The 55,074-nt window shown below is 70.7% G+C and carries 53 protein-coding genes and 5 pseudogenes (1 of these 58 only partly in view); 31 read left to right on the forward strand and 27 right to left on the reverse strand.

The annotated features are described in order from the left end of the window. Positions 1 to 439 (forward strand): annotated as a pseudogene (locus tag DMB66_RS44785) (transposase); the annotation flags it as partial. Here DMB66_RS44785 and DMB66_RS66240 read toward each other — a convergent pair. Both DMB66_RS66240 and DMB66_RS44795 read right to left on the reverse strand, forming a co-directional pair. Further along, a complete protein-coding gene (locus DMB66_RS66240; RefSeq protein ID WP_125810212.1) occupies positions 398 to 637 on the reverse strand; it encodes a universal stress protein in 240 nt (79 codons plus the stop codon). The pseudogene DMB66_RS44785 and the gene DMB66_RS66240 overlap by 42 nt on opposite strands. 94 nt (positions 638 to 731) lie before the next feature. Then, complete coding sequence (locus DMB66_RS44795) at positions 732 to 956, reverse strand: hypothetical protein (RefSeq protein ID WP_125810213.1); 225 nt, start codon at positions 954 to 956, stop codon at positions 732 to 734. A gap of 169 nt (positions 957 to 1,125) precedes the next feature. Here DMB66_RS44795 and DMB66_RS44800 point away from each other — a divergent pair, with 169 nt between their 5' ends. After that, positions 1,126 to 1,791, forward strand: coding sequence for a hypothetical protein (locus DMB66_RS44800; RefSeq protein ID WP_199752986.1), 666 nt, complete (start codon positions 1,126 to 1,128; stop codon positions 1,789 to 1,791). A gap of 60 nt (positions 1,792 to 1,851) precedes the next feature. Here the strand turns inward: DMB66_RS44800 and DMB66_RS44805 are convergent, their stop codons facing one another. After that, complete coding sequence (locus DMB66_RS44805; protein ID WP_125810214.1) at positions 1,852 to 2,049, reverse strand: DUF1918 domain-containing protein; 198 nt, start codon at positions 2,047 to 2,049, stop codon at positions 1,852 to 1,854. 199 nt (positions 2,050 to 2,248) lie between these two features. Between DMB66_RS44805 and DMB66_RS44810 the strand changes: the two genes are divergently transcribed. The 5 genes from DMB66_RS44810 to DMB66_RS44825 all read left to right on the forward strand — a co-directional run bounded on the left by DMB66_RS44810 (position 2,249) and on the right by DMB66_RS44825 (position 7,354). Continuing rightward, positions 2,249 to 3,130, forward strand: a complete 882-nt coding sequence (locus DMB66_RS44810) for a universal stress protein (protein ID WP_125810215.1) — start codon at positions 2,249 to 2,251, stop codon at positions 3,128 to 3,130. Between the two features lie 273 nt (positions 3,131 to 3,403). Next, a complete protein-coding gene (locus DMB66_RS63070) occupies positions 3,404 to 3,769 on the forward strand; it encodes an SLC13 family permease (RefSeq protein ID WP_199752987.1) in 366 nt (121 codons plus the stop codon). Then, the gene (locus tag DMB66_RS63075; RefSeq protein WP_199752988.1) at positions 3,766 to 4,503 is read left to right on the forward strand and encodes a DASS family sodium-coupled anion symporter; all 738 of its coding nucleotides are present in this window, start codon (positions 3,766 to 3,768) and stop codon (positions 4,501 to 4,503) included. Before DMB66_RS63070 ends, DMB66_RS63075 begins: the two co-directional genes overlap by 4 nt. A 101-nt stretch (positions 4,504 to 4,604) precedes the next feature. Beyond that, positions 4,605 to 5,603, forward strand: a complete 999-nt coding sequence (locus DMB66_RS44820; RefSeq protein WP_125810216.1) for a nitroreductase family protein — start codon at positions 4,605 to 4,607, stop codon at positions 5,601 to 5,603. A gap of 305 nt (positions 5,604 to 5,908) precedes the next feature. Continuing rightward, complete coding sequence (locus DMB66_RS44825) at positions 5,909 to 7,354, forward strand: transposase (protein ID WP_125810217.1); 1,446 nt, start codon at positions 5,909 to 5,911, stop codon at positions 7,352 to 7,354. Between the two features lie 21 nt (positions 7,355 to 7,375). Here DMB66_RS44825 and DMB66_RS44830 read toward each other — a convergent pair whose 3' ends face one another. After that, positions 7,376 to 8,332, reverse strand: coding sequence for a nitroreductase family protein (locus tag DMB66_RS44830; RefSeq protein WP_125810218.1), 957 nt, complete (start codon positions 8,330 to 8,332; stop codon positions 7,376 to 7,378). A 239-nt stretch (positions 8,333 to 8,571) separates the two neighbouring features. On the opposite strand from DMB66_RS44830, the gene DMB66_RS44835 reads away from it, so the two are divergent. Beyond that, positions 8,572 to 9,540 (forward strand): nitroreductase, encoded by a 969-nt coding sequence (locus DMB66_RS44835; RefSeq protein WP_125810219.1) that lies wholly within the window; start codon positions 8,572 to 8,574, stop codon positions 9,538 to 9,540. Positions 9,541 to 9,669: 129 nt separating this feature from the next. On the opposite strand, the gene DMB66_RS44840 is transcribed toward DMB66_RS44835, so the two are convergent. Further along, entirely contained in the window at positions 9,670 to 10,551 is an 882-nt protein-coding gene (locus DMB66_RS44840; protein ID WP_125810220.1) for an alpha/beta fold hydrolase, read from the reverse strand. 134 nt (positions 10,552 to 10,685) lie between these two features. On the opposite strand from DMB66_RS44840, the gene DMB66_RS44845 reads away from it, so the two are divergent. Together DMB66_RS44845 and DMB66_RS44850 are read left to right on the forward strand one after the other, a co-directional pair. Continuing rightward, positions 10,686 to 12,137 carry a wax ester/triacylglycerol synthase family O-acyltransferase gene (locus DMB66_RS44845; protein WP_125810221.1) on the forward strand — a complete coding sequence of 484 codons (1,452 nt, stop codon included), beginning with the start codon at positions 10,686 to 10,688 and terminating at the stop codon, positions 12,135 to 12,137. Between the two features lie 26 nt (positions 12,138 to 12,163). Next, positions 12,164 to 13,576, forward strand: coding sequence for a serine hydrolase (locus tag DMB66_RS44850; RefSeq protein WP_199752989.1), 1,413 nt, complete (start codon positions 12,164 to 12,166; stop codon positions 13,574 to 13,576). 26 nt (positions 13,577 to 13,602) lie between these two features. On the opposite strand, the gene DMB66_RS44855 is transcribed toward DMB66_RS44850, so the two are convergent. From DMB66_RS44855 to DMB66_RS44875, 6 genes are all read right to left on the reverse strand, one after another. Then, positions 13,603 to 14,274 carry a VIT family protein gene (locus DMB66_RS44855; protein ID WP_233625290.1) on the reverse strand — a complete coding sequence of 224 codons (672 nt, stop codon included), beginning with the start codon at positions 14,272 to 14,274 and terminating at the stop codon, positions 13,603 to 13,605. Between the two features lie 127 nt (positions 14,275 to 14,401). Further along, positions 14,402 to 14,632 (reverse strand): hypothetical protein, encoded by a 231-nt coding sequence (locus DMB66_RS64600; protein WP_233625291.1) that lies wholly within the window; start codon positions 14,630 to 14,632, stop codon positions 14,402 to 14,404. Continuing rightward, complete coding sequence (locus DMB66_RS64605) at positions 14,626 to 14,793, reverse strand: hypothetical protein (protein WP_233625292.1); 168 nt, start codon at positions 14,791 to 14,793, stop codon at positions 14,626 to 14,628. The genes DMB66_RS64600 and DMB66_RS64605 overlap by 7 nt, the downstream gene beginning before the upstream one ends. A gap of 139 nt (positions 14,794 to 14,932) precedes the next feature. Further along, entirely contained in the window at positions 14,933 to 15,721 is a 789-nt protein-coding gene (locus DMB66_RS44865; protein ID WP_125810223.1) for an FAD:protein FMN transferase, read from the reverse strand. Beyond that, positions 15,718 to 16,140: an FMN-binding protein gene (locus DMB66_RS44870; protein ID WP_125810224.1), complete on the reverse strand. Its 423-nt coding sequence runs from the start codon at positions 16,138 to 16,140 to the stop codon at positions 15,718 to 15,720. The genes DMB66_RS44865 and DMB66_RS44870 overlap by 4 nt, the downstream gene beginning before the upstream one ends. A gap of 19 nt (positions 16,141 to 16,159) precedes the next feature. After that, positions 16,160 to 17,587, reverse strand: coding sequence for a ferric reductase-like transmembrane domain-containing protein (locus DMB66_RS44875; RefSeq protein WP_125810225.1), 1,428 nt, complete (start codon positions 17,585 to 17,587; stop codon positions 16,160 to 16,162). Between the two features lie 261 nt (positions 17,588 to 17,848). Here DMB66_RS44875 and DMB66_RS44880 point away from each other — a divergent pair, with 261 nt between their 5' ends. Next, complete coding sequence (locus DMB66_RS44880) at positions 17,849 to 19,183, forward strand: alkaline phosphatase D family protein (protein ID WP_158647567.1); 1,335 nt, start codon at positions 17,849 to 17,851, stop codon at positions 19,181 to 19,183. Positions 19,184 to 19,192: 9 nt separating this feature from the next. Here DMB66_RS44880 and DMB66_RS44885 read toward each other — a convergent pair whose 3' ends face one another. Genes DMB66_RS44885 through DMB66_RS44900 form a run of 4 tightly spaced genes read right to left on the reverse strand, consistent with a single transcriptional unit; the run spans position 19,193 to position 22,507 of the window. Then, the gene (locus DMB66_RS44885; protein ID WP_125810227.1) at positions 19,193 to 20,005 is read right to left on the reverse strand and encodes an oxidoreductase; all 813 of its coding nucleotides are present in this window, start codon (positions 20,003 to 20,005) and stop codon (positions 19,193 to 19,195) included. Then, complete coding sequence (locus tag DMB66_RS44890; protein ID WP_125810228.1) at positions 20,005 to 20,862, reverse strand: FAD/NAD(P)-binding protein; 858 nt, start codon at positions 20,860 to 20,862, stop codon at positions 20,005 to 20,007. Before DMB66_RS44890 ends, DMB66_RS44885 begins: the two co-directional genes overlap by 1 nt. Next, on the reverse strand, positions 20,859 to 21,338 hold the full coding sequence (locus DMB66_RS44895) for a cyclic nucleotide-binding domain-containing protein (RefSeq protein ID WP_233625293.1): 480 nt from the start codon (positions 21,336 to 21,338) through the stop codon (positions 20,859 to 20,861). Before DMB66_RS44895 ends, DMB66_RS44890 begins: the two co-directional genes overlap by 4 nt. Beyond that, positions 21,335 to 22,507 (reverse strand): 4Fe-4S dicluster domain-containing protein, encoded by a 1,173-nt coding sequence (locus tag DMB66_RS44900; RefSeq protein WP_125810229.1) that lies wholly within the window; start codon positions 22,505 to 22,507, stop codon positions 21,335 to 21,337. Before DMB66_RS44900 ends, DMB66_RS44895 begins: the two co-directional genes overlap by 4 nt. A 401-nt stretch (positions 22,508 to 22,908) precedes the next feature. Between DMB66_RS44900 and DMB66_RS63080 the strand changes: the two genes are divergently transcribed. From DMB66_RS63080 to DMB66_RS44915, 3 genes are all read left to right on the forward strand, one after another. Continuing rightward, entirely contained in the window at positions 22,909 to 24,084 is a 1,176-nt protein-coding gene (locus DMB66_RS63080) for a Gmad2 immunoglobulin-like domain-containing protein (protein WP_199752990.1), read from the forward strand. Positions 24,085 to 24,260: 176 nt separating this feature from the next. Continuing rightward, a complete protein-coding gene (locus DMB66_RS44910; protein ID WP_125810230.1) occupies positions 24,261 to 25,142 on the forward strand; it encodes a universal stress protein in 882 nt (293 codons plus the stop codon). Between the two features lie 223 nt (positions 25,143 to 25,365). Continuing rightward, entirely contained in the window at positions 25,366 to 27,012 is a 1,647-nt protein-coding gene (locus DMB66_RS44915) for a SulP family inorganic anion transporter (RefSeq protein ID WP_199752991.1), read from the forward strand. Positions 27,013 to 27,026: 14 nt separating this feature from the next. Here DMB66_RS44915 and DMB66_RS44920 read toward each other — a convergent pair whose 3' ends face one another. Further along, on the reverse strand, positions 27,027 to 27,542 hold the full coding sequence (locus DMB66_RS44920) for a flavodoxin family protein (protein ID WP_125810232.1): 516 nt from the start codon (positions 27,540 to 27,542) through the stop codon (positions 27,027 to 27,029). Between the two features lie 10 nt (positions 27,543 to 27,552). Continuing rightward, complete coding sequence (locus tag DMB66_RS44925) at positions 27,553 to 28,446, reverse strand: class I fructose-bisphosphate aldolase (protein WP_125810233.1); 894 nt, start codon at positions 28,444 to 28,446, stop codon at positions 27,553 to 27,555. Between the two features lie 226 nt (positions 28,447 to 28,672). Here DMB66_RS44925 and DMB66_RS65395 point away from each other — a divergent pair, with 226 nt between their 5' ends. The 7 genes and pseudogenes from DMB66_RS65395 to narI all read left to right on the forward strand — a co-directional run. After that, complete coding sequence (locus tag DMB66_RS65395; protein WP_255441328.1) at positions 28,673 to 28,804, forward strand: hypothetical protein; 132 nt, start codon at positions 28,673 to 28,675, stop codon at positions 28,802 to 28,804. A gap of 57 nt (positions 28,805 to 28,861) precedes the next feature. Further along, the gene (locus tag DMB66_RS44930; protein ID WP_125810234.1) at positions 28,862 to 29,554 is read left to right on the forward strand and encodes a CBS domain-containing protein; all 693 of its coding nucleotides are present in this window, start codon (positions 28,862 to 28,864) and stop codon (positions 29,552 to 29,554) included. Between the two features lie 57 nt (positions 29,555 to 29,611). Next, the gene (locus DMB66_RS44935) at positions 29,612 to 30,106 is read left to right on the forward strand and encodes a Crp/Fnr family transcriptional regulator (RefSeq protein ID WP_125810235.1); all 495 of its coding nucleotides are present in this window, start codon (positions 29,612 to 29,614) and stop codon (positions 30,104 to 30,106) included. 39 nt (positions 30,107 to 30,145) lie between these two features. Beyond that, on the forward strand, positions 30,146 to 30,415 hold the full coding sequence (locus tag DMB66_RS44940) for a FeoA family protein (RefSeq protein WP_125810236.1): 270 nt from the start codon (positions 30,146 to 30,148) through the stop codon (positions 30,413 to 30,415). Further along, positions 30,412 to 32,358, forward strand: a complete 1,947-nt coding sequence (locus DMB66_RS44945) for a ferrous iron transporter B (RefSeq protein WP_125810237.1) — start codon at positions 30,412 to 30,414, stop codon at positions 32,356 to 32,358. The genes DMB66_RS44940 and DMB66_RS44945 overlap by 4 nt, the downstream gene beginning before the upstream one ends. Positions 32,359 to 32,364: 6 nt before the next feature. Beyond that, positions 32,365 to 32,898: pseudogene (locus DMB66_RS44950) on the forward strand (NifU family protein); the annotation flags it as partial. A gap of 283 nt (positions 32,899 to 33,181) precedes the next feature. Continuing rightward, positions 33,182 to 33,724 (forward strand): annotated as a pseudogene (narI, locus tag DMB66_RS44955) (respiratory nitrate reductase subunit gamma); the annotation flags it as partial. Between the two features lie 58 nt (positions 33,725 to 33,782). Here the strand turns inward: narI and DMB66_RS44960 are convergent. After that, on the reverse strand, positions 33,783 to 35,291 hold the full coding sequence (locus DMB66_RS44960; RefSeq protein ID WP_158647568.1) for a DUF4389 domain-containing protein: 1,509 nt from the start codon (positions 35,289 to 35,291) through the stop codon (positions 33,783 to 33,785). Positions 35,292 to 35,562: 271 nt separating this feature from the next. On the opposite strand from DMB66_RS44960, the gene DMB66_RS44965 reads away from it, so the two are divergent. Beyond that, positions 35,563 to 36,024, forward strand: coding sequence for a universal stress protein (locus DMB66_RS44965; protein ID WP_125810241.1), 462 nt, complete (start codon positions 35,563 to 35,565; stop codon positions 36,022 to 36,024). A 157-nt stretch (positions 36,025 to 36,181) separates the two neighbouring features. Next, entirely contained in the window at positions 36,182 to 36,544 is a 363-nt protein-coding gene (locus DMB66_RS44970) for an Hsp20/alpha crystallin family protein (RefSeq protein WP_233625294.1), read from the forward strand. 260 nt (positions 36,545 to 36,804) lie between these two features. Here the strand turns inward: DMB66_RS44970 and DMB66_RS44975 are convergent, their stop codons facing one another. After that, positions 36,805 to 37,788 carry a nitroreductase gene (locus DMB66_RS44975; RefSeq protein WP_125810243.1) on the reverse strand — a complete coding sequence of 328 codons (984 nt, stop codon included), beginning with the start codon at positions 37,786 to 37,788 and terminating at the stop codon, positions 36,805 to 36,807. A 371-nt stretch (positions 37,789 to 38,159) separates the two neighbouring features. Here DMB66_RS44975 and gap point away from each other — a divergent pair, with 371 nt between their 5' ends. Both gap and DMB66_RS44985 read left to right on the forward strand, forming a co-directional pair. Continuing rightward, positions 38,160 to 39,179 carry a type I glyceraldehyde-3-phosphate dehydrogenase gene (gap, locus tag DMB66_RS44980; RefSeq protein ID WP_125810244.1) on the forward strand — a complete coding sequence of 340 codons (1,020 nt, stop codon included), beginning with the start codon at positions 38,160 to 38,162 and terminating at the stop codon, positions 39,177 to 39,179. A gap of 22 nt (positions 39,180 to 39,201) precedes the next feature. Next, positions 39,202 to 39,798, forward strand: a complete 597-nt coding sequence (locus DMB66_RS44985) for a CBS domain-containing protein (protein WP_233625295.1) — start codon at positions 39,202 to 39,204, stop codon at positions 39,796 to 39,798. Between the two features lie 463 nt (positions 39,799 to 40,261). On the opposite strand, the gene DMB66_RS44990 is transcribed toward DMB66_RS44985, so the two are convergent. From DMB66_RS44990 to DMB66_RS45000, 3 genes are all read right to left on the reverse strand, one after another. Continuing rightward, complete coding sequence (locus tag DMB66_RS44990) at positions 40,262 to 40,936, reverse strand: universal stress protein (RefSeq protein WP_158647569.1); 675 nt, start codon at positions 40,934 to 40,936, stop codon at positions 40,262 to 40,264. 68 nt (positions 40,937 to 41,004) lie between these two features. After that, positions 41,005 to 41,907 carry a universal stress protein gene (locus tag DMB66_RS44995; protein WP_125810247.1) on the reverse strand — a complete coding sequence of 301 codons (903 nt, stop codon included), beginning with the start codon at positions 41,905 to 41,907 and terminating at the stop codon, positions 41,005 to 41,007. Positions 41,908 to 42,069: 162 nt separating this feature from the next. Next, on the reverse strand, positions 42,070 to 43,593 hold the full coding sequence (locus DMB66_RS45000; RefSeq protein ID WP_125810248.1) for a bifunctional aminoglycoside phosphotransferase/ATP-binding protein: 1,524 nt from the start codon (positions 43,591 to 43,593) through the stop codon (positions 42,070 to 42,072). A 158-nt stretch (positions 43,594 to 43,751) separates the two neighbouring features. Between DMB66_RS45000 and DMB66_RS45005 the strand changes: the two genes are divergently transcribed. The 4 genes from DMB66_RS45005 (at position 43,752) to DMB66_RS45020 (ending at position 49,763) form a co-directional block, all read left to right on the forward strand. Continuing rightward, positions 43,752 to 44,027: a DUF1876 domain-containing protein gene (locus tag DMB66_RS45005; protein ID WP_125810249.1), complete on the forward strand. Its 276-nt coding sequence runs from the start codon at positions 43,752 to 43,754 to the stop codon at positions 44,025 to 44,027. A 124-nt stretch (positions 44,028 to 44,151) separates the two neighbouring features. Further along, positions 44,152 to 46,872, forward strand: a complete 2,721-nt coding sequence (locus DMB66_RS45010; RefSeq protein WP_125810250.1) for a cation-transporting P-type ATPase — start codon at positions 44,152 to 44,154, stop codon at positions 46,870 to 46,872. Between the two features lie 154 nt (positions 46,873 to 47,026). Further along, positions 47,027 to 47,296, forward strand: coding sequence for a metal-sensitive transcriptional regulator (locus DMB66_RS45015; RefSeq protein WP_125810251.1), 270 nt, complete (start codon positions 47,027 to 47,029; stop codon positions 47,294 to 47,296). A gap of 163 nt (positions 47,297 to 47,459) precedes the next feature. Then, entirely contained in the window at positions 47,460 to 49,763 is a 2,304-nt protein-coding gene (locus DMB66_RS45020; RefSeq protein ID WP_125810252.1) for a heavy metal translocating P-type ATPase, read from the forward strand. Positions 49,764 to 50,054: 291 nt separating this feature from the next. On the opposite strand, the gene DMB66_RS45025 is transcribed toward DMB66_RS45020, so the two are convergent. Both DMB66_RS45025 and DMB66_RS66245 read right to left on the reverse strand, forming a co-directional pair. Beyond that, positions 50,055 to 51,248, reverse strand: a complete 1,194-nt coding sequence (locus DMB66_RS45025) for a hypothetical protein (RefSeq protein ID WP_233625296.1) — start codon at positions 51,246 to 51,248, stop codon at positions 50,055 to 50,057. Next, positions 51,249 to 51,542, reverse strand: a pseudogene (locus DMB66_RS66245) (hypothetical protein); the annotation flags it as partial. 75 nt (positions 51,543 to 51,617) lie between these two features. On the opposite strand from DMB66_RS66245, the pseudogene DMB66_RS66250 reads away from it, so the two are divergent. Further along, positions 51,618 to 51,740, forward strand: a pseudogene (locus DMB66_RS66250) (SPFH domain-containing protein); the annotation flags it as partial. Between the two features lie 78 nt (positions 51,741 to 51,818). On the opposite strand, the gene DMB66_RS63085 reads toward DMB66_RS66250, so the two are convergent. From DMB66_RS63085 to DMB66_RS45040, 3 genes are read right to left on the reverse strand one after another with little or no spacing between them, the layout of a single operon-like run. Continuing rightward, on the reverse strand, positions 51,819 to 52,061 hold the full coding sequence (locus DMB66_RS63085) for a hypothetical protein (protein WP_199752992.1): 243 nt from the start codon (positions 52,059 to 52,061) through the stop codon (positions 51,819 to 51,821). 33 nt (positions 52,062 to 52,094) lie between these two features. Further along, entirely contained in the window at positions 52,095 to 52,796 is a 702-nt protein-coding gene (locus DMB66_RS45035) for a permease prefix domain 1-containing protein (protein ID WP_125810254.1), read from the reverse strand. Beyond that, on the reverse strand, positions 52,793 to 53,131 hold the full coding sequence (locus DMB66_RS45040; protein ID WP_125810269.1) for a PadR family transcriptional regulator: 339 nt from the start codon (positions 53,129 to 53,131) through the stop codon (positions 52,793 to 52,795). The genes DMB66_RS45035 and DMB66_RS45040 overlap by 4 nt, the downstream gene beginning before the upstream one ends. A gap of 101 nt (positions 53,132 to 53,232) precedes the next feature. Here DMB66_RS45040 and DMB66_RS45045 point away from each other — a divergent pair, with 101 nt between their 5' ends. Then, positions 53,233 to 55,074: the 5' portion of a PEP/pyruvate-binding domain-containing protein gene (locus DMB66_RS45045; RefSeq protein WP_158647571.1), read on the forward strand. Its footprint extends 441 nt past the window's final position; 1,842 of the gene's 2,283 nt are visible here — the first part of the coding sequence; its start codon is at positions 53,233 to 53,235; the stop codon falls past the right edge of the window.

The following is a 55,074-nucleotide window of genomic DNA, read 5'->3' on the forward strand; positions in this document are numbered from 1 at the left end:
ACCGTGCACGGCGCGGTCAACCTGCTCACCGGCACCGTGCATCACCACGTCAGCGTCAAGAACCGTCTCCGTGGTGTTCTGCTACTTCCTGCAGCAACTCCTCGACGCCTACCCGCAAGCCCCGGCCATCGCCGTGATCTGCGACAACGGCAGCACCCACCACTCCAAAATCACCCAACGCTGGCTCGCCGCGCATCCCCGCATCCAGATCATCGAAGGCGCGAAATACAGCCCTCAGGACAACCCGGTCGAACGGATCTGGGCCACGATGAAACAACACATCGCGAACACCGCAACCGCCACGATCAGCGACCGGATCCAACAAGCCCACACATTCTTCCAGCACCGCACCGAAACCCAGAACCTGGCCACCGCAGCACCCTGGACCTCGCCCTGGCTACCCCAGGGTTACGGGAAGGAGTTCTGGCCAGGGGCTTAGTGCGTGGGCGAGAGCCGGGTCGGCGAGCTCGACCTCGGCCGTCGTCGGCTCGCTTGTCGCTCGGTCCAACGGTGAGCCGGGCGCACAGACGTGCAGCAGCACGAGTGACGCACCCGACCGGTCCGCCTCCTCGACAGCCCAGGCCAGCGCCTGCCACCCGCCGACTCCGCCGACACCGGCCGCGACCGGACCATTCATGGTGCTCACCTCCGATTCGGAGTTTCGCCATCACGATGTCCGTCGGTGGCCGGATCGGGCAGAGCATAAAGTCCTGCGTGAACCGGCGATCGGCTCAACCCTTCAGGAAGGCCCGCAGGGTGATCCAGGCCGGACCGACCTGGATGGAACCGACACCCGAATGGATCGGGTGATCGCCCAGGAGCACCACCATGGCACCGATCGGAACCACGTACGCGGTCCGGCCTTGACCGTTGGTGATTCGGTCGCCGTAGCCGCGGTAGACATTCTCCACCTCGGCGAAAGACATGCCGACCCGAGCGCCGGCCGCGGTGCGCACCGACCCGGTGTCGGTCTCGGCAAGCGGCCACTCGGTCGTACCTCCACGCTCGAACGTCGGCTAGCCGATCGATAGGGGCGAAAGTCACGAAAGACTTTCTCAACAGGGCCTTCGCCTCTGGACCCGCGTCGATTCGGTCCCGCACGGTGGAGAGTGGAGAGGAGCAATCATGCGTTCGACGACGGTGACTGACCTGACCCGAGAACCCGCCATGCACCGGGACAAGACGGCCACGAGGGCTGTCGTCTCGACGTTCGGTCTGCTAGCGGGTCTGGCGGGCATCGAGCACGGGATCGGGGAGGTCCTTCAGGGCTCGGTCAGTCCAGCAGGACTGGCCATCGAGTCGTGGCCGGATTCGAAGGCCTTCGAGATCCTCGGCGGTGAGCCCGCCCTGACGGTCATCCCGAACCTGCTGGCGACAGGGATAGTCGCCGTCATCGTCGCGGCCGCAGTCGCGATCTGGTCCGTCAGGTTCGTCGAGCGACAACACGGTGGTCTGGTGCTGATCCTGCTCTGCGTGCTGCTGCTCCTGGTGGGCGGGGGATTCGGCCCGCCGCTGATCGGGGTCATCGTCGGCTTCGGCGCGACAAGAATCGGCGCCGCTCCCGGTCGGCGTCCGGGGCGTGTCGCCCAGGCCGTGGGACGGTTCTGGCCGTGGGTCTTGGCAGCTGCGGTGCTCGGATACCTGTCCCTACTACCGGGCACCATCCTCCTCGGTCCACTCCTGGGGGCGGACAACCCCGGGCTGGTATACGCGCTGTCCGCCTTCTCCTTCGGGGGACTCATCCTGGCGCTGGCCTCCGCCCGGGCGGAGGATCACCTACGAGCCGGCTAGCGTGCGCTGACCATGAGGCCGATTGGCGTCGCTTCACTCCGCCGCACGGTGGCTCGCGACTTACGCCGATCTGGTGGGGTGCTCGATATGTGTCTCCGGGCCCGGGAAGATCAGTCCGACGCGCCCGTCATCGAGCCAGCGCACCTCGTAGGGTGGGGTGCCGTCGGCGTGGCGCAGTGCCATGATCACGCCGACGCGGGACTTGTCACCTACGTGCGTTCCCTTGACGACGATCCGGTCACCAAGCTGGGCGATCATGAGTGCCTCCCGTTCGTGCCGATGGCCGGGCCATCGCCGATTTGCCAGCAGCATGGCATCGAGCCGGACGCGTGGACCAGGGCCGATGGTCCCGCCGGCGGGACCGCGGGACCTTCGTCCGTCCCAGACGGGACCTGCCGCACTGCCGCTCGGCGCCGATTCGCCGGATGCTCCTGGGAGAGTGTGAAAAGGAGCGGTCATGAAAAGCTACCCCATCGTCGTCGGCGCCGACGGCACCGACTTCAGCAAAGCCGCGGTGCGGTGGGCGGCCCGCGAAGCGGAACGCCGCAACCTGCCGCTCCGGGTGACCTACGTTTACGGCTGGGATTCGCGCGAGCCAGGGTACGGCGGGAGCTACAACGATCCCGACTTCATCCACAAGCGGGCGGAGGGCATCGCCGGCACCGCTGCCTACGAGGCTCGTACGGTGACCCGTCGACTCCAGATCGAAGAGGATCCGGTGATCGGCCATCCGGCCACCCGGCTGCTGGCCGAGGCCGACGGCGCCGAGCTGGTCGTGCTCGGCAGCAGGGGCCACGGCGGGTTCGCCAGCCTGCTGCTGGGCTCGGTCAGCCAACGGGTGGCCACCCATGCCTCTTGTCCAGTGGTGGTGGTCCGGGGCCGTGGCGACGCCGCCGAGGGGCCGGTCGCCGTGGGCGTTGACGATTCCCCCGTGGCGGATCTCGTGCTCGAAACGGCCTTCGAGCAGGCGTCCGGGCGGCGCTGTGCGCTGACGGTGGTGCGGGCCTTCCTGCCGGTGCTCCCGCTCTGGCTGGGTTCCGCGCCCGCCATCGAGGTGCGAACGCCGGACCAGGACGCGGACGAACAGGCCCGCCTCGAAGAGCAGCTGGCGCCGTGGCGGGGGAAGTACCCCGAGATCCGCGTCGACGTGGTGCTCACCCACGACAGCGCGGCCGGCGCCCTGGTCGAGGCATCCAAGCACGCCCAGCTCGTGGTGGTGGGCAGCCGCGGGCACGGTGTGATCACCGGTACCCTGCTCGGCTCGGCTGGGCTGCAACTGCTGCATCACGCGGAATGCCCGGTCTACATCGCGCGGCCGACGGCGCGGGGGCGGGACTGACCGGCTGACGCAGGTCCCGGATGCTCGGGACCTCCGTCTCTGTCGGGGCCCGAGTGCCACGGCGAGGCTGATCTTGGTTTGATCGTCTTGTCTCGAGGAGTCACGATGTCGCACACCGTCCTGCCGCCTGGCGTCACACCACCGCCGAGTTCCACAGAGACCCCGGGCCGCCCGGAGCCGCCTGGCGGTCCGCGGTCAGCTGGCGCGCCCGCCGCCGGCCCGGTTTGGGATCGGCTGTGGCGACTGCTGATTCCGATCGTAGTCGGCCTGGTCGTGTGGTTCGTTCCGGCGCCGGACGGGGTGAAGCAGCAGGCGTGGCACCTGCTGGCGATCTTCGTGGCGACCATCGTCGGCATCGTGGCCAAGCCGTTGCCGATGGGTGCGGTCGCGCTGCTCGGCATCCTGGCCACGGCGCTGACCGGGACGCTGACCGTGCAGGAATCGCTGTCGGGCTTCGGCAACAACGTGATCTGGCTGATCGTGTTGGCGTTCTTCATCGCCAGGGGTTTCATCAAGACGGGTCTGGGCACCCGGATCGCGTACCTGTTCGTGCGGGCGATCGGCGGCCGAACGCTCGGGCTGGGTTACGGGATGCTCGCCACCGACCTGGTGCTCGCCCCGGCGATCCCGGGCTGGTGAGTCTGCTGCTGGTCCCGCTGGTGCTGTTCAAGCTCCATCGCCCGGAGGTGACCCGGACTCCGTCGGCGCCGCAGGAAGCGAAGCGGAAGCTGGCCGAGATGGGGCCGATGAGCCGCGCCGAGAAGGTCATGCTCGCCACGTTCGGCCTGTTGCTGCTGCTGTGGACGGTCGGCGACCAGCTGTGGGATCTCAACAGCACCGTGGCCGCGCTTGCCGGGCTCGCCGTCCTTCTACTGACTCAGGTGCTCACCTGGGACGACATCCTCGGCGAGCGCACAGCCTGGGACACCCTGGTCTGGTTCGCGGCACTGGTCATGATGGCCGGCTTCCTCAACTCCCTCGGGCTGATCAAATGGTTCAGCGCCCAGATGAGCGACGCCGTCGGCGGCCTCGCCTGGCAACCCGCCTTCATCGTGCTGGCGCTGGTCTACTTCGCCTCGCACTACTTCTTCGCCAGCAACACCGCGCACGTCTCCGCCATGTACGCCGCGTTCCTGGCCACCGCGATCGCTCTGGGCACCCCCGCGCTGCTGGCCGCACTGCTGCTCGGCTTCCTGTCCAGCCTGTTCGGCGGCCTCACTCAGTACGGTTCGGGCCCGGCACCGGTCCTGTTCGGCGCCGGCTACGTCCCGCTGGGCACCTGGTGGCGGATGGGCGCCGCGGTGGGTGCGCTGAACCTCACTGTCTGGCTGGTCATCGGTGGCGCCTGGACGAAGTTCCTCGGCATCTGGTGACGTCCCGGTCGGCAGGGTAGCCGGGGCCCTCCGGCCCTGCCGGAGGACGCCGCGCGCCTCTAGCGTGAGCACCGGGAGGGCCGCCCATCCGGAGGTTCGACATGACCGTCACCAGCGTTTCGCCGACGCGCAGCGTTCTCGCCGACTGCGTCCGCTCCGCGACAACCGCGCCGTCGCTGCACAACAGCCAGCCGTGGCTGTTCCGGATCCGCGGATCGGCGGTGGAGGTGTACGCCGATCCCGGCCGCCGCCTGCAGGTCCTGGACACCGACGGCCGCGAGCAGTTGATCAGTGTGGGTGCGGCGGTGTTCACGCTGCGCCTGGCGCTGCGGCGGGCCGGGTACGCGTCCGACGCGGCGCTGTTCCCGAGACCGGACGACCCTGATCTGGTGGCGGTGGTGACGGCGACGCATTCGGCTATGGTCACGTCCGGTGTGGAGGCGCTCGCCGCGGCGATCCCGCGCCGGCACACCAGTCGGTGGCCGTTCGCCCGGACGTCCGTGCCGGCTGACGTTCTCGACCATCTGCGGGACGCGGCCCGTTGGGAGAGCACCGTCCTCGCGGAGGCCGGCCCGGCCGCCCGGGATGCGATCCTGCACCTGGCCCGGTCCGCGGATCACCTGCTGCACGCCCGGCCCGGATATCGCGACGAGATCGCCCGCTGGACCGGTGGCGGGTTGCGGCACGACGGTGTGCCGGGGTGGGCGGTCGGCCCCGGGGACGGCCTGGAGAGGGTGCCGATCCGCAACTTTGCTGAGTTGTCCCCGCTGCCGCGCCCGAGCGAGAAGTTCGAGCCGAACCCGACGATCCTCGTGCTCGCCACTGCGGGCGATCGGCGCTGCGACTGGGTGCGGGCCGGGCAGGCCCTGCAGCGGGTGCTGCTCGCGGCGACCTGGAAGGGCCTGGCCGCGACCCCGATCAGCCAGCCGGTGGAGGTGCCCGCCATGCGGCGGCTGCTCATCGACCCGAGGGCGGGCCTGACGGTTCAGATGGTGCTGCGGATCGGGTACGGCACGCAAGCGGGCCGCACGCCCCGGCGGCCGCTCTCCGACGTGCTGCTGCCCCTGCCGCACGCGTCCCGGGGCCGGGCTGTCATGTAAGGAACTCCGGTACTTGATCAGTCCGGTGGTCCTGGGGTTGCATGAGCATCCCGGTTGGTCCGGTGGGTGGCGTCGAATGGTTGTCTGAGGGAGAGCCTCGTTCGACTGATTGCCATCGCTGGTCTGGCCACGGATGCCCCGGATGAGGGAAGTGGGCCGGTCCGATGAGAGGCCGGGCCCGGTTGCAGCACATGAGTGGGAGCCGTCGTCAGATTGCTCTGCCTCCTTGGGACCGTGGCTGTCGTGCGGTGTGACCTGCGCGGGTCTGCCGGAGCCGTCACTGGTGGTGGTCTGGGGAGGTTCGGATGGTGCAGCGCAGACTGGTCGGGATCGATCTGGGGATCGCGTCGGCGCACACGGTGCGGGTGCGTGACGAGGCCGGGCGGGAGGTGTGCCGGCGGCGGTGCGTGCCGACGGTGGACAGTTTGACCGTCATCGAGCAGGCGGCTCTGGCCGGAGCGGTGCCGGGCACGCGGTTGGAGGTGGTGATCGAGCCGACCGGTCCGGCGTGGTTGCCGATCGCGGTGTTCTTCACCGCCCGGGGGCATCTGGTGTTCCGGGTGTCGAGTGCGAAAGCAGCGGATCTGCGCCGGTTTTTGAAGCGGCATGCCAAGTCCAACGGCATTGACGCCGACACCCTGGCCCGGCTGCCGTTGATCGACCCGGACGGGTTGCGGCCCCTTGAGCTGCCGGACGCGGCCGGGGCGGCGCTGGACCGGCGGGTCCGGGCGTGTGACCGGCTGACGATGGCCGCCTCGGAGCACAAGGTGCGGATCAAGGATCTGGTCCGGCAGGTGATGCCGTGCACCTCGCTGACCGGGGATCTGGGCAAGACGGACCTGGCGGTGCTGGAACGGTACGCCGATCCGCGGGAGCTGTTGCGGCTGGGCCGTGACGAGCTGACCGCGTTGATCGTCACGGAGTCGAGGAACCACCAGGGCCAGGCCCGTGCTGAGCAGTGGCTGGCCGCCGCCCGGGCAGCCGTCGAGCTCTATGGCGAGCATCCGGCGGTCGTGTTCACCGACCTGGCCGCGGAGATCGCCACCGAGGTGCGGCTGCTGCGCGCTATCGATGCTGAGCTCGCTCTGCATGCCGCCGAGCGGGAGTCCTGCTACCGGTGGGTGGACCCGATGCAACTGGCCCGCAGCCTGCCCGGCCTGGCCGAGGTCGGCGGTCCGGCGATGACCGCGGTGATCGGCGACGCCGCCCGGTTCCCGAGCGCGGCGCACTTCAAGTCGTATCTCGGCCTGGCACCGCGGGCGTCGGAGACCGGCGACACCGACCGCAAGGGCCAGCCGATGTCCAAGGCCGGATCGAGGCTGGCCCGCGCAACGCTGATCCGGGCCGCGGGCACCGCCCGCAAACAGGATCCCCAGCTGGCGCGGGTCTACCACCAGCAGATGGTCGAACGCGGCGCCGAGCACCTCAAGGCCAGCTGCGTGGTCGCCGGCCGCCTCGCCGAGCGGCTCTGGACCGTGATGCGCCGCCGGATGCCGTATGTGATCTGCGACGTCGACGGCACCCCGGTCACCCCACAACAGGCGAAACAGGTCATCGCCGACCAGTGGACCGTGACCGAGGAGATCCGCCGCCGACGGCGCAGCAACAAGAAGAGCAGGGCGGGGAAGGCCCCTCAGCAAGTCCTCACGGGACATGATCAAAAAGACGCTCGAAGCGTCCGAACGAGGCGACCTTCCCCACCCGAATCCTCCGCGACACCGTCACGGACCGTCAAGCCAACCCGCACTTGACAACAAATCCTCGATAGGGAATCAGTCGATGATGACGTCCTCGACGTCGCGGCGTGGAGTCGGGCGCCCGGGGCTGCCGAAGCCGATACGCAGCGCGATCTGCGGAGGGCCGGATCGGCCCAACGACCTGCGCAGTTGGTCCCGGGCCGCGGGTACCTCGATGGGCTGGGAGATCATGGAGGTGGCCAGGCCGGCGTCGGCGGCGGTCAGCAGCACCTTCTGCAGCGCCTGACCGGCGATGATCTGGTCGATCTGGCGGTCGCCGGCGGCGCCGAGAATCGCGATCAGCGGTTCGGGTTCGAAGTCGCGGCCGGGCGCACGCCGGTGGTCGCCGAAAGAGCGTTGCGGCAGCAGATCCTGCGGTTCGGGCAGCGGCCCCCCGGCGGTGACCGGAACACCGTCGGATGCGGCGTCGACGCGCGTCCAGCCGATCATCTCGGACTGGTAGTGCACGTCGCGGCGCAACACCCGGTCGGCGCTCTGCGCGATCTCCGCGAAACCCGTCAGGGCGGTCATGCCGACGAGCATGTCCAGCCAGGCCGATTCGCTACGGGCCGCCTCGATGAGCCGCACCCGGACTTCCGACGGCACCGGATTCGGCCAGAACGGGGACCGGTTGCTGTACCGGCGCGCGATGACCGCGTGGAGGTCCCGTTCGGTGTAGGTCGGCGGCCGCCGCGGCCCGGGGGCCAGCCGGGCGATCAGGTCCGGCTGGTCGGGGTCGGGGTGCAGGAGGACGTCAGGCGGCGTGCCGGTCGTGGCCAGGGCGAGCCGAGCGTTGTAGGTGGCCGCGCCGCAGGCGATCCGCACTGCCCATCCCGCGCGGTCGGCCGTGGCGAGCCGCCGGGCCGGATCGGCGAGGATCTCGACCGCGCCGGCACGGAGCCGGAACAGCCACGGCTGGCTGTTGAGCAGGGAGGGGGCGCGGATTCCTGCCTCGGCTGCCTGCAACAGGTCCGCCTCACCGTAGGGCTTCATCGTGTGCTTCCTTCCGGGAATCGAACGAACCGGCGACCGTAAACCCGTACCCCAGCTTTCGGTCTGCCTCCACGGTGCGGGTCGGCGAGCAAGCCCGGTCAGGGGCGAAAGTCCCGGGTCGTCCGGAGATCGGTACCTGACCGCGCGGATACTGTCAGTTGGCACGCCGGACAACGGTGGCCTCGATACCACCATCGGTATTCGCTCGAACACGCGTGCGACACGATCTTGAGGACGTCATGGCAGAGGACACCCAGGCACAACGAGCGCTCCTGGAAGCAGCGGACGCTGCGCGGTTCGCTCCCTCGATCCACAACACCCAGCCGTGGCGGTGGGTCGTGCATCCCGGCCGGCTCGAACTGTTCGCCGTCACCGACCGGCAACTGACCCGTCAGGACCCCGACGGCCACATGCTGCTGATCAGCTGCGGCACCGCGCTGCACCACGCCCGCGTCGCGCTGGCGGCCGAGGGCTGGGAGTGCGTCATCGACCGACCCGCCGGCGTCCCGCTGGCCACGATCCGGCCGACCGAGCACGGACCCGTCGACCCGATCGCGGTCCGGCACTTCGAGCAGTTGCAGGTGCGGCACACCGACCGGCGCACCGTCACCGAGGAACCGGTCACCCCGGCGATCCTGGAGGCCCTGGTGCAGGTGAGTGAGCGGTCCGGTGTCCGGTTGCACCTGTTGAGACACGACCAGGTCATCGAGCTGGCGGTGTTGGTCGAGCATGCGCAGCAGGCCGAAGGCGCCGACGAGCTGCTGCAGGCGGAAACGGCGACCTGGGTCGGTGGCGACCGCGCCGCCGGCACCGGCATCCCCGATGCGAGCCTGCCCGAGGAACTGCCGCTGACGACCGTGGCCGAACGTGACTTCGGCACCACCGGGTCCCTGGCAGCAGGGGGTGGGCATGACACCGCCGCCACCTACGCCGTGCTCTACGGCTCAGGCGACGAGCCCGCCGACTGGCTGCGCGCCGGCGAGGCGCTCAACGCCCTGTGGCTCGAGGCCACCGAACACGCCGTCAGCCTGCTGCCGCTCAGCAGCCCGGTCGAGGTGCCGTTCACCCGGCACGAACTGCGTCGCCTGCTCGGCGACCTCGGCGACCCCTACCTCGTCGTACGGCTCGGCGCCCTCGACCCGGCACACTCCGGCCCGGCCCACACACCACGCCTGCCCACCGAACAGGTGATCGAGGTGGCCGGCTGACACCCCCCGCGCCGGTGGCTGCCGGGCGAGCTCGAAGAATCGCGACCCGAGGACTCCTTCGGCCCACCCGCCAAGATCAATCATCGCGCATCGATGGCTGGCGACCCTGCGTCGAGGACCTGCCGGTGGTCACCCGTTGCTCGGTGTCCACTGGCCAGCCAGCGCGGCGATCTCATCGGCGATAACCGGCTGTAGTGCGGCGGGCAGGTCGTGGCCCATTCCGGGAAGGACGACCAGTTTCGCGCCGGGGATCGCACGGGCGGTCGCGAGCCCGCCGGAGAGGCGCACCAGCGGATCGGCGTCGCCGTGCACGATCAGCGCGGGCAGGTGCAGCCGGCGCAGCAGGGGGCGCCGGTCCGGGGCGGACACGATCGTGGCGAGTTGCCGCAGGATGCCGTCCGGATCGTGCGCCTGATCGAAGCTGCGCTTGGCGGCCTCGCGGATGCCGTCGGCGTCGAGCGGGTACCGCGGCGAGCCGATCGCTTGGAAGATGCGGAGCAGTTGCCGTGCGGCCGCCTCCCGGTTGCGGGCCGGTACAGACAGCAGCACGGGAAGGACGCGGGGGTGTGGGCGGCCGATGTGCCATGCGGGCGTGGAGGAAATGGACGTCAGCGTGCGTACCCGAGCCGGGTGCTGTCCGGCCAGGGTCTGCGCGATCATTCCGCCGAGGGAGACGCCGACGACGTGGGCGTTCGCCCAGCCGAGCGTGTCCATGACCGCGGCGGCGTCGTCGGCCATGTCGGTCAGGCGGTAGCCGGACCAGCGGCGGGCGGCGAACGCGAGCGGCGACGGCCGGCCGAGGCCGGTCAGGTGGGTGGATCCGCCGACGTCGCGGTTGTCGAACCGGGCGACGCGGAAGCCACGCTCGACCAGCAGATGGCGGAAGGGATCCGGCCAGAACAGCATCGACAGCCCGAGACCCATGATCAGCAGGATTGGCTCCCCGCTGTCGGTGCCCTCCACCTCGTACGCGATGTCGATGCCGCCGTGCTGTGCCGTGCTCGTGGTCATGATTCAAGCGTGCGTCCGCCGGGCGGGGGCCGGCATGGGCCGGAGGTCCCGCAGGTGGGACCTCCGGGCCCTGGTGGCGCCCGCCGCGGCAGCGAAGGGTGGAAGGAGAGGAACGCGTCGCCGAGGAGGATCCCATGGAGTATCTCAGCCCTCTGGACGCGTCCTTTCTCGATGTGGAGGACGAGGACCCGCATGCCTCACTGGCCATCGCGTCGATTGCCGTGCTGGACGGCCCGCCGCCGGGCCAGGCCGAGTTCGCCGAGGCGATCCGGGCGCGGCTGCCCCTGGTGCCGCGTTACCGGCAAAAGGTTCGCCGGGTCCCGTTCAACCTCGGCCGGCCCGTCTGGGTCGACGATCCCGATTTCGACCTCGACTTCCACCTTCGGCGTACCGCACTGGTGGCGCCGGGCGACGATGCGGCGTTGCAACGGCTCGTCGGCCGGGTGATGACGCAGCGCCTCGACCGTGAGCGCCCCCTCTGGGAGGACTGGCTGATCGAGGGCCTGCCCGGCGGGCGCTGGGCGGTCCTGTCCAAAGTGCACCACTGCATGATCGACGGCATCTCGGGCAACGAGCTGTACCGCTTGATCTGTGACACCGGCCCGAAGCCGCGCCGCCCAGTCGCCGACCACTGGCGTCCGCTCCCGGCCGCTGACGCCCTCGACCTGGCCCTCGACGCTTGCGGCCAGCTCGTCCGGATTCCCTTCGACCAGACCCGGCAGTTGGCGCGGGCCGCGCGCGAGCCGAGCCTGGCCGTCGCTCGGTTGCGCGAGATGGCCGGCGGTCTTGCGGTGTTGGCACAGGGCTTCCGGCCGGCCACGCCGACGTCATTGTCCGGGCCGCTCGGCCGGGCTCGCCGGTACGCGGTGGCTCGTATGCCACTGGACGACATCGCCCGCACCGCCGCCGCTTACCGGCTGACCGTCAACGACGTCTACCTGGCAGCCGTCACCGGTGCATTTCGCCGCCTGCTGCTGTCCCGCGGCGAAGAGCCGGACGCTGACGCGATCCGCACGCTCGTCCCGGTCAGCGTGCGCGGCAACGACGAGCGACACCTGCTCGACAACCGGCTGGCGTCGCTGCTTCTCCAGCTGCCGGTGGAGATCGACGAGCCGGCTGCCCGGTTGCATGCGGTGCACCGTCGCGTCACCGAACTGCGTGCGAGCCATGAGGTGGAGGCCAGCTCCGCATTGGTCGAGCTGGCCGAGCAGGAACCGTTCGCGGCGGTCTCCTTCCTGATCCGTGCCACGCTGCGCATGCCGCAACGGGCAGTCGCCACGGTGACCACCAACGTGCCAGGACCCGAGGTGCAGCTCTTCATCCTGGGCCGCCCGGTTCGCGAGATCCTGCCGTACGTCCCGATCGCCGAGCGGATGCGCATCGGCGTCGCCGTGCTCACCTACGCGGGACAGGCGGCCTTCGGGATCACCGCCGACTTCGCCTCGGTCCCCGAGGCGGATGAATTCGCCGCGGCCATTGTGGACGAGGTGGCGAGGTTGCGCGCCGCCGCACCCCGGGCGGTGGCCGCGTCGAAGCCGGCGCGACGCCGTGCGGCGTCCGCCGCCCGGGCCGCCGAGCTCGCCTGACTACGCCACGGGTCAAGGAGGTTGTCGTGTCTACCAGCGTCACCCTCAACGAGGAGTGCGGCCAGAGGATCGCCAGAGCCCTGAACCGTAATCCCGCGGTCGGTCTCGCGGTCGGCATCGTCCGTGCTGGGCAGCTGGCGCTCTTCTACGGGCACGGGTTCGCCGACATCGCCGTACGGGCTCCGGTCACCGAGGACACGGTCTTCCGGATCGGCTCGATCACCAAGACATTCACCGCGATCGCAGTGCTGCAACTGTATGAGCAAGGGGATATCGACCTCGACGCGCCCGCCGGCGACTACCTCCGCTCCTACGCGCTGGTGCCCGCGAACGTCACACACCGGCCCCCGACCGTCCGGCAACTGCTGACCCACACCGCCGGGCTTCCCGAGCTCGTGCGTCCGTCGCGCGTGTTCACTCCGGTCCTTGGTGAGACGGTGCGGTTCGGGCAACGCGTACCGACGCTCGCGGAGTTCTATCGTGGCAGCCTGCGCTTGGTGGCGGAGCCGGGCACCACGCACACCTACAGCAACCACGGATTCGCGACGCTGGGCCAGATCGTCGAGGACGTGACCGGCCGCCGGCTTGCGGAACACCTCCGCGACCGCATCTTCGCGCCGCTCGGCATGACGCACACCGATCTCGTCCGGTCTGACCGCGTCAGTGCCGGTCTCGCCACCGGGTACGCACTACGAGCCGGCGGCCCACGTCCGGTCGGTGACTGGGATCTGGTGACCGTCGGCGCCGGCGGCGTCTACTCGACCACCCGGGACATGGCTCGCTACCTGGCGGCGCTCCTCGGCGGCGGGGGCTCAATGCTTCGCGCCGACACCCTCACCGCCATGTTCGCGCCCCACTACCAGCCCGATCCCCGCCTGCCCGGGGTGGGACTCGCGTTCTTCCGCCATGACATCGGCGGGCACCCGGTCGTCGAGCACGAGGGTTTGCTGCCGGGGTTCACCTCCCACCTGGCCGTAGCACCCGACGACGACCTCGGGATCGTGGCGTTCACCAACGGAGCCCGCGGCGCTCGGGCATGGCTTTCCACCGAGGTCGGCGGAATCCTCCGGGATGTCCTCGGCGTCCCGACCCCGACGATCCGGACCGACGTGCCGCACAGCCCGGAACTGTGGACCGACCTCTGCGGCTGGTACTCCTTCCGTGGATCGGCGCGCGACGTGCCGAAGTGGTTCATCGCGGGTGCGAAGGTCGCCGTCCGGCGTGGGCGGCTCGTGCTTCAGGCGCTCTCCCCGGTGCCCGCGCTGGCGCGCGGCCTTCCCCTGTACCCGGACGACAGCGAGGACCCGTACGTCTTCCGGATCGACCTGTCAGATCTCGGTGTCGGCACCAGCCGCGTCGTGTTCAGCCGGTCGCGCGAATCCCGCGTGACGGCGTTCCACCTCGAGTTTGCGCCCATGTCGTTCGACAAGCGGAGCTGACGCGGCGACTATGGGCCTCAATCGGCTCAGCCAATGGTGGCGCCGGCGAACTGCCCGATGGCGAAGGTGACAGCCATGGCCGCGGCGCCGCCGCCTACCAGCCGCGCGACCGCGCGAGCGATGGACGCCGAGCCCAGTCTGGCGCTGACCGCTCCGGTCACGGCGAGGGCGACAACCACCACGATGAAGGTCACCGGGACCCGGACCTGCGGCGGCGGGAGCAGAATCGCGATCAGCGGGAGCAGCGATCCGACGGTGAAGGCGAGCGCCGAGGCACCGGCCGCGTGCCACGGGTTGGTCAGGTCGTCAGGGTTGATCCGCAGCTCGATGTCCGTGTGGGCGGCGAAGGCGTCGTGCGCGGTCAGCTCCTCGGCCACCTGACGTGCGGTTGCCGGGGAAAGTCCCTTGGCCGCATACAGCGCGGTCAGTTCGTCGAGTTCCTCGTCGGGATACTCGCTGAGCTCGGTGCGTTCCTTGGCGAGCAGGGCCCGTTCGGTGTCGCGTTGACTGCTGACCGAGACGTACTCGCCCAGAGCCATCGACACCGCGCCGGCCACCAGGCCGGCGGCTCCAGCGGTGGCGATCGGGCCGCTGGCCAGGGTCGCTCCGGCGACTCCGACGACAAGGCCGGCGGTCGAGACGATGCCGTCGTTGGCGCCCAGTACCCCGGCCCGGAGCCAGTTCAATCGGCCGGACAACCCGCCGCTGTGTGGTTCACCGGGATGTGTCACAGCCGCTCGGCCCGGTTCATGGTCTGCATGATCGTCATCGTGCTCCGCTCTGTCGGCCCAGGGCAGAGGCAACCGGCTCGTTATCGGTGGTCCCTCAGTCCCCCTCGGTGGCAGTGGAGCTGAAGTTGCCGGTCCAGGAGGCTTTCGCACCGGAGTCACCGATGCGGTAGGTGTCGTAGCCGGCGGCGCCGGCGACGACGATGGCCAGCACGGCGATTATCCTCGTGGTGGTGACGGACAGCGGCGCCAGATAGGTGCGCCGCCGAGCCGTCGCGTCGACGTCCGTCGACGCGGTGGCCTCGCGCTGCCGCCACCAGATCAGCAAGGCCAGGAGCGCACGGACAGGATCGCGTTCGGGCCGGCGAGGCGCCGGCGGGCCGCGGGCCAGACAGCGGTCAGCACGAGCAGCAGGGCGGCCAACGGAAGCAGGACCACGATGGCGTGCACGAGCAGGATGTGCGCCGGCAGTCCGTTGACAGTTCCCATGAATGTCCTTCCACCACGGCAGCGGAGCGACCCGAGCCGGGTGTGTCCCCGGCTCGACGTCTCAGCGAAGGCTAGGGAGCGAATCTTCGAATCCTCTAATCTTCGCCGGTGGCGCTGCTCGCTTGGCCGGACATGTCGGTCAGGGCGCGGGCCAGCCGGCGGTGACCCGGAGCAGGCCCGGCCAGGTGACCATCAGCGCGTCGTACCCGTCGAGGTTTTCGAGCCAGGAGAACGCGGCGCTGCCCTGGGCTGCGGCGGCGGTGGCGTAGACGTCGGCCCACAACAGGGCGGGGCCGATGACCGTGACCGCCCGGGTTGCGGTGGCGGGCCGACGGGCGTGCGGATCGATGATGTGCGCGCCGCGGTGTGCGCTGCCCGAGGTGGCGACCGCGCCGGAGCGGCTTTCGATGACACGCATGATGCGGGCCGGGTCGTCCGGGTGCTCGATGCCGATCCGCCACGCGGGTCGATCCGCCGGTGCGTGCACCAGGACGTCACCGCCGGCGTTGACGCACCAGCCGTCGGTGTCCAGGTCGGTGAGGTGCCGGGCGGCGCGCTCCACCGCCCACCCCTTGACCAGGCCGGACGGGTCGTACCGCGGCTCGCCGGTGCGCGGGTCGGGCAGCCCACGAGGGTCGAACCAGCCGTCGGTGCGCTGCCGCGCCTCGTCGCAAAGAGCGACGACCTGCGCGAGCATCGGGTCGGCGTCAGCGAGGAGGAGCGCGCCGCGCTGCCAGGCCGAGAGGTCACTGTCATCACGGTACGGGCTGAGCAACGCGTCTACGCGCCGCAGTTCGGCGAAGACAGCCTCGATCCGGTGCTCGACCGCTTCGCTGGTGAGCCGGTCACCGCGGAGGTGGATGCTGATCGGCAGGCCCATGATCTGCTCGACCCAGGCGCGCTGGGGGACGGCGCCGAGGGCGGTCACGAGAGGTGGGCGGCGTCGAGGGCGGATTGCAGTGACTCGCGGTAGCCGTCGCTGGTGACGGTGGCGCCGGAGACGGTGTCGATGTCGGCGCTCTGCGCGGCCAGGGTCTCCTGCCGCAGGATCGGCAGGGCGTAGGCATTGATCTCCTGGTCCTTGTGGTTCTCGGACGGGTAGACCGGCACCGCCACGTCGGTGATCTTGCCGTCGGCGACGGTGATGGCGACCTGCACGTCACCCCAGCGGGTGGGTACGGTCGAGCCGGTGTAGGTCTTGCCCCCGGTCGCGGTGCTGGTGCTGCCGGTGCCGGAGCTGCCGGACCCGGCACCGGCGACCTGGCCGGTGTTGGTGCTGGTGCGATAGCTGAACAGCAGCACCACGGCTGCCACGGTGGAGAACAACCACATGCTGATGCGTCGCATCGTCTTGAGTCCTTTCGGCTTACCAGGAGAAGAGTTCGGTGTGCGACCGTTCGGGCTTGACCCCGGCGGCAGCCGCGGCGGTGCGGGCGGCCCCCGTCCAAGCCTCTGGCCCGCATACGTAGACGTGCGAATCGGCGATCCGGGGGGCGATCTGGCGTAACACGTCGGCGTCGCCGTGGTCCGCGAACTGCGCGGGCAGCCACGACGGCCGGGCGGCGCGGGGGCCGAGCAGGTAGACGATCCGGACCCCGCGGTGGGCGGCGAACCAGTCCAGTTCGGCGCGGAACGCCACCTCGGCCTCATTGCGAGCGCGGTAGACCAGGGTCGCCTCTCCCGGCCGGTATGGCAGCTCACCGAGCAGCGACAGCAGCGGGGTGACGCCGATTCCACAGGCCAGCAGCACCACCGGACCGCCGGTGTACGTCTCGCCGGTCAGCTTGCCGTACGGCCCCTCGATGAGCGCTTTCGTGCCCGGCCGCAGCGACGCGACGCGGGCGCTGCCGTCGCCGAGGTCCTTCACGGTGATGCGCAGTACCTGCCCGTTCGGGGTGGCCGACAGGGAGTACGGGTGCGACCGCGACCAGCCCGGCCCGTCGAGGAACCGCCATTGGAAGAATTGGCCGGCTCGGACCGGCAGCGAGGCCAGTGCGCGGCCGGTCAGGTAGACCGAGGTCAGCCCGGGACCCTCCGGCTTCACGTGCGAGACGACCAGGCGGTGCCGCCAGTTGCGCCAGGCCGGCAATCCGATCCGATAGACCAGGACAGCGCCCGCGGACACCGCGTACAGCGTCCACCAGTACGCGGTCGCCACCGGTGAGCCGATGAAGTCCGTTCCGGTCCACAGCTGGTGCGGAAGCGCGAGGCCGACGCCGAGGTAGGCGTACAGGTGCAGCAGGTGCCACGACTCGTACCGCAGCTTGCGCCGGGCGGCCCGGATCGAGGTGACCACCACCATGATCAGCGCGACCGTGCCAGCGGTGGCCAGCAGCATCCCGGGGTAGCTCCAGATCATGTCCCACAGCTCGCCGAACGCGTTGGCCCGTGCCGCACCGGCGTATCCGAGGGTAATCAACACGATGTGCGTGATCATCAGCCAGCACGAGGTGAATCCGGTCCATCGGTGCCACCGGGCCAGCCGGTCCTGACCGAAGGCGCGCTCGACCAGCGGAACCCGGGCCATCAGCAGCACCTGGAGCAACAACAGGTCGGATGCCCAGAGGCCGGTCAACCGGCCGGCGGCCGACACGGCGTCCGATCCGCCGCCGATGATCTGCTGTACGCCGCCGTTGCCGACCCACAGCGCGGTCACGATCAGCAGGCTCACCCCGGCACCGAGACCACTCGCGTCCGGCCACCAGCGCGGCGTGCTGCGGCGCGGCGGCGAGAAGGTGCCGGACGACGGTGACTGTCGCGATGAAGCGGTGGGAGGCGTGGCTGTTGCGGTCATGACTCAACCATCGATCAGGAACATGGGAGAAATCCCCGGGAACATATGGATCGCCTATGAGATCGCTGTGAACGACCGCGGCGAGCGCGGACAACCGTGCCGACGATGCTGATATCCGGGCCTTGCGGCCCTGCCGGTGAACCCGCCGATGTCCGACCGTAGAGATGTACCGATGGATGTTCGGCTTGTCGACGGTGTGTGGAGGCCGGTATGCGGTGGTGGTGGCAGCCACGGAAGCAGCACGGCCGGATCGGACGACAGGTGACCGCCCTCGTCGTCACGACAGCGGTGCTGCTCGCGGGCACCTGGGTAGGCGCATCGCGCATACCCACCCGCTGGTTCGGGCCGGCCCACCCGGCGTCGGCGCAGGCCGCTCTGCCGGTCGACCGGGTGGTGTGGGCCTGGGCCGGTGCGGTGACCACCACTTCGGCGACAGTCGTGGCCGAAGCGGTCCGACCTGCCCGGCGCGCCCGCCTCGTGCTGACCGCGGACCAGGCCGGCGTCGCCCGGTCGACCGCGGCTGTGCCGGTCGGCGGCGACGGCATCGTCCGGCTCCGGGCCACTGGCCTGAGGCCGGACACCGCCTACCGGTACGTCGTCGAGGTCGACGCGATAGCGGACCACGCCCGCGGGGACGGCCGGTTCCGCACGATGCCATCGGGCCCGGCGTCGTTCACCGTCGCCGTCGGCTCCTGCGCCCGGACCGGTTCCAGCGGTGCCGTCTTCGACGCCATCCGCGCCGTCGAGCCGCTGCTGTACGTCAGCGCCGGCGATCTGCACTACGGCAATCCCGCCAGGGATGACGTCACCGTGTTCGGCGATCTCTATCGGCAGACCCTGACCTCGCCGGCCCAGGCCGCCCTGTACCGGTCCGTCCCGGTCGCCTATGTCTGGGACGACCACGACTACGGGCCCAACGACGCCGATGCCGCCGCGCCCACCCGGCCCGCGGCACGCGCCGCGTACAGCGCCTACGTGCCGCACTACCCGCAGCCGGAGCCCGGTGGGGCCGTGTATCAGGCGTTCACCATCGGCCGCGTCCGGTTCGTGCTCACCGACAACCGTTCGGAACGCACCGGCACCTCGCTGCTCGGCGCCCGGCAGCTGGCCTGGCTGCAGCGCGAACTGGTCACCGCCGCTCGCGGCCACGCGGTGGTGGTCTGGGTGAACCCGGACCCGTGGATCGCCGCGCCGGCCGGCGGCGCCGATGACTGGGGCGGCTACCCGCAGGAACGGCGCGTGCTGGCGGACACCATCGCCGCCGCCCGCATCGACAACCTGGTCATGATCTCCGGCGACGCCCACATGGTCGCGCTCGACGACGGCAGCCACAGCGGCTACAGCGGTGCCGGTTACCCGGGCTTCCCGGTGCTGCAGGCAGGGGCGCTCGACCGGCCCGGCAGCGTCAAGGGCGGCCCGTACAGCCACGGCACGTTCCCGGGTGGCGGACAGTTCGGCACCATCACGATCACCGACAGCGCGACGTCCCGGGTCGGCGTCGAGCTGACCGGTCGCACCTGGCGCAGCACCATCCTCGTCTCCTACCGCACCACCTTCCCCGCGCCGTCGACCCCGCCGAAACCGGGCACCGGATAGGGCGGTGTGTCATGTCTCCTCGGATCCGGCGTCGCGTGGCCCGCTCCCCGGCGGCGGTCCGACGGTGACCTTGGACAGCTCGATGAACACGGGCGCCGCCGCGTTGAAGGTCCGGTACGCCCGCTGCACGTCAGCCGCCGACATGCCGGTGGCCCGCAGCAGGCCGGCCTGCGCGGCGGCGTTGGGTGTCTCCATCGGACCGAAGCAGCCGTAGCAGCCACGCTGGTAGGCCGGGCAGATCGCCCCACAACCGGCATGCGTGACCGGCCCCAGGCACGGTGTTCCGTGGGCGACCACCACGCAGACGCTGCCGCGCTGCTTGCACTCGAAGCAGACGCTGTGCGCCGGGATGTTCGGGCGGCGTCCGATCAGCAGCGCGGTGATCACCTCGAGCAGCTGGCGGCGGTCGATCGGGCAGCCGTGCAGCTCGTAGTCGACCTTGACGTGGGCGGCGATCGGGGTGGAGGTGGCCAGCGCCGAGACGTACTCCGGGCGGGCGTAGACCACGGACCGGAACTCGTCGACGTCGGCGAAGTTGCGCAGCGCCTGCACGCCGCCCGCGGTGGCACAGGCGCCGATGGTGACCAGCGTGCGGGACATCTCGCGGACCCGCTGGATGCGTTCGGCGTCCTCCGCCGTGGTGATCGAGCCTTCCACCAGCGAGATGTCGTACGGGCCGGGCTCCACCCGCCGGGTCGCCTCCAGGAAATGGGCGATCCGCACCCGGTCCGCCACGGCGAGCAGTTCGTCCTCGCAGTCGAGCAGGCTGAGCTGGCAGCCGTCGCAGGAGGCGAACTTCCACACGGCGAGGGTCGGTGTCATCACAGCTCCCGTACCTTCATCAGCGGCTCCGCCAGGGCATAGTCGACGACCGGACCGTCACGGCACAGCAACAGCGGACCGAGCTGGCAGTGCCCGCACCAACCCGCCCCGCAGCGCATGGTCCGCTCCAGCGAGATCCGCAACCGCGAAGCGGACAGACCTCGATCACGGAGCGCCTGGGCGGTGAAGCGCATCATCACCTCGGGACCGCAGACGAATGCCACGCTGCGGGCCGGGTCGAAGCGGGCGGCCGGGATCAGCGCCGGCACCACGCCCACGTGTCCGGCCCAGCCGTCGGCGGGCCGGTCCACAGTGATGCCGACCTGCACTCCGGCGGCACCCCAGCGCAGCAGCTCATCGGGATACAACAGATCCGCCGGGGTCCGCGCCCCGATCAAGAGCACCACGTTGCCGTACCGGGACCGCTCGGCCAGCACGGCGTGCAGCACCGGGCGCAGCGGGGCCAGCCCGATGCCCCCGGCGACGACCACCACGTCCTGCCCCTCGGCCGAGCCGACATCCCAGGACGTGCCGAAAGGCCCGCGAACGCCGATCACCGCGCCGACGGCTGTGTCGTGCAGTGCCCGGCTCACCGCCCCGACCGCCCGTACCGTGTGGATCAGGTGCCGGGCCCGGTTGTCAGCCGGGTCCGGCAGGCCGCTGAGCGAGATGGGCACTTCGCCGATCCCGTACGCGGTCAGCATCGCGAACTGGCCGGGGGCGAAGGCCGGCAGCGGTCCCGCGTCGTGCGCCAGCTCCAGCGTGACGGTGTCGGCGGTGTCCGCACGCCGGGACACCACCCGATAGGGCTGCGGCACGGCCGCGCTGACCGCGGACGGAGCCGTCGAGGTGCTCACGGCTGTCCGGCCTGCGCCGCCGTGGCGTACAGGTCCAGTAGGCGCAGCCGGGTGGCGTGCAGGCGTGCGGTGATGACCGGGGTGAACAGGCGCAGCATCGCGTACCCGAAGACCGGATCCGCGTCGCAGCGTTCGCGGACGGACCCGGCGTCGAACGCCACGGCCTCCACTGGTTCGCGGGCGACGGCACCGAATTGCCAGTGATACGGCGGATGTAGCCAGGACCAGCCCAGCACGGCCCCGCCCGCCAGCGTCTCGATGATCTGAGTGCCGCGACCCGGCACCCGCAGATCCAGCGCCACGGTGCCGTGCTCGAGGAGCCAGAAGCGATCCGCGGTGTCGCCCTCGGCGAAGATGCGTGCGCCGGTCGCGTACGAGACCGGCCGGGCGGCCCCGGCCAGCGCCCGGAGTTGCTCACGAGTCAGCCCGGCGAAGAAGGCCAGGCCCTCAACCCGGGAGAACATGTCGTCGGTCATCGATCGTCCTTCCCGCCCTCGGATTCGGCGGCCAGGCGCAACAGCGACAGCGCGGCCACCTCCTGGGTGATGTCGATGCCGGTAGGGCACCACGCGATGCACCGGCCGCATCCGACGCATCCGGACGAGCCGAACTGGTCGTGCCAGGTGCCGAGCTTGTGAGTGATCCACTGGCGGTACCGGGCCTGGCCGCTGCTGCGCACGCTGCCACCGTGCAGATAGGAGAAGTCCAGGTCGAAACAGGAATCCCAGCGGCGCCACCGCTCGGCATGGTCGCCGGTGAGATCGGTGACGTCCTCGGTGGTGGTGCAGAAACAGGTCGGGCAGACCATGGTGCAGTTGCCGCAGGTCAGACATCGGGAGGCGACGTCGTCCCAATGCGGTGACTCCCGGCTGTCGGTGAGCAGATCGGGCAGGCCACGGGTGGGCATCGACCGGCCCATCCGGGTCGCCGCGTCCGCGACCGCGCTGGTCGCCAGGGTCAGAGTCGCCTCGTCGGCCGGCCGCCGGGGAAGCTCGGCGAGCACCTCCGCTCCGGCCGCGGTGCCCGCTCGGACGAGGAAGCGGTGGCCTTCGTCGTCCAGCAGTTCGGTCATCGCCAGGTCGAAGCCGGAATCGGCGTGCGGGCCCGTCCCCATCGAGGTGCAGAAACACGTCGCCCCGGGTTCGGTGCACTCCACGGCGATGATCAGATTGCCGTCCCGCCGGCCCGCATAGACCGGATCGGGGTGCCGGCCGCCGATCAGGACCCGGTCCAGGACGGCGATCGCGGCGAGGTCGCAGGGACGGACACCGAGCAGGGCGTACCGATGCTGCTCCTCCGCGGGCTCCCGCACGACCACCGTGCCGTCGGGGGAGCGGTCCGCCGACCAGAGCGGGGCGCGGGCCGGATGCAGCACGCTTTTCCACGACTGGGGTCCGGCCGAGTGGCCGAACGCGGCACGATCGTCCCGGTCCCGCAGCCGATACCGGCCGGCCTCGGTGTCGACGCCGATCCCGTACGACAACTCGTCCGCGGTATCGAGCTCGGCGACCACGATGGCGCCGTCGCGGGCGGTGGGGCCCACGATGGTGTAGCCCCGGGCGTGCAGCGCATCGAACAGTCGGTGCAGTGCCGCCGCCTCGATCGTCGCAGGCGGCGGAACCTCCTCGCGGGTCTGCGGCGTCATCGCGCCTCCCTCGGACTCGTCGGTGAGCCGGCAGCCGTCCACACCCGAACGTAAAGGCCGCAGAAGATCGTGACCAGAGGCGAAGGTCCCAGAACCGGACAGAGGCCGGTCACCGCCGAGACCGGTACCCGCCGGCGTGATCGGCGGGATCGCCCACCGATCCGACGAGCTTCCCGCGGTCGCCAGGGGCGAAAGTCCCCAAGGGACCGTTGCTCAGACAGGGGCAGCGGCGGCGACCATCGGCCCGTCGGGTCGGGCCGTCAAGCCCTGTCCCCGGTACGCCGTCGGCCATAGCCTCGAACTGTAGGAGTGGCGCCGAACCGACATGCCGATTCGGCACGCCGCGTCCCGCGGCGACTCCCTGCTCGGTCTCCGCCTCTCCGAGATCGTAGGAGGCGACCATGAGACTCCCGACAAGACACCAGTGGTTGGTAGCGGCGGTCGGCGTGTTCCTCGCTGTCGGGCTGGTACTGGTCAGCAGCTGGCTGGTGCTCCGCCGCGACGCTGGCGAAGGCACGGCACAGCCGCCCGGGGGCGCGCCGGCGAGCGTGCCTGCGACCACGTCACCGAGTGCGTCACCCGACAGGACGTCGAGCACCGTGCCGGCCACCATGACGGTCAAGGTCTACTTTCACCGCGGCCAGCGTGACGACCCGACCAAGGTCGTGGCGGTGCAGCGCAGAGTGCCACGCAGCCCGAAGGTGGCCACGGCCGCGCTGACCCAGCTGCTGGCCGGGCCCACCCGGTCCGAGCGCGACGCGGGCTACTGGTCGGTCTTCACCTCGGCGACCGCCGGAGCGTTGCGCAGCGTCCGGATCGCGGAATCGGTCGGATACGCCGACTTCCGCGACCTCCGGCCGCTCATCCCGAGCGCCGGATCCAGCGCGGGCACGGCGGCGTTCCTCGCCGAGCGCGACGCCACGTTCAAGCAGTTCAGCACCGTCCGTCGCACGGTCTATTCGCTGAACGGCGACGTCCCGGCGTTCTACGAGTGGCTTCAGCTGTCGCCGCCGGACGGCACCGCTCCCACCCTCGCCGAGGCACAGCGGGTCGCCCGTGCCTTCCTGGCCGACGTAGCCGGCATGCGAAACCTCGCCCTCGCCGGATCGCGATGGCGCAGCGACTTCATCGCCACGGTCGACTTCCGTACCCGGGTCGGTGCGAACAAGGACGCGCGAGGCCCGCTCAGCCGGGTGGTCCTGGGCAAGTCCACGACGTCGTTCAGCGTGCTCGGTGTCAACACCGACACCATCCGCGTCGACCGACCGGCCGCTGCGATCACTCCCGGCGACCTGGCGGTCGTCACGTCGCCGTTGACGATCACCGGACGGGCGCTGGCCTTCGAGGGCACTGTGAACGTTCGTGTGGTGCAAGTCAAGAACGGCGTGGTGCGCCAGCTCGGGTCGGGTCACGTGACCGGGGGTGGCGACGTGCTGCGGCCCTTCACCGGGGAGATCACCTTCGCCGTGCCGAGCACCGACATCGGCTGGGTGCTCGCCTCGGAGCTGTCCGCGTACGACGGCGCGGTCACCAAGGTGACGGCTGTCCGGGTGGCCTTCACCGACCTGCCCGGCTAGCGATCCTCGGCTGGCAGCCCACTGGCCGCCCGGCTACGGCACCAAACCCGACCCGGCGGTCCGACGACCCGGCCGGCGGATGCGGGACCATCGGCCCTGCCGGCAGGCGTGTGGGCGGCGGATGCTTTGCGTGACGCTCGTCGATCCGGGCGGGCGGGGAGCTTGGGGGTGACGTCATGACGAGTGTCGCCGGTGCCGCTGTGGTCGTCGGCGTGGACGGGTCACCGCGCAGCATGGTCGCGGTCGAGGTGGCTGCCGCCGAGGCGGCGCGCCGACGTCGCCCGCTGCGGATCGTCCACGTGCTGGTCTGGCCGAAACTGCCCGTGCCGCTGCCGCCCGGTGTCACCGAGACCTCGCCGGAAGCGCTCCGCGAGCAGGCCGGTGGCTATCTGACCGAGGCCGCTGGGTTCGCCGGCAAGGTGGCACCCGAGGTCGCCGTGAGCACGGCGTTGGTGAGCGGTCGGCCGGCGACCGTCCTGAGGGACGAGAGCCGGCGCGCCGACCTGTTGGTGGTGGGCGAACGGGGGATGAGCGGCTTGCTCTTCGGCTCCGTGGCGACCGAGCTGGGCTCACAGGCGGTCTGCCCGGTGCTCGTCGTGCGCGGTGAACCGCGTTCCACCGGCCCGGTGGTCGTGGGTGTCGACGGGTCCGCGGAGTCCATGCGGGCTATCGACTTCGCGATGGAGGAGGCGTCGCTGCGCGGTGTCGCGCTGGTGGCCCTGCACGCGTGGATCGGAAGTGACTGGACGGAGCTGGACCGGAACCTGGCGGCGAAGCACGAGTTCTTGTCCGGTGACGCGCAGGAGCGGCGCGTGCTGGCGGAGGCGCTGGCCGGTGCCGGCGACCGGTATCCCGATGTCCCGATCCGGCGCCAGGTCCTGCGTGGCGGCGCGGGGCCGTTGCTCAGTGAGTGGTCACACACCGCGCAGCTGGTTGTCGTCGGTGATCGCGGCCACGGCGGTCTTGTCGGGCTCGTGCTCGGCTCGGTCAGCCAGCACCTCATCTTCCATGCCGCGTGCCCCACGGCGGTGGTCCGGGCGCGCCCACCCGCGCACTGAAGATCCGGGAGGCGGTTATGACCGTTCTCGTCGTGCTGGTGTGGGCGCTCGTCGGGCTGCGCTTGGTGCTGCTGATTCTGCAAGTGGCGCGCGTCCCGGGGGAGCGGCATCCCCTCTGTCCCCCGCCGGCCTGACGTTCCCGGACGCGCCGTCGGCAAAGATGCGAAGATCGGACATGGGCTCGCCACGGTTGCCGGCACGGCTGTTGCCTGGACTCGCGCCGTTGCGCGGATACCAACGGTCATGGTTCCGGGGCGACGTCCTCGCCGGGCTCACCGTGGCCGCCTACCTCGTACCTCAGGTGATGGCCTACGCCGATCTCGCCGGACTGCCGCCGGTGACCGGTCTGTGGGCCATGCTGGCACCGCTGGCGCTGTACGTGCTGCTCGGCTCGTCACGGCACCTGTCGGTGGGCCCGGAGTCGACCACAGCCTTGATGACAGCGGCGGCGGTGGCGCCGCTGGCCGCCGGCGATCCGGCGCGGTACGCCGCACTGGCCGGTGCGCTCGCCGTGCTGGTGGGACTGCTGTGCCTGGTGGCGTTCGCCGTGCGGCTCGGGTTCGTGGCCGACCTGCTCTCCAAGCCGATCCTGGTCGGATACCTGGCCGGAGTGGCCGTGACGATGATCGTCGGGCAGGCCGGCAAGCTCACCGGGGTACCGGTCACCGGCGGGAGCATCCCGGCCGAGCTGGTCTCGTTCGTCGATCACCTGCCCCAGACACACCTGGGAACCGCATTGTTCGCCGCCGTGATCCTGGCTCTGCTCTTTCTCGGGCAGTGGCGCTTCCCTCGTGTCCCGACACCATTGCTGGCGGTGCTGCTGGCCACCGCCGCGGTGGTGGTCTTCGATCTGCAAGAGCACGGCATCGACGTCGTCGGCGCCGTTCCCCGTGGTCTGCCCACCTTGGCGCTGCCCGGCTTCGGAGATCTCCGGCAGCTGCTGTTGCCGGCGATCGGGCTGCTGGTCGTCGGGTACACCGACATGGTGCTGACCGCCCGGGCATTCGCCGACCGCGACGGCGGCCCCATCGACGCGAATCAGGAGCTGCTGGCGCTGGGCGCGGCGAACCTCGGTGCCGGCGTGCTCCGGGGTTTCCCGATCAGCAGCAGCGGCAGCCGCACGGCGCTGGGGCTGGCCGCGGGTGGCCGCACCCAGGTGTATTCCCTGGTTGCCCTGGCCTGTGTAGCGGCAGTCCTGATCTTCGCCGGGCCGTTGCTGGCCCGATTCCCGACCGTGGCCCTCGGCGCGCTGGTCGTGTACGCCGCCACCCGCCTGATCGATGTGGCCGGATTTCGCCGGCTGGCCGCGTTCCGCCGCAGCGAGTTGCTGCTCGCCCTGACCGCGTTGGCCGGCGTGCTGGTCTTCGACATCCTCTACGGTGTGCTGCTAGCCGTCGGCCTGTCCGTCGCCGAATTGCTGCACCGTGTCGCTCGGCCCCACGACGCCGTGCAGGGCTTCGTCCCCGGCCTGGCCGGCATGCACGACGTCGATGACTATCCGTCTGCGAGCACTGAGCCGGGGTTGCTCGTCTACCGCTATGACTCGCCGCTGTTCTTCGCCAACGCCGAGGACTTCCGCCGTCGTGCCCTCGCCGCGATCGACGATCAGGGTGCACCGGTCGTCTGGTTCGTGCTCAACGTCGAGGCCAATGTCGAGGTCGACAGCACCGGCCTGGGAGCGGTGGAGGACCTGCGGGCCGAACTGGCCGACCGCGGCATCGTGTTCGCCCTCGCGCGGGTGAAACAGGACCTGCTCACCGCGCTGACCGCCTACGGGCTGACCGCCGCCGTCGGGCCGGATCGTATCTTCCCCACCCTGCCTACCGCCGTCGCTGCGTACCGGGACTGGCTCCGCACCGACCGGCCGTGACGCCGCAAGGACCTTCAGACCGGGTGTTTGGCAGCTGTGGCGGCCGCCGCGAGTGCTGTCCCCCATTTCCGGGCGCGCTCCTCCTCGTGTGCCTTGAGTGGCCCGGCAGATCCGCTGACCAGGAAGCTCTGTGCGGGCAGCACGACGCGGCAGCCGAGCCGCCGCAGCTGTCGTTGCACCCGGTGCGCGGCCGAACCCGGCAGGAACGGCTTGTCGACCTTGGTATCGAACGCCGCCGCAGCCAATCCCGCCAGCGTCGGTGAGCAGTCGAGATACTCACGAACGCCAACGTCGATGGCCTGTGGCCGCACCGTGCCCTGCTGAGCCGCCTGCTCGCGGGTCGAAGGCCGGCTCATCCCGAACGCGTGCGTCGGACCGCCGACGACGAGCAGGTCCATGTCGAACGCGCGCGGCATGGTGCCGACGTCCGCGACGGTGACGTCGAACTTCTCCCGCAGTCCTTCCGCAATCGCGCGGGCGATCGTCTCGGAGTTGCCGTACATGGACTCGTAGATCACCAGCGCCTTCATGACGCTCCCTTCATGGTGTTGGGTACTTGGCGAGGATCTCCCGGAGCCGGTCGACGAAGCGTAGGGATTCGTCGTGGTCGCGTTGCCACACGTTGCGGCCGAAGATGAGGCCGGTGGCGCCGGCGGACATGGATTCCTGTGCTTTCTCGATCATCACGTCGTCGCCGGCGCGGGAGCCGCCGGAGACGAGCACCAGGGTGCGGTTCGCGGCGCGGACGACGGCGTCGATGGCTTGCTGGCTGCTGTAGTCCGCCTCGTACGGTGCGGGCACGTCGGTGTGCTTCTCCGGGTGCGGGAAGTTCACTTTGACGACGTCGGCGCCGAGCTCGCTGGCCGTGCGGGCAGCGTAGTGCACGGCGTAGAACGAGTCCTTGCCGCCTTTGTGCTCGATGGCCTCACCGCGCGGGTACGCCCACACGATCAGCGGCATCCCGAGTCGCTGCGCATCCTGGCGCACCACGCGGTACTGGGCGAAGTCGGCGTCCTGGGCCGGTGAGCCGACGTACAGCGTGTAGCCGACCGCGTCGGCGCCGAGCCGTACGGCGTCCTCCACGGAGGCGTGCAGCGGCGACAGCGCGCGGGTGTCGGCGGGGATGTCGGTCTTGCCGTTCAGCTTGAGGATGAGCGGGACCTCGCCGGCATAGTCCCAGTAGAACTTCTCCGCGAGCCCGATCTGGATCGCGATGCCGTTGAAGCCGCCCTCGAGGGCCAGCCTGACGATGTACTTCGGGTCGGCGGCGATCGGGTCGGCGAAGAAGTCCCGGGGTCCGTGCTCGAGGCCTTGGTCGTAGGGCAGGAACAGTGCGGTGCCGTTGCCCAGCCCGTGCTGGTAGAGGATGCGGTGCAAGCGGGCCTTCTTGCCCGCGCTGAGCCCGCATTGCGAGAGCCTCAGCCGTGCTGTCATGGCGGTTCCTTTCTCTTCACCGTCCACCTTCGTCGTCGCTACGCACCGGGTACAGGGGCTGACGACCTGACCCGGCGGGATGACCGGCCCGCGCGGCCGGAGGCTCGGTGCGGTGGTCGTTCGCGCCGCGGGTCGAAAGTCCCGCGTGGGCAGTGCCACTGACTCTGCCGGTGGGCGGCCGACCGGGCAACGATCAGGACAGGCCGAAAGCTTGGGAGGCGCCGTCATGTCATGGCTCATTGTCGTGATCCTCTTCGTGCTGGCGTTGCTGGTCGTCGCCGGACCCGTGCTCGAGGATCTGATCGACCGGGTCTGGCCACCTGGGCCGAATCCGGCAGCCCGCCAGCGCAAGAGATGACCCACATCTGGGACGCCGCTGACGGCGGCCATGGACAGGAGCGGAGGAGACCCGGCCATGAAGCTGTGGCGTGTGGACGACGTCATGACGAAGGACGTCGTATCGGTGACGGAGGACACCCCGTACCGTGACATCGTTGATCTGTTGATCGACCGCCGGGTCAGCGCAGTCCCGGTCGTCGACCGGTCCGGCAGACCGGCGGGCCTGGTGTCGGAGGCAGATCTCCTGCACAAGGTCGAGGCCGGTGGGGCGGCTCCCCGCATCTTCGATGCCTGGCGCCGGCGCGGCGACCGCGCGAAGGCAGGCGGCCGCACCGCCGCCGACGTGATGACCTCGCCCGTCGTGACCGCCGAGCCGTCGCTGTCGCTGGCCGCCGCGGCCCGCAGGATGCACCGTGAGCATGTCAAGCGGCTCCCGGTCGTGGACTCCTCCGGGCAGCTGGTCGGCATCGTCACCCGCAGCGACCTGCTCAAGCTGCACTGTCGTACGGACGGCGAGATCCGCCGTGATGTCGTGGACGATGCCCTGCACCACGTCATCGCGATCAACGGCGGTCCCGTCCAGGTCGAATGCGTCGACGGTGTCGTCACCCTGGCCGGCCGGGTGCAGTTCCGGTCCACCGCCGACCTGGTCGCGAGCCTGACCCGGCAGGTTCCCGGTGTCGTCGCGGTCGCGGACGGGCTCACCTTCGACATCGACGACAACGTGATCAGCGGTTCACGGATCGGCACGCCCTTCAGCTTCGGCTGAGCCGGCCGGAGCGCCGCCTTACCCGCCTCCGTCGCGGCTCTTGTCAGGAGGGACGTCATGGCACCCCTGTCCGTCTTCGATCAGCTCGTCCTGCATCCCTTCCTCGGCGATCTCCCGGTCGGCTGGCTGCGGCGCTTGGCGGCCCACGGCCGCCCGGTGCTGCGGTACCCGGGCTACCGGCTGTTCCGGCAGGATGCTGCGGCCGACCGTTTCTGGCTGTTGCGCTCCGGCGTCGTCGCTCTCGACTTCCACGTGCCGGGCCGCGGTGACGTCGTCATCGAGCGCGTCGGTGCCGGCAGCGTGGTCGGTTGGTCCTGGCTGCTGCCGGAGTATCGGTGGACCCTTGGCGGGGTTGTCGCGGAGGACTGTCACGCGGTCGAGTTCGATGCCGCCCGGGTGCGCCTGTTGATCAGCGAGGACCCCGGCTTCGGGCGTGAACTCACCGCGCGTTTCCTTGCCGTCATGGGCGGTCGGCTGCAGGCAGCGCGACACCGGCTGGTCGAGCTGTACGCGTACCCGGAGCACCCGGCGGGTGCGTCCAATCCCGACTGAGGTTGTGCCGGTGAGATACGGCAGGAGGAGGACCGGACGGTGTCTGGATCGGATGGACCTGGCGCTGGCGAGAGCCAGTCGCTGGCCGCGTTGGCACCCGGCGCTCGGGCGACGGTCGCGTGCGTCACGGCGCCGACACCTGCCACGGCGACCCGGTTGGCGGACCTGGGGTTCACCCCCGGCGCGGTGGTGGAGGTGTTGCGCCGGGCACCGCTGCGAGACCCGGTGATCTACCGGGTGAAGGACTACGAGCTGTGTCTGCGCCGGGAACAGGCGGCGTGTGTCCACGTGGTCGAGGTGGATCGATGAGCATCCCCTGCCATGACGGTGATGGGGGAGTCGTCGCCGCGGGGGTGCCGCGCATCGCTCTGGTCGGTGCCCCGAACGCGGGTAAGACCAGCATCTTCAACGCGCTGACGGGATTGCGGGGCAAGACCGGCAATTATCCCGGGGTGACGGTGTCGCGGTTCATGGGCACCTGCCGGGTGGGCCCGGACCGGTATGCCATCGAGGATCTGCCCGGCACCTACGGCCTGGAGCCGGTCAGCCCGGACGAGCAGATCCTGGTCGACGTCCTCGACGGCCGTCTCGACGGGGTGGACCGCCCCGACGCGCTGCTGGTGGTGGTCGACGCCACGACGCTGCGCCGGTCGCTGGGTTTCGTCGCGCAGGTTCTGGGTCGTGGGCTGCCGGCCTGCGTGGTCGTCACCTTCACCGACGAACTGGCCCGCCGCCAGGGCGCCCTGGACGTCGATGCCCTCGGTCAGGCGTTGGGAGTGCCGATCCTGCCGGTGGTCGGTCATCGCGGGTACGGGGTCACCGAACTGCGCGAGGCGTTGGCGGACTGGCAGGCGTGGCCGGTGCCGGTGCTGGCGCCGCCGGTCGACGCCGTGGAGCGCGACGCGTGGGTGGAGTCGGTCCTGGCGTTCGCCGGCTACCGGGCTGCTGAGCGTCATCGGGTCACCCGGCGTGTTGATGCCGTGCTGCTGCACCCGCTGTGGGGCACGGTGGTGTTCTTCGCGGTGATGGTGCTGTTCTTCCAGACGCTGTTCACCCTGGCGGCTCCCCTGCAGGACGCGGTGGAGGCAGGCTTCGGGCAGTTGGCGGCCCTGGTGGCCGAGCACGTCGACAACCGGTGGCTGGGATCCCTGCTCGGCGACGCGCTGATCGGTGGGGTGGGCGGCGTCCTTGTCTTCGTCCCCCAGATCATGCTGCTGTTCCTGCTGGTCGCCCTGCTCGAAGGCGTCGGCTACATGTCCCGCGCGGCGTTCCTGATGGACCGGGTGATGGCCCGCGCCGGACTGGAGGGCCGTGCCTTCGTCGCGCTGCTGTCCTCGTTCGCCTGCGCGGTCCCGGGCATCATGGCCACCCGGACCCTGCCGTCGGCCAGGGACCGCATCGCGACGATGATGGCCGCGCCGTTGATCACCTGCTCCGCGCGGTTACCGGTCTACGTCCTGCTGATCGGCCTGCTGGTCGACCGGTCGGCCCGGATCGGCCCGTTCGGTGCCCAGGGTCTGGTCATGTTCGGCTTGTACCTGCTGGGCGCGGTCTCGGCGATGCTGGCCGCCTGGGTGTTCAAGAAACTCGGCGACCGTCGCGGCGCGCTGATGCCGTTCTACCTGGAGATGCCGCCGTACCGGCTGCCGTCGCCGCGGTCGGTCCTGATCGCGGTGTGGAGTGCCTCCTCGTCGTTTCTGCGTAAATGCTCCACGATCATCGTGGCGACCACAATCGTGTTGTGGCTGTTGCTGAACCTGCCGCTGCACACCGCCGCACAGCTGGGCGGGGCCGGCGTCGACACCGGGGACCCAGCCGCGGTGTCGGCCTATACCGTCGATCACAGCTACGCGGCCGGCCTCGGCCGGCTGGTGTCCCCGGTCTTCGATCCGCTCGGCTTCGACTGGCGCATCAACGTCGGGGTGTTGTCGGCCCAATCGGCGCGGGAGACATTCGTCGCCACCCTCGGCCAGGTCGCCGCCGCTGAGGATCCGGAGGACCCGGCCGCGGCGCTACGGACCATGACCTATCCCGACGGCCCGCGTGCCGGACAGCGGGTGTTCACTCCGCCCACGGTCGCCGCGCTGCTGGTCTACTTCGCCTACGCCCTGCAATGCATGGCCACCGTCGGCGTCATCCGGCGGGAAACAGGCACCTGGCGATGGCCGGCGATCGCGTTCGCCTACCTCACCGTGACGGCGTGGCTGATGGCCTATCTCGCCAGGACCGTGACCGGCCTGGTAACCGGGTAGCGCGCCATGGTTCCCATCCACCCCCAGAGATACCCGGGCGACCCGAACCGGCTGCGCTGGATCGTCCCGGCCGGCCTGCTGAGCGTCGTCGGACCGGTCCGCTGCGCACCCCCGTCGCTGGCGGCGCTGCTGGCCGACGGCACCCTCGCCGAGATCGTAGTGGAGCAGGCCGGCGTGGTCACCAGCCTCGGTCCCGGCCGGGACTGGGCCGCTGCCGGCCCACGAGTCCGGGTCGCACTACACGCGGCCCTCGCCGAACCGGCCGGCTGGAGCGTGGCCACCGGCATCGACGATCGGGCCGGCGACGCCTCGCTGCACGCCATGGTGCTGCAACTTCTCGACGGAACGGCCGGGCAGTTCGCCCGTTCTCATGGCGGCAGCATCGAACTGGTCGGTGTGCACGACGGTGTCGTGAGCGTCCGCCTCCACGGCGCCTGCCATGGCTGCCCCGCCGCCCGCCTCACCCTGCACCAGCGCCTGGAACGCCAGCTGCGGCAGCAGTGCCCCACTCTGCGGGCTGTGGTCGACACCTCAGCCCGTCCACGTTCCGCCACGAGGCATGCCGCTCAGGGGGTCATCAGCCGGCGGACCGTCACGCGCGTCCCCTGCCGCATTCGGGACCTTGGTCCTGTCGATCTCGGGACCCACTGCCCCTGACCACGGATCTCCGCTCAACGAGGCTGGGTGGGCCGCATCCGCGGCGCCGACGGTAGCGCCGTCGCTGGTCATCGCCGAAGGAGTGGCCTCGTGTCACCAGTACCCGAGACGGATGCCGTTCCCGGCACCGCGCCGCTCCTGGCGGCCCGCCGCTTCCTGACCCGGGCTGGTGCCCGCCTCGCTGACCGAGAAGCTCGGCATCGCCGAGCACACCTACCACGTGGTGTCACTCTCGGCCGGCACGGTCACCGGCGTCATGCTGGTCGCCGGCCTCGCGCTGCTGATCGCCCGCCGCTTCGTCAACGGCCGCATCCGCCGCGTCACCACGACCATGGACAAGGTTCTCTACGCCTGCCTCGCCGCCATGGTCATCCTCGGCATGGCCGCCACGGTCGGCCGCAACATGCTCGGCGGCGGGTACGACTACCGGGAGACGATCGCGGTCTGGTTTCGCGGCATCTTCTGGTTCCAGCCGCATACCGAGCTGATGACCGGCGCACCGCAGGTCTACCAACTGCACGCGGTTGGCGGGTTCCTGTTCCTGGCACTGTGGCCGTTCACCCGGCTGGTCCACGTCTGGTCCGCGCCGCTGGCATACCTGTGGCGTCCGTACGTGGTCTACCGCACCCGCCGCGGCGCGGTGGCGCCGAGTCCGACGCCCGCGGCGGTCCGCGACGCCGCCCGGCGGCCATTGTCGTCCGGACGATAGCGCGGTTGCCATAGCAAACGGAGAGACCCATCAGGGTCTCTCCGTCGGGTTCTGTCGGCTACGGGGATGCGACGACCGCGGGTGGCGGTGGCAGGTACTGCGGGGGAGGCGGCCCGGTGTGGGGAGGCTCCACCGGTGGCTCCGTGGCGGAGGAGGGCCCACTGTGCCGGCGCCCGAGGGCGACGCCGCCCAGCACGACGAGGCCGATCCCGAGCAGGGTCAGGACTATGCCGGTAGCCAGCAGCCCGCCGCCGAGGGCGGACAGGTCGGGGATCTGAGCCGACCCCCGGACCCGGGCTGTCACGTCCACCGAACCGTCGGCGTTGGCCAGCACCACCGTGTAGTTTCCGTCGGTGGCCTGCCACTCCAAGGTCGCGTTGTCCGCGCCCGTCGTGGATGCCAGCCAGAAGTCCTGCTCGGCCGGCGTGGGCACGGCTCGGACGGTGCCCGTCGTCCGGTCGTAGCGCACCTCATCGTTCGAGACACCGACGATGCTGTCCCGTGCCGTACCGGCCAGCCAGGACTCCACGTCCGCCTGGCGGGCGATACCGATGAACACGGGCTTGTCGTTCGTGTTCGCCACCGTGATGCGGACGCCGCCGACGTCGGCGAGGTTGCGGGCCCAGAAGTCCGCGCCCTCGATCGTGATGCCGTCGGCGGTGATGACAGCAGTGGAACTGCTCGCGTGCACGACCTGACTGGTGACGTAGCCGGAGCTGTCGCGCATGCCGTCGAAGGCGAGCAGGGCAGCTCCGGCCGTGCCGAGTCCGGCGGCCGGAAGCAGCAGCACCACGCCGACCACGAGAGCGCTGACGGCACCGGCTACGGAGCCGCGTGCGGAGTCGTCCGGGTGCGGACCGTACGCCCGGTCGGCTGGCATCGCCGGCTCCTCGGCCCGTGCCGGCCCGGCCGGGCCGTCATCGGGTTCGGTGTCGCCCTGGTCCAGCCGGAAGGGCGGATAGCCGGGCGTGAGCAGGGCGAGATAGGCGATCACTCGCAGGTTCCACCGGGCCACGCCGACGAGCAGGTCGTAGAGCCCGCGCGGGTAGCGGGCGGTGAACAGCAGGCTCAGCCCGGCGATGAGGATGCCCACGGTCACGACGCCCAACGGCGCGGAGGTGGTGGTGTCGCCGGTGTCGATGGTCCAGGTCGCCGCGCCGCTGAGCGCGGCGAGCAGCAGGACATGCGGTACGGCGAGGAGCCAGGCGACCAGTGGCAGCCAGCGCGGCGGCCGGGTGGTCTCGGCCAACTGCAACCGGGCGGGATACTCCGGTACGTCGGCGAGAGTGAACGGTGGATACCGGTCGGTGCCGAGCGCCTGGTAGCCGTAGTAGTTGACGCGCCAGCTCCAGCGCAGCACGCCGAGGTTGTAGGCGCGGATCGCGGACGGATACCTGCCGGTGAACAGGACCGCCAGATAGGCGCACAAGGTGAGCACGACGAAACCCACCCAGAGGACGGCCAGGACGAGGTAGTGCGGGATGAGTAACGCCCACTTGACGAGCCACAGCCACCGGCTCACGGTCTCGTCTCGGCGTGCCTCGACCCGCAGCGGATAGCGGTTCATGACACCTCCTGAAGGTTCACCCTCAGCAGATCGCGATGGGCGCGCGCCGCGGCAGAGTCCGATGTCCCGTCCCCGAGCGGCGAAGGTCCGGGCCCGAACGGATTCCTCGATGTCACCTCGCCCGGAAGTGTGCGGACGGGGCCGAAGGTCCCGACGTGGACGCCTGACACGAACATCGGAGCGGGATCTTCGGCTCTGGCCGGGACGCCACCCGCGATCCATGGTGGAAGAGGGGCCGGCCCGTGACTCCCCGCTCGATGGGAGGCGCGTCATGGTGCAACGCGAAGGACGGATCACCGGTGGATTCCGCGACACCGACATCGTGGTGGGCGTGGACGGCTCGCCGTCGTCGAAGGCGGCGCTGCGCTGGGCGCTCGCGCAGGCACGGCGCACCGGTGCCCGGGTCCAGGCAGTGACGTCGTGGGAGTATCCGGCCTACTACGGCATGGGAGCGGTAGTCCCGTACGAGGACTTCGCGGCCACCGCCGGGAAGATCCTCAGTGAGTCGGTCCAGGAGGCGCTGGGGGTCGACGAGCCGGACGTCCCGGTGCTGGAGACCGTGGTGGCCGGCCACGCGGCTCAGGTGTTGATCGACAAGTCGGCGCACGCGGGACTGCTCGTGGTGGGGTCGCGCGGGCACGGTGCCTTCACCGGCACTCTGCTCGGCTCGGTCAGTCAGCACTGTGCGCAGCACGCTCACTGCCCGGTGGTGGTCGTGCGCGGCAAGGGCTGAGCAGGCGCCGGCGCCTGCACTCCGGAAGTGCGGCAGATGGCGTGAAGAGGTGTCCTTCGGCCCTGAACGCGCGGTTCGGCGTCGAGGTCCGATGGAAGTGGAAGCGACAGAAGGGAGAACCGAGATGTCAGCGCTGCTACCGCGTCTCTTCGGGGACATGAACGACTGGTTGGAGCTGGACTTCCCGCGCGCCACCCCGGCGATCCGCGTCGAGGACCGGATCACCGACGAGGAATACGTGCTGCGGGCCGAACTGCCGGGACTTGACCCGGAGAAGGACCTGCAGATCACGGTTGCTCACGGGGTGCTGACCGTCAAGGCGGAGCGCCGCGAGGAGCAGAAGGGACTGCACCGGACGGAGTTCCGGTACGGCATGCTGCACCGTTCGGTGCGGTTGCCGGCCAACGCCGATGAGTCCGGCATCAAGGCCACCTACCGTAAGGGCATCATCGAGGTGGCCGTGCCGTTGACCGCGCCCGAACCGGCCGGTCGCCAGATCGAGATCACCAAGGCAGAGTGACCGCGCCCGAGCCGGCCGGCGATCCTGGTGACCGCCGGCCGGTGACGTGTAACCGATCCGGCTGGTTCTTCGCTCTGGCCTGTCTGTTGTCGTGGGCGTGGCTGATCCCGATCGCGGTCACGGGCGACGTGGCTCTTCGCCGTCAGCCCGCTGCTGCTCCTCGCCCTGGCAGTCGATGCGGCGCTTGCCCGGCCGTTGCCGGCGCTCGATGACTTCGCACGGCTCAGCGGTTTGCCATCGGGGTGGGGAGTCTGGGGAGTCTACTTCTTGATCGATATGGCGTCGGCCGGGAATCGCCGTGGGGAGGCGGGTACCGGCTGACCGGACACGGGGTAGCCGAGCCGGACCGCGAGGTATGGTTCGCCGACGCCGGCGAGGAGACCACGCAGCAGCAGGCGAGGCCAGGTGATCTCGACCGCTTCGCTGAGTACTGCGGTGGCGAGGCCGTCCGCGGTTGCCAGCAGCAGCAGCGCCGACAGCGCTTCCCCGCCCCGCAGCAGGTATGTGGGCTGATCCGACAGGCCGAACAGGATCACGTAGGCGGCGCCTTTGTCGACGCCCGGGCCCGCGGCGAGGCCGGCGTTTCCGCCGGGTGCGAAGTCACGGACCGGCACTCGTCGCAGGGCGGGACGCACCGCCGTCTCGGGTGGTACGCCGTCTCCTCGCCAAGCCGGCCGATTGGTCCAGCGGTGGAGTTCGGCGAGGTAGGCGGGATCTTCGCGCTCCGCGCCGGCGGCATGCTCGTTCGTGAGTGCGAGCATCGGTACCTGATCCCGGTGCACGACGTGTAGATACGCGCCTTCGAACTCGACGAAGCGGCGCAGCCGGGTGAGCATGTCCTCGGACACCGTGCGGTCGCCGAAGGCACGCCGGTCGGTACGGCGGCGCTGAATCACCGCGGCCATCCGCTGCGCCTCGGGGTCGGCCGGGACGGCGGCACCCAGGTGGATGCGCGCGAGCAGGTCCGGGCGGCTGCTGTCGGGCAGGCGCTCCACTTCGGCGCTCCACCCACTTGCCGCGAGCGCGGTACGAGCATGGTGCAGCACCGTGCCACAGCTGATCAGCAGCAATCGGCCGTCGGGGTCGATGCTGCCGAGCTGGCGGCCACGGTCGGCGTACAACAGCATGGTGCCGCCGTCGATCCGCCAGCGCCACGGCTGGCTGTTGAACACCGAGGGTGCGTGCAACGCCGACCGGGCGGCTGCCTCGAGCCGGCGGGTCGCCTCGGAGAGGGACGCGGTCATGGCAGAAACTCCTTCGTCTCCGTGCGGCAATCAAACCGCCCGGCCGGGTGACCGCCGCAAGGCCCCGGTCGGGCGGCTGCTCTGGGGGTGTCGGGCCTCGCGGCGATGCGAGGCAGGGTGTCAGATCAGCCAGCGGTGACGCTGCACGAAGGGCAGCTTCGCCCACCTGCGTCCCAGGCCCCCCGGAAAACGAAGCCCGTGGAGATGCGCAGCACGGCGAGTGGCCGGGCTCGATGCCTTCAGTTCTGACGATGCTCCGTGAGCGCGCGCGTCACCCGGGCCGCAACGCCCCTTTCCCCGGGCCGTTGGGCCCTGCCTCGTACGCCCGGAGCGGAGAAGGCTAGAGGTGACGACAAAGCCTGGAGGTTCTCGTGAGTTACCGCATTGCGATCAATGGTTTCGGTCGGATCGGTCGTAACTACCTGCGCCGGTTGGTGGATAAGGACATGTCCAACTCGGGGTTGCAGGTGGTGGCGATCAATGACCTGTACGACGCTCCGGCGTTGGCGCATCTGTTGGAGTACGACTCGACGTTCGGTCGGCTCGGTGCGGAGGTGAGTTACACCGACGACATGCTCAACGTGGGTTGGCACACGATTCCGGTGTTCTCGCAGCGTTCACCGGAGGCGTTGCCGTGGGCGGATCTCGGTGTTGATCTGGTCATCGAGTCGACCGGCAAGCTCCGCACTCGCGATGACGCCGCGTTGCATCTGAAGGCGGGTGCGGGCCGGGTGCTGATCTCGTCGCCGGGTAAGGGGGTGGACGCGACGTTGGTGCCGGGGGTGAACGCGGACAGCTACGACCCGGTCCGGCATCAGATCGTCTCCGCTGCCTCCTGCACGACCAACTGTGTCGCGCCGCTGGTCAAGGTGCTGCATGAGGCGTTCGGTCTGGAACGTGGCTATCTGACCACGGTGCACGCGTACACCAACGACCAGAACGTTCTCGACGCGCCGCACAAGGATCCGCGTCGGGCCCGGGCTGCCGGGGTGAACATCATCCCGACCAGTACCGGGGCGGCGAAGGCGGTGGGTCTGGTGCTGCCGGAGTTGGCGGGCCGGCTTGATGGTGTCGCCCTGCGGGTGCCGGTCGTTGACGGTTCGATCAGTGATCTCACACTCCAGCTCGGTACCGAGGTGACCGTGGCTCAGGTCAACGAGGCCGTCGCCGTAGCTGCGGCGGTGGGTGGGCCGATGCACGGCATCATCCGCTACACGCAGGCGCCGATCGTCTCCACCGACATCGTCGGCGACCCGGCCTCCTGCGTCTTCGACGCCCAGCTCACTCAGGCCAGTGGCCGGTTGGTCAAGGTCTTCGGTTGGTATGACAACGAGTGGGGTTACACCAACCGTCTGGTGGATGTGACCAGGTTGATGGCCGAGCGGAGGTGATCTTGTGCGTACCAAGGATCTCATGAGTAGTCCGGTGCATCTGGTCTGGCAGAACGCGTCGGTGGAGAGTGCCGCGGAGTTGATGACCGCGAAGTCGGTTACCGCTTTGCCGGTGGTGGACGCGAGTGGTGCGTTGGTCGGGATGGTGAGCGAGGGTGATCTGTTGTGGCACCGGGTGCCCGCGGATCCCACCGCGCACGTGCGGCGCCACCCGGACACCGACCCGCAGCACCGGCCCGGCATGGTCCTGGAAGTGATGGCGCAGAGCCCGTTGACCACCACACCTGACACCGACGTGGCGGAGGTGGCCGACATGATGATCCAGCACGACGTGCGCAGCCTGCCGGTTGTGGAGGGCCGCGAGGTCGTCGGGATCATCAGCCGTCGCGACATCCTGCGGGCGATGGTGCGCAGCGACGACGTGCTCGCCAAAGAGGTGCAGCACCGCCTCGACGAGTACGCCGACGGTGTGCACCGCTGGAGCGCCACCGTGGACGGCGGGATCGTCACTGTCACCGGCGAGTTCACCAACGACACCGAGCTCGCCGTGGTGACGGTCCTGGCCCGGACAGTGCCCGGGATCAGCGCCGTGACCGTGCGAGCAGTGACGGCTTCCTGAGAGGAACGGTCATGTCACAAGTGGCGCAGGGGCCGGCCGCATCGGGCGGCCCCGTCCTGCTCGGCGTCATCGGTCCCGAGCCGGAAGAGGCGGCGATAGGCCACGCCTTCGCCGCGGCGGACGACCGTGACGTGGCGCTGCTCGTGGTGGTGACCGCGGCGGCACCGGCGGGGGAGGACCGGTCCGTGGCCGAGTTGATCGATCGATGGTCGGAGAAGTATCCCGGCGTCGTCGTCACCACCAGCGTTCGTCGCGGCATCGACGCGGTGGTGACCCTCGCCGCCGCTTCGCGCGGCTGCAGCATCCTCGTTGTGCAGGAGCCTGCGAGCGCGAGATCCGCGGCGCTGCTGAACGCCCTGTCCCGCCGGGTCCGTTGCCCTGTTGTCGTGGCCGGCTCGCGAGGCCACGATCCAGCAGCCAATCCAGCAGCCACGATCCACGCGGCCCGGGAAGCAGGAGCGGATCACCAGGTGCACGCGGTGGCGACCGGCTCGGCGCAGGGCGGCAGCACGGCGACCGGGCAGGCCGTGCGTCCGATGAGTGCCCGGACCGTGTCACCGAGCGGTTTGGCGTCGGCCCGGCCGCTGCTGGCCGCGATCACGACCAGCGAGACTTCGCCGCTCAGCGCGAGCAAGGCGCGAACCACGTCGCGGTCGTGCAGGATCTCACGCTCGGCGGCCTCGGCCTCCACGGGCGTCAGTTGGTCGTAGAGCACCGCCGACAGCAGCCGGTCGGCGGCGGCGATCTGGTCGTGGCGGTTCATCAACGCACCGGTCACTGAGATGGCCCGTCCGGTCCAAACATGCACCACGCGGAGCGGAAGCCGGCGGCGGCGGGCCTGCCACGCGGCATGACGCAGGACGCGACCGGCACTGGCATCGTCGTCGACGGCCGCTGCGACGACCGTTGCTGCCGTTCTCGCCGCGGTGCCGCTCACCAGCACCGGAGCGGCCGAACGATCGTCGTCGGCCGGTGGGCGGGCACTGATCACCCGGATCTCACCGGGACTGGCCCGAACGAGCACGGCATCGTCCGTGTCCGTTCCGCTGGTCAGGTGGGAGATCGTCAGCCCGGGGAACAGGCTGCGTAGCTCCTGCAGGATCGCGGCCGCCACGCCGTCGGATCCGACCTGCCGCATTGCTCGCGGCACCATCGCCGGGCGCGGTTGCGACAGGCCTTGATTCTCGGGAGCCGACGTCGGCGAACTCATGGTCCACCTCCGGAGGATGCGCCATTCGGGGCCGGTCGGACCACGGCGGTCGGACAGGCCGCATGGTGGATCAGGTGCTGGCTCACCGAGCCGAGCAACAGCCTGGCGACGCTGGCGCGTTTGCCGACGACGACGAGCTGGGCCGTACGCGATCGCTCCACCAGCAGCCGGCGAGCTGACCCGCGGACCACCTCGCGGCGGATCGGCACGTCGGGGTGCCGTTGCGCGATGCCGGCGAGCGCCTCCGCCAGGACCCGATTCTCCTCCTGATCGCCGGACCAGGCCTCAGCGGATATCGGCAGGGTATCGTTCAGTTCGGTGCTGGAGCTGCTGGTCCACACGTGCAGGGCGAGGAGTTCGGTGCCGCGCAGCGCGGCCTCCTCAACAGCGAAGTCGAGGGCTCGCACCGAGGCGGCGGATCCGTCCACACCGACCACGATCGGGCCGGCGCTGCGGCGTTCGCCGCGGACGACGAGGACCGGGCATGCCCCGTGCGTGGCCGTTTGTACGGCGACGGAGCCGATGAGCAGTTCGGAGAAGCCGCCGAGCCCGCGGTCACCCAGGACGAGCAGGGCCGCTTGCCGGCTTTCGTCCCGCAGCACGTAGCCGGGTCCGCCGTCCAGGACCTGGGCGGTGATCGACGTGTCGGGCGCGACTTTCGCGGCGAGCAGCGAGGCCTCGTGCGCGATCTCGTCCGCCTGGTCGCGGAACGCCCGCAGCGACGGCCCAGCGAGCCCGGGCGTGACCGGGGTGCCGAGGGACGGCCACCCGAAGGCGTGCACGATGCGCAGCGGACGGTGTCGCAGTGCCGCCTCCGCGGCGGCTGTCTCGACCGCGTCGAGACTGCGCCGTGAGCCGTCGACACCGACGACGACGGGAGCTCCGGCCACGGCAGTCATGACTCCGCCCCTTTCCTCTCCTGCCTCGGGTAGGTGGCCGACTCAAGGCGAAGCAGGTCACCGACGTGTGCGTTCATGGCGAACCTCCAGCGGAGCGCGATCCGATGGGCGTCATGGCAAGCATCACCCCGGCTACCGGCAGCTGGCAGGGCCATTGGTCCCTCATCGGCTTCCTGCCCTGCCCGGACTGGCGGCCGTCGGCTCAGCGACCGCTGTTGGTTGCACCCACTGATCGCTGTCGATGCCGAGCGCGGCCAGCGTCTGCCTGCCGGAGGTGTCGGGGTGGCGGTCGGTCACGATCATGGTCGCTTCGGGCCACGGGTCCGTCTCCGTCGAGAGTGCCGTTGCGATGAGCTGATCGGCGTCGGAGGTGCCGGGCGTGCGGCGGCTCAGGCGTGCGGCGATCGTGCCGGCCGACGCGGTGCAGCACAGTTCGAGGAGGTCACTGTGGGTTGTGGTGGCCAGGCTACGGGCGGCGTCGCGGTGTTTTGCCCGGGTCCAGGATGCGTCCAGCACCACGTTCTCGCCGCGTTCGAGCAGTTCATGTGCCCGGTGTAGTAGCTCGGCGTAGGTGTGGTCGGTCCACCTGGGTGTGTAGATGCCTTGCTGGTAGGCGGTGGCGGCGCTGGTCTGGGGGTCGAGGCCGGCGAGTTCCTTGCGGAGGCGGTCGCTGCTGAGTAGGACCGCGCCGAGGTGGTCGGCGAGCTTTCCCGACAGGGTGGTTTTGCCGGTGGCGGGCGTGCCGCCAACGATGACGAGCCGGACCGTGCCGGCCCGTAGCTGCCGCAGGGTGAGGTCGGTGTAGGTGGTGACGTCGGTGGCCGCGGCGGGATCTCCCTGGTCGTGTCGGAGGCAGCCGACTTTCGCGCGGACGAAGGCTCGGTAGGCGATGTAGTGGTGCCGCAGTGTCGCCGGTGCGGGGTCGGCGCTGAATTCCGCGTACCAGTCGAGGAAGGCCCGGGCGAGTCGGGTGGCGCCCAGGTGTTCGATGTCCATGGCCAGGAACGCGGCGTCGTCGAGGACGTCCACCCAGCGCAACCGGTCGTCGAATTCCAGGCAGTCGAGTATCCGGGGGCCGTCGTCGAGGCAGAAGATGTCGTCGGTGATCAGGTCGGCGTGGCCGTCGACGATGTGCCCGCCGGTGACCCGGGCAGCGAACAGCGGCGCCCGTCCGGCCAGGAACTCGTGTGTGCGTTCCTCGATCTCGGCAGCGGCACCGGCGTCCAGGACGCCGCCGTGGAGCGGCCGCAGCTGGGTGAAGGTCGCGTCCCAGCGGCCGAGCAGCGCGTCACGGGTGCCCTGTGCGGAGACGTCCGGGCCGCGGCGTGCCGTGACGTGGAAGGCGGCGAGCATCCTCGCGATGTGCCGTACGTCCTCGGCGACCGGGGTCCCTGAGCGGATCAGCGTCGACAGCCGGCGCGCGGCGGGCATCCGCCGCATCACCACGAGGTGGTCACAGAGCTCGTCGTCAGGTCCGCGCACGTCGGCGACCCCGAGATAGACGTCGGGCGCCATCCGCCGGTTCAGCTCCACTTCGCGATGGCAGACTGCCTCGCGGTCGCTGCGGCGCCGGAAGTCGAGGAAGCCGAGATCGACTGGCTTCTTGAGTTTGTACGCGCGATCGCCGATGAAGAACAGCACTGCGGCATGAGTCTCGACAACCGCCGCATGATCAGTCGATGTCATAGCTCACCTCACCGGTCCGGTGCCCTGAGCCTTCACGATGTGCCCCTGCGGCGGGCTCCGGTAGGGAGGAACGGCCGCGCGGCCCGGGACGATCGGCACTGGGTAGGTCGCCGGATCGGGGCTGGAATGGGAGAAAGTCAGCCTGAGGAGGTGCTGTCATGGTCCACGCACGAACCTGGGCGGTCGAGATCACCATCAGCGAGCATGAGGACGAGCGCCGCACCCACGCCGCTGCGGTTCTGCGCAGCAGTGTTCGTCCGCTGCTGCGCGGTGAGGGTGAGGCGCACCGCAGTCCGAGGGACCGGGAGGTTCCGGAGATCGGTGATGAGTTGGCCACGGCCAGGGCACTGGCCGATCTCGCCTACAAGCTGCTGGATGTGGCAGCGGGTGATATCGAGCAGTTCACCCACCGGCCCGTGCATCTGACGTCCTGAACAGGGCGCGGCGGTCCCGGCGCCCGGAACCGCTCCGCCGACGGTCGGGACCCGGGTCGATGGGTCGGGCAGGGCGGGACTTCCCGCCCTGCCGGCCGCGGGCATGGCCGCGAACGCTGGAGGTATGACCGAGAGCATCGTGCAACTCGGCGCCGCCGATGAACGGCGGCCCCCGCCCCAGCTCTTCCGTGATCTGCGGACGTCGGGTGCCGGCCTCGGCTCGCGCGAGGCGGCGCGTCGGCTGACCGTTGACGGCCCCAACGAACTGTCCCGGCGCAGGCGGCGCGCCTGGCCGGGCGAGTTGCTGGCCCAGTTCACCCAGCCGCTGGCCGTGCTGCTCATGGTGGCGGCCGTACTGGCCTGGCTGGGCGGCACACCGGCGCTCTCCGCCGCGGTGGTGGCTGTCATCCTGCTCAACGCCGCATTCGCGTTCGTCCAGGAGATGCAGGCCGAGCGGGCCGTGGAAGCGCTCGCCGCCTATCTGCCCGCGACCGCGCGAGTGCTGCGCGACGGCGTGCTGGCCGAAGTGCCGGCGCGCGACCTGGTGCGGGGCGATGTCATCGAGCTGGCCGAGGGCGACGGGATCTGCGCCGATGCCCGGCTGATCACCGGCAGGATCTCGGTGGACATGTCCGCCCTCACCGGCGAGTCGGTGCCGGCCGGCCGGGCCGCCGACGCGGAGGTGGTGCCGGGGCCGTTGCTCGAGGCCCGGGAGTTGGTCTTCAGTGGAACCGTGTGCACCGCCGGGCAGGCTCGGGCAGTGGTGGTCCACACCGGGATGCACACCGAGATCGGCCGGATCGCCGCCCTGACCCAGCGCGTCCGAGCGCGTCCGAGCCCGTTGGAACGGCAGGTGCGGCGGGCCACGTGGATCATCGCGGTCGTCGCGGTGGTCGCCGGAGCGGCGTTCCTGCCGATCGGCGTGGCGGCGGGGCTGGGCTGGGCGGCGGCGATCAGCTTCTCGATCGGCCTGATCGTGGCTAACGTGCCGGAGGGCCTGTTGCCGACGATCACGCTGGCTCTCGCGGGGGGAGTGCGCGAGCTGGCCCGCGGCGGCGCGGTGGTCAAGCGGCTGTCGGCGGTCGAGACGCTCGGTTCCACAACGGTCATCTGCACCGACAAGACCGGCACGCTGACCGAGAACCGGATGCGGGTCACGCGCTTGTGGCTGTGCGGCACGGAGCTGGACGCGGAGGCCTCGGCGGCGGATCCGCGTGCCCGCCGGCTTGCCCGCGCGGCGGCGCTGTGCACGACGGCACGCAACGCCGGGGACGGCACGGCGGGCGACAGCGGTGACCCGACCGAGATCGCCCTGCTGCGGCTGGCGGCAGAACTGGGGGTTCCGGTGCGGGCGGCCGAGCGGGACCGGGACCGCCGGGCGCTGTACGCGTTCGACACCCGGTTGAAGCGGATGTCCGTCCTGGGCCGAGACGCGTTGTACACCAAGGGCGCGGTGGAGTCGGTGCTGCCTCTGTGTGACGAGGCCCTGGGTCCGGACGGGGCGCCGGTCGCTCTGTCCGCGGCGGTGCGGGCGGGATTGTCCGCCGTGGTGGACCGGTACGCGGCCGCCGGGCTGCGGGTGCTCGCGGTCGCCAGTCGTGACTGGGATGGGCAGCGGCCCGGTGACCGCGCCGAGGTGGAGCGGGAGCTGGTGCTGCTGGGCCTGGTCGCCATGGCCGACCCGCCGAGAGCCGGCGTGGCCGACGCGGTCGCGGACGCGCACCGGGCTGGCATCCGGGTGCACGTCATCACCGGCGACTACGGTCCCACCGCGGCGGAGATCGCCCGGCAGGTCGGCATCGGCGGTGCGAGCCGGCGGATCGTGACCGGCGAGCAGCTGGACCAGATGAGCGAGGCCGAACTGGACGCGGTGCTGGCCGGCCCGGACGAGGTGGTCTTCGCCCGCTCATCCCCGGAGGGCAAGCTGCGGATCTGTGAGGCGCTTCGGGCCACCGGCCAGATCGTGGCGATGACCGGCGACGGCGTCAACGACGCGCCAGCCTTGCGGCACGCCGACATCGGCGTGGCGATGGGTCGGTCCGGCACCGACGTCGCCCGGGAGGCCGCCACCATGGTGCTCACCGACGACAACTTCGCGACCATCGTACGGGCCGTCGACGCGGGCCGGCGGGTCTTCGACAACGTCCGCAAGTTCGTGCTGTACATCTTCGCCCACGCCGTACCGGAGGTCGTGCCGTTCCTGATCTTCGCACTGTCCGGCGGCGCGGTGCCGCTCCCGCTGACGGTGCTGCAGATCCTCGCCATCGACCTGGGCACCGAGACGCTACCCGCGCTCGCCCTCGGCCGGGAGCGCGCCGAACCCGGCCTGATGAGCCGCCCACCCCGAGCACCGAAGGCCGGGGTCATCGACCGGCGGCTGCTGCTGCGGGCCTGGGGACTGCTCGGGGTGGTCTCCGCCCTGCTGGTGATGGCCGGCTACTTCTGGTCGCTGTGGCGCGCCGGCTGGCACCCCGGCGATCCGGTCGGTGCCGGCAGTGCTCTGGAGCATGCCTACCGGCAGGCCACCACGATGACGTTCGCGGGGATCGTGGCGTGCCAGATCGGCACCGCGTTCGCCGCCCGCACCGACCGCGCGTCGTTGCGTTCCATCGGGCTGTTCAGCAACCGGCTGCTGCTTGCCGGCATCGCCTTCGAGCTGGTGTTCTCCGCGGCGCTGATCTATCTGCCGGCGGCGCAGCAGATCTTCGGGACGGCCGCCCTCGGGCCCGCGCAGCTGGCCTTCCTGCTGCCGTTCCCGGTGGTCGTGTGGGCGGTTGACGAGCTGTACCGGGCGGCGGGCCGACGCCGGGACCAGGCGCACCGTCTGAGCGAGACCTCGCACTGATCGTCGCGGTCGTGGTCCCCTCGCCTCCAGGTCGTTCGGCCCTGGGTATCGGCGGCGGCGCGGGCGTGACTGACGTCGCCAGATCACCCGATCGGGTTGACATACCCGCAGGGGTATCGTTGTGCAGGTAGACAACTATGCCGGGAGGCGCAGCGTGGAGATCGATCAGGACGCTCTCGGAGAGGTCATCAAGCGGCTGCGGCGGGCCGAGGGGCAGATCCGTGGTGTGATCGCCATGCTGGAGGATGGCCGCGACTGCGCCGACGTGGTGACTCAGCTCGCCGCCGTGTCACGCGCCCTCGACCGGGCCGGCTTCAAAATCATCGCCAGCGGACTGCGGCAGTGCGTGAAGGCCGAGGAGAACGGCGAGAAGCCGAGCGTCGACGTGGCGCAGCTCGAGAAGCTCTTCATGTCCCTGGCCTGACAGCCGCCTGCCGGGCTGCCCTGCGCCGGGTGTCGATGGCGCCCAGGCTGCCGCCGCATCGCGGACCCGATCGGGTCTTGCGGCCCTGTCGGTGAACCCGCCGAGGTCCGACCGTGGGAGCCGAGGATGGGTGGGTGACCCGTCGGTGGCGTGGGAGGTTGGCATGCGCTGGTGGAAGCAACGGCGGGAGCAGGCGTTGTTCGCGGCAACAACGCTGCTGTTGGTGGCCGGGCTGGTGATCGCGGCGACGGGTGCGAGAGCCACGGCGGGCACGGTGTGGGCGACAGCGACGGTGCTCGGGCTGGTGTACTCGACGATGTCGCTGGTTGAGGCGGCCCGGCGGCGCGAGCCGAGTGTCGACGTCATCGCCTGGCTGGCACTGGCGGGCGCACTGTGGGTCGGCGAGGCCTTCGCGGGTGCCGTGATCGCCGTCATGCTCGCCAGCGGTGTGCTGCTGGAAGCGCGTGCCGCTGCGCGGGCGCGCCGTGAGCTCAGCGCGCTGGTGGCTAGGGCGCCGCGCACCGCTCGGCGCGACACCGCCGCGGGGCCGGTCGAGGTGCCGGTCGCCGAGGTGATGATCGGTGATCGGCTGGTGGTCGGTTCCGGAGAGATCGTGCCGGTGGACGGACGGTTGCTGGGGCCGGCGGTGCTGGACGAATCGGCGTTGACGGGCGAGCCGCTGCCGGTGGAGCGCCGGGCCGGCGAGGACATCCGCAGCGGGGTGGTCAATGCGGGCTCGCCGGTCCGGCTGACCGCCACCGCGACCGCCGAGGCGTCGACCTATGCCGGTGTGGTGCGCCTGGTCGAGCAGGCGCAGGCGTCGAACGCGCCGTTCGTGCGGATCGCGGACCGCGTCGCGGTGGCGTTCGTGCCGGTGACACTCCTACTGGCCGGTGTCGCCTGGGCCATCGCGGGAGACCCGGTACGGGCGGTGGCGGTGCTGGTGGTGGCCACCCCGTGCCCGCTGCTGCTGGCTACGCCCATCGCGATCATGTCGGGAATCTCCCGGGCGGCCCGCATCGGGGTCATCGTCAAAGGCGGTGCGGCGTTGGAGCAGTTGGCCTCGGGCCGGGTCCTGCTGTTCGACAAGACCGGCACGCTGACCGCCGGCCGGCCCGTCCTCACCGACGTGGCGACCCCGGTGGGCGGGGAGCATCTGCCCGCCGGCGAGGTCCTGCGCCTCGCGGCGAGCGTGGACCAGAGTTCGGCCCACGTCCTGGCCGGCGCGATTGTCACCGCCGCCCACGACCGCGGACTGCGCTTGACCGCACCGGCTGACGTGCACGAACGCCATGGCTACGGGGTGGAAGGCATCGTCGACGGCCACCGGGTCCGGCTGGGCAAGGCGGCGTGGATCGTCTCCGGTGCGATGCCGGCATGGGTACGACATGCGCGCAGGCGGGCCGCGCTCGACGGCTCGCTGACGGTGTTCGCGGCGATCGATGACGTGCCGGCGGGTGTGCTGCTGCTGGAGGATCCGGTACGGCCGCAGGCGCCGCGCATGGTCCGGGCACTACGCCAAGCCGGGATCACCCGCGTCGTGCTGGTGACCGGCGATCGCGCGGACACGGCGGAGGCCGTGGGACGGGTCGTCGGCGTCGACGCGGTGCACGCCGACTGCGACCCCGGCGACAAACTGACCCTGGTCCGTGCCGAGCAGAACCGCGCGCCGACGATCATGGTGGGTGACGGTATCAACGACGCACCGGCGCTGGCCGCTGCGGGAGTGGGGGTCGCGCTCGCGGCCCGGGGAGCCACGGCGTCGGCGGAGGCCGCGGACGTGGTGCTGACCGTCGACCGGCTGGACGCTCTTGCCGACGCCATTCTCATCGCCCGGCGCTGCCGGATGATCGCGGTGTGGGCCGTCGCGGTCGGGATGGGGCTGTCGGCGGCGGCGATGATCGTGGCGGCCGCCGGCTACCTCCCACCCGCCGCCGGCGCGCTGCTGCAGGAAGGCATCGACCTGGCGGCCATCGCCATCGCTTTGACCGCGCTGCTGCCGGCGCCGTCGCACACCGTGGCGATGAAGCCGGCCGATATCGCCACGGCCCAGCGCTTGTTCGCCGAGCATCGCGAGGTACGCCCGCTGGTGGAGCGGGTGCGGACGGTCGCCGATGCGTTGAACCAGCCGCCGTACGACCTGAGGCCGGCCCGCGAGTTGCTGGACGACCTGGAGGTGCGGTTGCTGGCACACGAGCACGCCGAGGAGGCCGAGCTGCTGCCGATCATGGCCCGGGCGCTCGGCGGGGTCGAGGCGACCAGCGGGCTCAGCCGTACCCATGCCGAGATAGAACACCAGATCGGGCGACTGCGCCGGAGCGTGGATGACCTGGTCCAGGAGGCGGAGCCGGAGGACGTCACCGACGTACGGCGCCTGCTCTACGGTCTCTACGCGATCCTCCGGCTGCACAACGCGCAGGAGGAGGAGGGTGCCTTCAGCCTCGTACCCGATCCCCACACGCCATGACCACACGCGGGCCCCGTCGCCGCCCTCGCTCTCACCGACCCCGTCGGCCAGAATCCCGGCTCCCCGCAAACCTCACGTCGGTGCCCGCGGCACCGCCAGGCGTGCCGGCCTCGTCGGGATCCGGCTGGAGTGGCGGGTCGATCAGGTATCCGGACGGCGAGTCACATGCCGTCGTCTACCGCTGACCACTGCCGCGTTTGCCGGCCCTGTGGGCTGCGAAGCTCACAGGGCCGACCGCATTCATTCCGCGACAGCGTCCCGACCCGGTGGGCCGGGACGCATCCGCAATCCTCAGACCACCCGCATCGTCGTGGAGACCCCGACGTTGCCGCCGGAGCAGCGCACGCCGATCAGGTAGGTGCCCCGTGGGGTCGAGGACGGCACCCGGTACGCGATCAGGAAGCGCCCGGAGCCGGAGCGCTGCGCCACCGGGCCGAAGCCGTCCGGCGGGAACAGCGCAGCCGTTGACGTCAGAACGGCCTGGTCCGCCACCGGGCAGGCCTGTGGTCCACTCGTCGGGATCTGGCCGCCGATCAGCACGTTACCGCCAGGGCGGACGGCGCGCGGTCGCACGAACAGGTGAGCGTCGTGCCCTGCGAGATCGCTGACCACGGCATGCAGATTTCCGGTCGGGGTGTTGACGTAACCGACCATCCGTCCGTGTTCGTTGATCCTTGTTACCTGACCCGCGAGCGGTCCGACATCGATCACTTCGTTGGCGGCTGTCCATGCCACGGCGTGATTCTCGTGCGGCGCAGCCGGCGATGTGAGGGTACCGACGATCTGGCCCCGGTTGTTGATGTCCGATGCGCTGGTGTCGGGGTTGCCCAGGGAAGGCAGCTCCGTCTTGGTCCCGCGATACCAGCGGACCGCGCGGCTCGGGGTCACCGAGTAGTCGATCAGTACGACCTCGCCCCGGTCGTTGAGGTCGACGGCAGTGCCGACACCCAGGTCGGCGTAGACGCCGCCGGTCAGCAGGAAGACGTGCCAGCCCGAACCGGGCACGTTCAGCGAGCCGAGAACCTGACCTCTGTTGTTCACCCTGATGGCCACGGCCGTGCCCGGATCGCCGAACGTCGGCTCGAGTCTCACCAGGCGACCTCGCCGCCACAGCGCCGCGCCCTGATCCTGCCCGTCCGGACTCACCAGACCGCCGACGATGTCGCCGTGGTCGTTGAGCGCGTTGGCGTAGGCGCGGTTGCCCTGTGCGGGCAGTTCGGTGAGGATGCCGCCATGCCACCAGAAGACGTGCTGGCCGTCGTCGTCATGGCCGGCGAGAGAGCTTTGGCCGATGACATCGCCCCGGGCGTTGATGGCGGTCGCCGTCGCGGAGCTGCCGCCCAGCGTCCCGAGGTCGGTGAGCGTGCCGTGGCGCCATAGGGCCGCATGAGTGTGTAAGTCGTCGATGGCGATCGAGCCGACGATGTCGCCGTGGTCGTTGATCGCAGTGGCGGCGCTGCCCGTGCCGGGAGCGAGATCGGTCATGACGCCGTCGCGCCAGCGAAACCCGTGCGATGACCCGTCGGCGCTCTGGCTGACCCCGACGATTTCGCCTCGGTTGTTCAGTCCGATCGGATTCGCTTCCGCGCCGCCCAGGGTCCCGAGGTCGTACCAAGGCGTCGGCGTCGGTGACGTCGCTTCGACCGATGGAGCGGCGAGCTCGGCTCCGGCTGGCGGGGGCGCGACCAACATCCATCCGGTCAGCAATCCCGTCGTCACCGCGGAAAGGCGTACGGCGATCGCGCGATGTCGTTTGAGCATTGTGCACCGTCCTTTCATGTCGCGCTCAGACAACTGGATTGCGGCCGTACCCGTAGGTGCCGAAGGTCCCGGTCAGGGACCGGGGGATTTCAGATGGAGTACGGCTTTGAAGTCGCCCTCGTCGAACTCAACGACATCCGACTGCCCGACACTGTGAAACGCGCCATGGCCCGTCAGGCCGAGGCCGAGCGGGAAAAGAGAGCGAAGATCATTGACGCGGAGGGCGAGTCGTTGGCAGCAGCCGCCCTGGGCGACGCCTCCGACACCATGATGGCGCACCCCCTCGCCTTGCAGCTACGCAACCTGCAGTCCCTGGTCGAGATCGGCGTTGACAAAGAACACCACCGTCGTCTTTCCCGCACCGCTGACGAGCACCATCGGAGAGCTTGGCGCCTTCCTCGCCCACGAAGCAGCCGCAGCCGCACCCCGCGCGGCAACCCCTGCCGTCACACCGCTTCCCGCCGAGGCCGCCAGCGCGCCGGCGATGACAGCGGTCAGCCCGGCCGCGAGGTGGCCGCCGAGGGCGACGGTGAACACCGGACCGGCATCCGGATCGGCAGCCCGAACAGGTCACCGGCGAGCATCGCGGCCCACCGGGGACCGGTCCGGGACCATGACGCGACGCCGCAGGGCCGTGGCACGGCGGACGGTGAGCAGGCTGACGCCGATGCGGATCAGGCTGGCGGTGACGGCGACCAGCCCCAGCGGCTGCACCGGAGCGCCCGAGCAGAGATAGACACCGACGATGGTCACGTCTCCGACGACGACCAGCCCGGCCACGGCGAGCACGGTAGCCGCGGCGCGGCTGGCGCTGGCCTCGGGCAGCCACCGCATCATGCGGCCGGTGGTGGCGAACGTGATCGCGGCGGCGGCCAGGCCGGCCGCGGCCAGCGGGACGACCGGAATCGCGGCGATCAGCGCGATCAGGCCGCCGCGCTGCGGCGCAGGGTGCAGCAGGAACAACCACCAGATGCCGACCATGGGACCGGTGGCCACGAACCAGGCGAGAACCCGCCGGGCGTACGCGATGGTCAGCTCGGCGGCGAAGGCGTCGGCAACGGCCGCCGGGGTGCCGAACCGGGCGATGGCGACGGCCACCGCGTCCTCGGCCGGCAGCCCGGCCGTGATCTGGTCGGCAACCGCCTCATCGAGGCCGTCCCGGAGCTCGGTGAGGATCCTCGCCCGCCGCCGGGACGGACCATGCAGGCGCGCGGCGATCTCGCCCAGGTACGCGTCGAGGCGTGCCCGCGTGGCGGCCGGCGGGGGGCTCATGCCGGCGCCGGTCGGGGCGGGGTGGACAGCACGGCCGCCACAGCGGCGGAGAACTGATCCCACACGGCCCGGTGCTCACCGAGCGCGGCGTGACCGGCCGGGGTGAGGTGGTACGCGCGACGCCGCCTGCCGCCCACGGTGTGCCAGTCGCTGGCGATCAGGCCGGCCCGCTCGAGGCGGTGCAGCGCCGGGTAGACGGTCCCGGTCGGCAGGTCCAAGGTGCCGCTGCTGCCGGAGCGCAGCGCCTCGATGACCGCGTACCCGTGCTGCGGGCCTGGTTCCAGGACGGCCAGCAGCAGCGCGTCGAGGTGGCCTTTGAGCAGCTCTGGTCGCATCGGCAGCACGGACGCTCCCCTCTCGTCGGGCTTGCCGAGTTTCCCTCGACGTGCCTACTGTAGCGTCACAATACTTTGTGACGCTATCTATGAGGTGCGCGATGGAGACTCACCCGTTGATCGTGGATCTGACCGAGGCAGGCGCCTGTGGCCGGGCGGTCGTGGGAGGCAAGGCGGCGGTCCTGGGTGATCTCCTGGTCGCCGGGTTCGCGGTCCCGGCCGGCGTCGTCGTGCGGGCGAGCGCCCGCGGAGATCCCGGGCTGGGCGAGCTGCTGACCGCGGCGGCGGGCCGGCTGGGTGCGGACCGGTTCGCGGTGCGGTCGTCCGCGGCGGGCGAGGACCTTCCGGACGCCTCCTACGCCGGGCTGTACGAGACCTATCTCGACGTGCCCGCCGTCGACCTCGGCGACGCGGTGCGCCGGTGTTTCGCCTCGGCCGATGCCGACCGGGTGGCCGGCTACCGGCAGCGGCATGGCGGCGCCGGTGGCCCGATGGCCGTGCTCGTCCAAGAGATGGTTGACCCGGTCGCGGCCGGAGTGGCGTTCACCGCGCACCCGGTCACCGGCGCACGCGAGCAGACGATCGTCGCCGCCGTGCCGGGGGTGGGCGACCCCCTCATGTCCGGCGCGGCGACGGGCGAGGAGTGGACCGTCACCGCCGGCGTGGCTGCGCCGACCCGGGCGGGCCCGACCCCCGTGCTGAACGCCGACCGGGCGAGTGCGGTCGCCGCCCTGGCCGGCCGGGTCGCGGACCGTTACGACCGGCCGCAGGACGTCGAGTGGGCCATCGATCGCGCCGGCCGGCTGTGGCTGCTGCAGGCCAGGCCGATGACGGCGCTGCCGGACCCGGTGTCGTGGACACCGCCGGGGCCGGGACTGTGGATGCGCAACTTCCGGCTGGGGGAGTGGCTGCCCGAGCCGGTGACCCCGCTCTTCGCCACCTGGCTGCTGCCCATGCTGGAGCACGCCTACCTCGACGGCATGCACGGCAGCGTCGGAGTCAGGGTGCCGTTCCGCTGGGCCCTCGTCAACGGCTGGTACTACAACGCCACCCCGATTCCGTCGCCCGCGCTGCTGGCCCGCGTGCTGACCCATGGTCGGCGCCGCGCCGTCAGGGTGCTTTACCACGCCCTCATCCAGGTCGGCCGGAACCCGGCCGCCGCCGATCGCGCCGTCCTGGCTGACCTCGCCCGCCAGTGGCGCGACCATCAGGCACCCCGCTACCGGCACCTCATCACCGAAGCCGAGGCCGAAGCCGAGGTCGAAGCCGATCCACGGCGCCTGATCGCGGTGGTCGACCGGCTCGGCCGCGAGGCGGGCATCAGCCTGTGGTACCTCGCGATTGTGGGCGGATCGGCGTGGAAGATGGAGGCCTGCCTGACCCGCTTCGTCCGCAAGCACCTCGCCGAGGTCGTGCCCGACTCGGCCGGCGGCGCGCAGGTGCTGCTGCGCGGGCTGCCCGGCACCGAACCCGTCACGGCCGGGCATGCCGTGCACAGCATGGACTGGTACCACCCGACCGCCGGTGAACTTCCACCGCCAGCGTTCGCCGCCGGTGACCGGCACACCGAACTCGCCGCGCACCGCGACACAGCCGATCAGCGCTGCGCAGCGGCGCTCGCCGACCGGCCCGGGCTGCTCACCCGCTACCGGCACCTGGTCGAGGTCACCCAGCGCTATGCGGTGATCCGGGAACAGCAGGCCCGGGAGCTCACCCTGGCCTGGCCGGTGCTGCGCTCGTGTGCACGCCGGCTCGGCGCGCACCTCGCCGACGCCGGCCTGGTCGGCGTGGCCGACGACGTGTTCTTCTGCACCCGCACCGAGCTCGACGCCGCCCTCGCCGGGCACACCGCACCGCTGACGGCGGCGGTGGCCGAACGCCGCCGCATCTGGGAACGGCAGCGGCGGCTGCCCGCGCCGCTGACCATGGGCCGCCCGCCCCGG

Source organism: Actinoplanes sp. ATCC 53533 (assembly GCF_003947245.1).

What these genes read in the sequence shown, in the direction of transcription:
- DMB66_RS44800 (WP_199752986.1), top strand. Translation starts at nt 1,126, where the DNA reads ATGCGTTCGACGACGGTGACTGACCTGACCCGAGAACCCGCCATGCAC.
- DMB66_RS44830 (WP_125810218.1), bottom strand. Translation starts at nt 8,332, where the DNA reads ATGAAGCCCTACGGTGAGGCGGACCTGTTGCAGGCAGCCGAGGCAGGA.
- DMB66_RS44995 (WP_125810247.1), bottom strand. Translation starts at nt 41,907, where the DNA reads ATGACTGCCGTGGCCGGAGCTCCCGTCGTCGTCGGTGTCGACGGCTCA.
- DMB66_RS44970 (WP_233625294.1), top strand. Translation starts at nt 36,182, where the DNA reads ATGAACGACTGGTTGGAGCTGGACTTCCCGCGCGCCACCCCGGCGATC.
- DMB66_RS63080 (WP_199752990.1), top strand. Translation starts at nt 22,909, where the DNA reads ATGAGACTCCCGACAAGACACCAGTGGTTGGTAGCGGCGGTCGGCGTG.
- DMB66_RS44840 (WP_125810220.1), bottom strand. Translation starts at nt 10,551, where the DNA reads ATGACCACGAGCACGGCACAGCACGGCGGCATCGACATCGCGTACGAG.
- DMB66_RS44875 (WP_125810225.1), bottom strand. Translation starts at nt 17,587, where the DNA reads ATGACCGCAACAGCCACGCCTCCCACCGCTTCATCGCGACAGTCACCG.
- DMB66_RS44835 (WP_125810219.1), top strand. Translation starts at nt 8,572, where the DNA reads ATGGCAGAGGACACCCAGGCACAACGAGCGCTCCTGGAAGCAGCGGAC.
- DMB66_RS44870 (WP_125810224.1), bottom strand. Translation starts at nt 16,140, where the DNA reads ATGCGACGCATCAGCATGTGGTTGTTCTCCACCGTGGCAGCCGTGGTG.
- DMB66_RS44925 (WP_125810233.1), bottom strand. Translation starts at nt 28,446, where the DNA reads ATGACAGCACGGCTGAGGCTCTCGCAATGCGGGCTCAGCGCGGGCAAG.
- DMB66_RS44895 (WP_233625293.1), bottom strand. Translation starts at nt 21,338, where the DNA reads ATGACCGACGACATGTTCTCCCGGGTTGAGGGCCTGGCCTTCTTCGCC.
- DMB66_RS44965 (WP_125810241.1), top strand. Translation starts at nt 35,563, where the DNA reads ATGGTGCAACGCGAAGGACGGATCACCGGTGGATTCCGCGACACCGAC.
- DMB66_RS44885 (WP_125810227.1), bottom strand. Translation starts at nt 20,005, where the DNA reads ATGACACCGACCCTCGCCGTGTGGAAGTTCGCCTCCTGCGACGGCTGC.
- DMB66_RS44820 (WP_125810216.1), top strand. Translation starts at nt 4,605, where the DNA reads ATGACCGTCACCAGCGTTTCGCCGACGCGCAGCGTTCTCGCCGACTGC.
- DMB66_RS44960 (WP_158647568.1), bottom strand. Translation starts at nt 35,291, where the DNA reads ATGAACCGCTATCCGCTGCGGGTCGAGGCACGCCGAGACGAGACCGTG.
- DMB66_RS45040 (WP_125810269.1), bottom strand. Translation starts at nt 53,131, where the DNA reads ATGCGACCAGAGCTGCTCAAAGGCCACCTCGACGCGCTGCTGCTGGCC.
- DMB66_RS45020 (WP_125810252.1), top strand. Translation starts at nt 47,460, where the DNA reads ATGCGCTGGTGGAAGCAACGGCGGGAGCAGGCGTTGTTCGCGGCAACA.
- DMB66_RS44900 (WP_125810229.1), bottom strand. Translation starts at nt 22,507, where the DNA reads ATGACGCCGCAGACCCGCGAGGAGGTTCCGCCGCCTGCGACGATCGAG.
- DMB66_RS45005 (WP_125810249.1), top strand. Translation starts at nt 43,752, where the DNA reads ATGGTCCACGCACGAACCTGGGCGGTCGAGATCACCATCAGCGAGCAT.
- DMB66_RS45000 (WP_125810248.1), bottom strand. Translation starts at nt 43,593, where the DNA reads ATGACATCGACTGATCATGCGGCGGTTGTCGAGACTCATGCCGCAGTG.
- DMB66_RS45025 (WP_233625296.1), bottom strand. Translation starts at nt 51,248, where the DNA reads ATGACCGATCTCGCTCCCGGCACGGGCAGCGCCGCCACTGCGATCAAC.
- DMB66_RS65395 (WP_255441328.1), top strand. Translation starts at nt 28,673, where the DNA reads ATGTCATGGCTCATTGTCGTGATCCTCTTCGTGCTGGCGTTGCTGGTC.
- DMB66_RS44810 (WP_125810215.1), top strand. Translation starts at nt 2,249, where the DNA reads ATGAAAAGCTACCCCATCGTCGTCGGCGCCGACGGCACCGACTTCAGC.
- DMB66_RS44825 (WP_125810217.1), top strand. Translation starts at nt 5,909, where the DNA reads ATGGTGCAGCGCAGACTGGTCGGGATCGATCTGGGGATCGCGTCGGCG.
- DMB66_RS44935 (WP_125810235.1), top strand. Translation starts at nt 29,612, where the DNA reads ATGGCACCCCTGTCCGTCTTCGATCAGCTCGTCCTGCATCCCTTCCTC.
- DMB66_RS44910 (WP_125810230.1), top strand. Translation starts at nt 24,261, where the DNA reads ATGACGAGTGTCGCCGGTGCCGCTGTGGTCGTCGGCGTGGACGGGTCA.
- DMB66_RS44945 (WP_125810237.1), top strand. Translation starts at nt 30,412, where the DNA reads ATGAGCATCCCCTGCCATGACGGTGATGGGGGAGTCGTCGCCGCGGGG.
- DMB66_RS44920 (WP_125810232.1), bottom strand. Translation starts at nt 27,542, where the DNA reads ATGAAGGCGCTGGTGATCTACGAGTCCATGTACGGCAACTCCGAGACG.
- DMB66_RS44985 (WP_233625295.1), top strand. Translation starts at nt 39,202, where the DNA reads ATGAGTAGTCCGGTGCATCTGGTCTGGCAGAACGCGTCGGTGGAGAGT.
- DMB66_RS44990 (WP_158647569.1), bottom strand. Translation starts at nt 40,936, where the DNA reads ATGCGGCAGGTCGGATCCGACGGCGTGGCGGCCGCGATCCTGCAGGAG.
- DMB66_RS44805 (WP_125810214.1), bottom strand. Translation starts at nt 2,049, where the DNA reads ATGATCGCCCAGCTTGGTGACCGGATCGTCGTCAAGGGAACGCACGTA.
- DMB66_RS45035 (WP_125810254.1), bottom strand. Translation starts at nt 52,796, where the DNA reads ATGAGCCCCCCGCCGGCCGCCACGCGGGCACGCCTCGACGCGTACCTG.
- DMB66_RS44845 (WP_125810221.1), top strand. Translation starts at nt 10,686, where the DNA reads ATGGAGTATCTCAGCCCTCTGGACGCGTCCTTTCTCGATGTGGAGGAC.
- DMB66_RS64605 (WP_233625292.1), bottom strand. Translation starts at nt 14,793, where the DNA reads ATGGGAACTGTCAACGGACTGCCGGCGCACATCCTGCTCGTGCACGCC.
- DMB66_RS45010 (WP_125810250.1), top strand. Translation starts at nt 44,152, where the DNA reads ATGACCGAGAGCATCGTGCAACTCGGCGCCGCCGATGAACGGCGGCCC.
- DMB66_RS66240 (WP_125810212.1), bottom strand. Translation starts at nt 637, where the DNA reads ATGAATGGTCCGGTCGCGGCCGGTGTCGGCGGAGTCGGCGGGTGGCAG.
- DMB66_RS44930 (WP_125810234.1), top strand. Translation starts at nt 28,862, where the DNA reads ATGAAGCTGTGGCGTGTGGACGACGTCATGACGAAGGACGTCGTATCG.
- DMB66_RS44975 (WP_125810243.1), bottom strand. Translation starts at nt 37,788, where the DNA reads ATGACCGCGTCCCTCTCCGAGGCGACCCGCCGGCTCGAGGCAGCCGCC.